58 protein-coding genes and 1 tRNA gene are annotated in these 53,215 nt (G+C 70.7%); 43 read left to right on the top strand and 16 right to left on the bottom strand.

Going from position 1 to position 53,215, the window contains the following annotated elements:
• Nucleotides 1-131 precede the first annotated feature (131 nt).
• The 3 genes from QM595_RS03350 to sodN all read right to left on the bottom strand — a co-directional run bounded on the left by QM595_RS03350 (nucleotide 132) and on the right by sodN (nucleotide 1,854).
• A complete protein-coding gene (locus QM595_RS03350; protein WP_415170107.1) occupies nucleotides 132-938 on the bottom strand; it encodes an RNA polymerase sigma factor SigF in 807 nt (268 codons plus the stop codon).
• Nucleotides 935-1,363 carry an anti-sigma factor gene (locus QM595_RS03345; RefSeq protein WP_415170106.1) on the bottom strand — a complete coding sequence of 143 codons (429 nt, stop codon included), beginning with the start codon at nucleotides 1,361-1,363 and terminating at the stop codon, nucleotides 935-937. The genes QM595_RS03350 and QM595_RS03345 overlap by 4 nt, the downstream gene beginning before the upstream one ends.
• Nucleotides 1,364-1,449: 86 nt before the next feature.
• Nucleotides 1,450-1,854: a superoxide dismutase, Ni gene (gene sodN / locus QM595_RS03340; RefSeq protein WP_415170105.1), complete on the bottom strand. Its 405-nt coding sequence runs from the start codon at nucleotides 1,852-1,854 to the stop codon at nucleotides 1,450-1,452.
• A gap of 133 nt (nucleotides 1,855-1,987) precedes the next feature.
• Here sodN and QM595_RS03335 point away from each other — a divergent pair, with 133 nt between their 5' ends.
• The 3 genes from QM595_RS03335 (at nucleotide 1,988) to QM595_RS03325 (ending at nucleotide 4,624) form a co-directional block, all read left to right on the top strand.
• A complete protein-coding gene (locus QM595_RS03335) occupies nucleotides 1,988-2,284 on the top strand; it encodes a S24 family peptidase (RefSeq protein WP_415170104.1) in 297 nt (98 codons plus the stop codon).
• 163 nt (nucleotides 2,285-2,447) lie between these two features.
• Nucleotides 2,448-3,620 carry an NAD(P)-dependent malic enzyme gene (locus tag QM595_RS03330; RefSeq protein ID WP_415170103.1) on the top strand — a complete coding sequence of 391 codons (1,173 nt, stop codon included), beginning with the start codon at nucleotides 2,448-2,450 and terminating at the stop codon, nucleotides 3,618-3,620.
• A gap of 35 nt (nucleotides 3,621-3,655) precedes the next feature.
• A complete protein-coding gene (locus QM595_RS03325; protein ID WP_415170102.1) occupies nucleotides 3,656-4,624 on the top strand; it encodes a zinc-binding dehydrogenase in 969 nt (322 codons plus the stop codon).
• Here QM595_RS03325 and QM595_RS03320 read toward each other — a convergent pair.
• Nucleotides 4,614-5,309 carry a TetR/AcrR family transcriptional regulator gene (locus tag QM595_RS03320; protein WP_415170101.1) on the bottom strand — a complete coding sequence of 232 codons (696 nt, stop codon included), beginning with the start codon at nucleotides 5,307-5,309 and terminating at the stop codon, nucleotides 4,614-4,616. The two genes, QM595_RS03325 and QM595_RS03320, sit on opposite strands and share 11 nt — an antisense overlap.
• A 98-nt stretch (nucleotides 5,310-5,407) precedes the next feature.
• Here QM595_RS03320 and QM595_RS03315 point away from each other — a divergent pair, with 98 nt between their 5' ends.
• Complete coding sequence (locus tag QM595_RS03315) at nucleotides 5,408-7,573, top strand: MMPL family transporter (protein ID WP_415170100.1); 2,166 nt, start codon at nucleotides 5,408-5,410, stop codon at nucleotides 7,571-7,573.
• Nucleotides 7,574-7,583: 10 nt separating this feature from the next.
• Here QM595_RS03315 and QM595_RS03310 read toward each other — a convergent pair whose 3' ends face one another.
• Both QM595_RS03310 and QM595_RS03305 read right to left on the bottom strand, forming a co-directional pair.
• The gene (locus QM595_RS03310) at nucleotides 7,584-7,760 is read right to left on the bottom strand and encodes a DUF6104 family protein (RefSeq protein WP_415170099.1); all 177 of its coding nucleotides are present in this window, start codon (nucleotides 7,758-7,760) and stop codon (nucleotides 7,584-7,586) included.
• A 6-nt stretch (nucleotides 7,761-7,766) separates the two neighbouring features.
• Nucleotides 7,767-11,519, bottom strand: a complete 3,753-nt coding sequence (locus QM595_RS03305; RefSeq protein WP_415170098.1) for a multifunctional oxoglutarate decarboxylase/oxoglutarate dehydrogenase thiamine pyrophosphate-binding subunit/dihydrolipoyllysine-residue succinyltransferase subunit — start codon at nucleotides 11,517-11,519, stop codon at nucleotides 7,767-7,769.
• A 156-nt stretch (nucleotides 11,520-11,675) separates the two neighbouring features.
• On the opposite strand from QM595_RS03305, the gene QM595_RS03300 reads away from it, so the two are divergent.
• Together QM595_RS03300 and QM595_RS03295 are read left to right on the top strand one after the other, a co-directional pair.
• Nucleotides 11,676-12,272 (top strand): hypothetical protein, encoded by a 597-nt coding sequence (locus QM595_RS03300; RefSeq protein ID WP_415170097.1) that lies wholly within the window; start codon nucleotides 11,676-11,678, stop codon nucleotides 12,270-12,272.
• Nucleotides 12,272-13,225, top strand: coding sequence for an LCP family protein (locus QM595_RS03295; protein WP_415170096.1), 954 nt, complete (start codon nucleotides 12,272-12,274; stop codon nucleotides 13,223-13,225). The genes QM595_RS03300 and QM595_RS03295 overlap by 1 nt, the downstream gene beginning before the upstream one ends.
• Nucleotides 13,226-13,241: 16 nt before the next feature.
• On the opposite strand, the gene QM595_RS03290 is transcribed toward QM595_RS03295, so the two are convergent.
• The gene (locus tag QM595_RS03290) at nucleotides 13,242-13,880 is read right to left on the bottom strand and encodes a hypothetical protein (RefSeq protein WP_415170095.1); all 639 of its coding nucleotides are present in this window, start codon (nucleotides 13,878-13,880) and stop codon (nucleotides 13,242-13,244) included.
• Between the two features lie 83 nt (nucleotides 13,881-13,963).
• A tRNA-Arg gene (locus QM595_RS03285) sits at nucleotides 13,964-14,036 on the bottom strand.
• A gap of 85 nt (nucleotides 14,037-14,121) precedes the next feature.
• On the opposite strand from QM595_RS03285, the gene argS reads away from it, so the two are divergent.
• Nucleotides 14,122-15,792: an arginine--tRNA ligase gene (gene argS / locus QM595_RS03280; RefSeq protein ID WP_415170094.1), complete on the top strand. Its 1,671-nt coding sequence runs from the start codon at nucleotides 14,122-14,124 to the stop codon at nucleotides 15,790-15,792.
• The gene (lysA, locus tag QM595_RS03275) at nucleotides 15,789-17,180 is read left to right on the top strand and encodes a diaminopimelate decarboxylase (protein ID WP_415170093.1); all 1,392 of its coding nucleotides are present in this window, start codon (nucleotides 15,789-15,791) and stop codon (nucleotides 17,178-17,180) included. Before argS ends, lysA begins: the two co-directional genes overlap by 4 nt.
• A 109-nt stretch (nucleotides 17,181-17,289) precedes the next feature.
• On the opposite strand, the gene soxR is transcribed toward lysA, so the two are convergent.
• Nucleotides 17,290-17,718 (bottom strand): redox-sensitive transcriptional activator SoxR, encoded by a 429-nt coding sequence (gene soxR, locus QM595_RS03270; protein ID WP_415170092.1) that lies wholly within the window; start codon nucleotides 17,716-17,718, stop codon nucleotides 17,290-17,292.
• A 38-nt stretch (nucleotides 17,719-17,756) separates the two neighbouring features.
• Here soxR and QM595_RS03265 point away from each other — a divergent pair, with 38 nt between their 5' ends.
• The 6 genes from QM595_RS03265 (at nucleotide 17,757) to rho (ending at nucleotide 25,337) form a co-directional block, all read left to right on the top strand.
• Nucleotides 17,757-18,698 carry a zinc-binding dehydrogenase gene (locus QM595_RS03265; protein WP_415170091.1) on the top strand — a complete coding sequence of 314 codons (942 nt, stop codon included), beginning with the start codon at nucleotides 17,757-17,759 and terminating at the stop codon, nucleotides 18,696-18,698.
• Nucleotides 18,695-20,044: an MFS transporter gene (locus tag QM595_RS03260; protein WP_415170090.1), complete on the top strand. Its 1,350-nt coding sequence runs from the start codon at nucleotides 18,695-18,697 to the stop codon at nucleotides 20,042-20,044. Before QM595_RS03265 ends, QM595_RS03260 begins: the two co-directional genes overlap by 4 nt.
• 45 nt (nucleotides 20,045-20,089) lie before the next feature.
• Nucleotides 20,090-21,388: a homoserine dehydrogenase gene (locus tag QM595_RS03255; RefSeq protein WP_415170089.1), complete on the top strand. Its 1,299-nt coding sequence runs from the start codon at nucleotides 20,090-20,092 to the stop codon at nucleotides 21,386-21,388.
• Nucleotides 21,385-22,461, top strand: a complete 1,077-nt coding sequence (thrC, locus tag QM595_RS03250; RefSeq protein ID WP_415170088.1) for a threonine synthase — start codon at nucleotides 21,385-21,387, stop codon at nucleotides 22,459-22,461. The genes QM595_RS03255 and thrC overlap by 4 nt, the downstream gene beginning before the upstream one ends.
• Nucleotides 22,454-23,374 (top strand): homoserine kinase, encoded by a 921-nt coding sequence (gene thrB, locus QM595_RS03245; RefSeq protein WP_415170087.1) that lies wholly within the window; start codon nucleotides 22,454-22,456, stop codon nucleotides 23,372-23,374. The genes thrC and thrB overlap by 8 nt, the downstream gene beginning before the upstream one ends.
• A 235-nt stretch (nucleotides 23,375-23,609) precedes the next feature.
• Nucleotides 23,610-25,337: a transcription termination factor Rho gene (gene rho, locus QM595_RS03240; RefSeq protein WP_415170086.1), complete on the top strand. Its 1,728-nt coding sequence runs from the start codon at nucleotides 23,610-23,612 to the stop codon at nucleotides 25,335-25,337.
• Nucleotides 25,338-25,515: 178 nt separating this feature from the next.
• Here the strand turns inward: rho and QM595_RS03235 are convergent, their stop codons facing one another.
• Nucleotides 25,516-26,229, bottom strand: coding sequence for a FadR/GntR family transcriptional regulator (locus QM595_RS03235; protein WP_415170085.1), 714 nt, complete (start codon nucleotides 26,227-26,229; stop codon nucleotides 25,516-25,518).
• A gap of 133 nt (nucleotides 26,230-26,362) precedes the next feature.
• Between QM595_RS03235 and QM595_RS03230 the strand changes: the two genes are divergently transcribed.
• The 20 genes from QM595_RS03230 to QM595_RS03135 all read left to right on the top strand — a co-directional run bounded on the left by QM595_RS03230 (nucleotide 26,363) and on the right by QM595_RS03135 (nucleotide 42,121).
• Nucleotides 26,363-26,881 (top strand): gluconokinase, encoded by a 519-nt coding sequence (locus tag QM595_RS03230; RefSeq protein WP_415170084.1) that lies wholly within the window; start codon nucleotides 26,363-26,365, stop codon nucleotides 26,879-26,881.
• The gene (locus tag QM595_RS03225; RefSeq protein WP_415170083.1) at nucleotides 26,878-28,266 is read left to right on the top strand and encodes a GntP family permease; all 1,389 of its coding nucleotides are present in this window, start codon (nucleotides 26,878-26,880) and stop codon (nucleotides 28,264-28,266) included. Before QM595_RS03230 ends, QM595_RS03225 begins: the two co-directional genes overlap by 4 nt.
• 93 nt (nucleotides 28,267-28,359) lie before the next feature.
• Complete coding sequence (rpmE, locus tag QM595_RS03220; RefSeq protein ID WP_415170082.1) at nucleotides 28,360-28,569, top strand: 50S ribosomal protein L31; 210 nt, start codon at nucleotides 28,360-28,362, stop codon at nucleotides 28,567-28,569.
• Between the two features lie 181 nt (nucleotides 28,570-28,750).
• Nucleotides 28,751-29,824, top strand: coding sequence for a peptide chain release factor 1 (gene prfA / locus QM595_RS03215; protein ID WP_415170081.1), 1,074 nt, complete (start codon nucleotides 28,751-28,753; stop codon nucleotides 29,822-29,824).
• On the top strand, nucleotides 29,821-30,702 hold the full coding sequence (gene prmC / locus QM595_RS03210; RefSeq protein ID WP_415170080.1) for a peptide chain release factor N(5)-glutamine methyltransferase: 882 nt from the start codon (nucleotides 29,821-29,823) through the stop codon (nucleotides 30,700-30,702). The genes prfA and prmC overlap by 4 nt, the downstream gene beginning before the upstream one ends.
• A gap of 5 nt (nucleotides 30,703-30,707) precedes the next feature.
• Nucleotides 30,708-31,376, top strand: coding sequence for an L-threonylcarbamoyladenylate synthase (locus tag QM595_RS03205; RefSeq protein WP_415170079.1), 669 nt, complete (start codon nucleotides 30,708-30,710; stop codon nucleotides 31,374-31,376).
• On the top strand, nucleotides 31,373-32,506 hold the full coding sequence (locus QM595_RS03200; protein ID WP_415170078.1) for a glycosyltransferase family 4 protein: 1,134 nt from the start codon (nucleotides 31,373-31,375) through the stop codon (nucleotides 32,504-32,506). Before QM595_RS03205 ends, QM595_RS03200 begins: the two co-directional genes overlap by 4 nt.
• A 132-nt stretch (nucleotides 32,507-32,638) precedes the next feature.
• The gene (locus tag QM595_RS03195) at nucleotides 32,639-33,082 is read left to right on the top strand and encodes a hypothetical protein (RefSeq protein WP_415170077.1); all 444 of its coding nucleotides are present in this window, start codon (nucleotides 32,639-32,641) and stop codon (nucleotides 33,080-33,082) included.
• 30 nt (nucleotides 33,083-33,112) lie between these two features.
• The gene (locus QM595_RS03190; protein ID WP_415170076.1) at nucleotides 33,113-33,385 is read left to right on the top strand and encodes a hypothetical protein; all 273 of its coding nucleotides are present in this window, start codon (nucleotides 33,113-33,115) and stop codon (nucleotides 33,383-33,385) included.
• Nucleotides 33,382-34,167 carry a F0F1 ATP synthase subunit A gene (gene atpB / locus QM595_RS03185; RefSeq protein WP_415170075.1) on the top strand — a complete coding sequence of 262 codons (786 nt, stop codon included), beginning with the start codon at nucleotides 33,382-33,384 and terminating at the stop codon, nucleotides 34,165-34,167. The genes QM595_RS03190 and atpB overlap by 4 nt, the downstream gene beginning before the upstream one ends.
• Before the next feature lie 91 nt (nucleotides 34,168-34,258).
• Nucleotides 34,259-34,447: an ATP synthase F0 subunit C gene (atpE, locus tag QM595_RS03180; RefSeq protein WP_367891531.1), complete on the top strand. Its 189-nt coding sequence runs from the start codon at nucleotides 34,259-34,261 to the stop codon at nucleotides 34,445-34,447.
• 30 nt (nucleotides 34,448-34,477) lie between these two features.
• Nucleotides 34,478-35,017, top strand: a complete 540-nt coding sequence (locus QM595_RS03175) for a F0F1 ATP synthase subunit B (RefSeq protein ID WP_415170074.1) — start codon at nucleotides 34,478-34,480, stop codon at nucleotides 35,015-35,017.
• On the top strand, nucleotides 35,017-35,832 hold the full coding sequence (locus QM595_RS03170) for a F0F1 ATP synthase subunit delta (protein ID WP_415170073.1): 816 nt from the start codon (nucleotides 35,017-35,019) through the stop codon (nucleotides 35,830-35,832). The genes QM595_RS03175 and QM595_RS03170 overlap by 1 nt, the downstream gene beginning before the upstream one ends.
• A gap of 49 nt (nucleotides 35,833-35,881) precedes the next feature.
• Entirely contained in the window at nucleotides 35,882-37,522 is a 1,641-nt protein-coding gene (atpA, locus tag QM595_RS03165) for a F0F1 ATP synthase subunit alpha (protein WP_415170072.1), read from the top strand.
• Nucleotides 37,523-37,525: 3 nt separating this feature from the next.
• Nucleotides 37,526-38,449, top strand: a complete 924-nt coding sequence (locus tag QM595_RS03160; RefSeq protein ID WP_415170071.1) for a F0F1 ATP synthase subunit gamma — start codon at nucleotides 37,526-37,528, stop codon at nucleotides 38,447-38,449.
• A 20-nt stretch (nucleotides 38,450-38,469) separates the two neighbouring features.
• Entirely contained in the window at nucleotides 38,470-39,930 is a 1,461-nt protein-coding gene (gene atpD / locus QM595_RS03155; RefSeq protein WP_415170070.1) for a F0F1 ATP synthase subunit beta, read from the top strand.
• Entirely contained in the window at nucleotides 39,930-40,217 is a 288-nt protein-coding gene (locus tag QM595_RS03150; protein ID WP_415170069.1) for a F0F1 ATP synthase subunit epsilon, read from the top strand. Before atpD ends, QM595_RS03150 begins: the two co-directional genes overlap by 1 nt.
• Nucleotides 40,218-40,235: 18 nt before the next feature.
• Nucleotides 40,236-40,676, top strand: coding sequence for a DUF2550 domain-containing protein (locus tag QM595_RS03145; protein WP_415170068.1), 441 nt, complete (start codon nucleotides 40,236-40,238; stop codon nucleotides 40,674-40,676).
• Nucleotides 40,634-41,827: an MFS transporter gene (locus QM595_RS03140; RefSeq protein ID WP_415170067.1), complete on the top strand. Its 1,194-nt coding sequence runs from the start codon at nucleotides 40,634-40,636 to the stop codon at nucleotides 41,825-41,827. The genes QM595_RS03145 and QM595_RS03140 overlap by 43 nt, the downstream gene beginning before the upstream one ends.
• A gap of 9 nt (nucleotides 41,828-41,836) precedes the next feature.
• On the top strand, nucleotides 41,837-42,121 hold the full coding sequence (locus QM595_RS03135) for a SelT/SelW/SelH family protein (RefSeq protein ID WP_415170066.1): 285 nt from the start codon (nucleotides 41,837-41,839) through the stop codon (nucleotides 42,119-42,121).
• Between the two features lie 106 nt (nucleotides 42,122-42,227).
• Here QM595_RS03135 and QM595_RS03130 read toward each other — a convergent pair whose 3' ends face one another.
• Nucleotides 42,228-42,803, bottom strand: a complete 576-nt coding sequence (locus tag QM595_RS03130) for a cob(I)yrinic acid a,c-diamide adenosyltransferase (RefSeq protein ID WP_415170065.1) — start codon at nucleotides 42,801-42,803, stop codon at nucleotides 42,228-42,230.
• Nucleotides 42,804-42,950: 147 nt separating this feature from the next.
• Here QM595_RS03130 and QM595_RS03125 point away from each other — a divergent pair, with 147 nt between their 5' ends.
• The 4 genes from QM595_RS03125 (at nucleotide 42,951) to QM595_RS03110 (ending at nucleotide 46,290) form a co-directional block, all read left to right on the top strand.
• Complete coding sequence (locus QM595_RS03125) at nucleotides 42,951-43,250, top strand: STAS domain-containing protein (protein ID WP_415170064.1); 300 nt, start codon at nucleotides 42,951-42,953, stop codon at nucleotides 43,248-43,250.
• A gap of 58 nt (nucleotides 43,251-43,308) precedes the next feature.
• Nucleotides 43,309-45,351, top strand: coding sequence for a protein meaA (locus QM595_RS03120; protein WP_415170063.1), 2,043 nt, complete (start codon nucleotides 43,309-43,311; stop codon nucleotides 45,349-45,351).
• A gap of 157 nt (nucleotides 45,352-45,508) precedes the next feature.
• On the top strand, nucleotides 45,509-45,694 hold the full coding sequence (locus tag QM595_RS03115) for a hypothetical protein (protein ID WP_415170062.1): 186 nt from the start codon (nucleotides 45,509-45,511) through the stop codon (nucleotides 45,692-45,694).
• A 71-nt stretch (nucleotides 45,695-45,765) separates the two neighbouring features.
• Nucleotides 45,766-46,290 (top strand): ferritin, encoded by a 525-nt coding sequence (locus tag QM595_RS03110; RefSeq protein WP_415170061.1) that lies wholly within the window; start codon nucleotides 45,766-45,768, stop codon nucleotides 46,288-46,290.
• Here QM595_RS03110 and QM595_RS03105 read toward each other — a convergent pair whose 3' ends face one another.
• A complete protein-coding gene (locus QM595_RS03105) occupies nucleotides 46,291-46,638 on the bottom strand; it encodes a hypothetical protein (RefSeq protein ID WP_415170060.1) in 348 nt (115 codons plus the stop codon).
• A 96-nt stretch (nucleotides 46,639-46,734) separates the two neighbouring features.
• Between QM595_RS03105 and QM595_RS03100 the strand changes: the two genes are divergently transcribed.
• Nucleotides 46,735-47,391, top strand: coding sequence for a glycerophosphodiester phosphodiesterase (locus QM595_RS03100; protein ID WP_415170059.1), 657 nt, complete (start codon nucleotides 46,735-46,737; stop codon nucleotides 47,389-47,391).
• On the opposite strand, the gene QM595_RS03095 is transcribed toward QM595_RS03100, so the two are convergent.
• The 4 genes from QM595_RS03095 to nucS are packed head-to-tail and all read right to left on the bottom strand — an operon-like array spanning nucleotide 47,363 to nucleotide 49,138.
• Nucleotides 47,363-47,632: a hypothetical protein gene (locus tag QM595_RS03095; RefSeq protein WP_415170058.1), complete on the bottom strand. Its 270-nt coding sequence runs from the start codon at nucleotides 47,630-47,632 to the stop codon at nucleotides 47,363-47,365. The two genes, QM595_RS03100 and QM595_RS03095, sit on opposite strands and share 29 nt — an antisense overlap.
• Nucleotides 47,629-47,844, bottom strand: a complete 216-nt coding sequence (locus QM595_RS03090) for a hypothetical protein (protein ID WP_415170057.1) — start codon at nucleotides 47,842-47,844, stop codon at nucleotides 47,629-47,631. Before QM595_RS03090 ends, QM595_RS03095 begins: the two co-directional genes overlap by 4 nt.
• A 38-nt stretch (nucleotides 47,845-47,882) precedes the next feature.
• On the bottom strand, nucleotides 47,883-48,440 hold the full coding sequence (locus tag QM595_RS03085; protein ID WP_415170056.1) for a DUF952 domain-containing protein: 558 nt from the start codon (nucleotides 48,438-48,440) through the stop codon (nucleotides 47,883-47,885).
• Complete coding sequence (nucS, locus tag QM595_RS03080; protein ID WP_415170055.1) at nucleotides 48,440-49,138, bottom strand: endonuclease NucS; 699 nt, start codon at nucleotides 49,136-49,138, stop codon at nucleotides 48,440-48,442. Before nucS ends, QM595_RS03085 begins: the two co-directional genes overlap by 1 nt.
• Nucleotides 49,139-49,224: 86 nt before the next feature.
• On the opposite strand from nucS, the gene QM595_RS03075 reads away from it, so the two are divergent.
• From QM595_RS03075 to QM595_RS03060, 4 genes are all read left to right on the top strand, one after another.
• Nucleotides 49,225-50,304: a 3-hydroxyacyl-CoA dehydrogenase NAD-binding domain-containing protein gene (locus QM595_RS03075; protein ID WP_415170054.1), complete on the top strand. Its 1,080-nt coding sequence runs from the start codon at nucleotides 49,225-49,227 to the stop codon at nucleotides 50,302-50,304.
• Nucleotides 50,305-50,372: 68 nt separating this feature from the next.
• Nucleotides 50,373-51,347 carry a helix-turn-helix transcriptional regulator gene (locus tag QM595_RS03070; protein WP_415170053.1) on the top strand — a complete coding sequence of 325 codons (975 nt, stop codon included), beginning with the start codon at nucleotides 50,373-50,375 and terminating at the stop codon, nucleotides 51,345-51,347.
• A gap of 81 nt (nucleotides 51,348-51,428) precedes the next feature.
• Complete coding sequence (locus QM595_RS03065; protein ID WP_415170052.1) at nucleotides 51,429-52,223, top strand: hypothetical protein; 795 nt, start codon at nucleotides 51,429-51,431, stop codon at nucleotides 52,221-52,223.
• A gap of 49 nt (nucleotides 52,224-52,272) precedes the next feature.
• Nucleotides 52,273-53,082 (top strand): alpha/beta fold hydrolase, encoded by an 810-nt coding sequence (locus QM595_RS03060; protein ID WP_415170051.1) that lies wholly within the window; start codon nucleotides 52,273-52,275, stop codon nucleotides 53,080-53,082.
• Nucleotides 53,083-53,215 lie beyond the last annotated feature (133 nt).

Genomic DNA, 53,215 nt, shown 5'->3' with positions numbered 1-53,215 from the left:
CCGCGCCGCCCATCGCACGCCCTGGCTGCGTTGTCGTCGGTCGCCATGCCTCCGGCATGGCTCCCTCCTCCGCCTTGCCATGACGCACGCTGGACAACGCCGAGCTCGACGCCGAGTTCTCAAACACACTCTCAGCCGTCCAGCCCCTCGCGGAGCTGGGCAAGGGTGCGGGTGAGCAGCCGGGAGACGTGCATCTGCGAGACGCCGATCTCCTCGGCGATCTGGGCCTGGGTCATGTTGCGGAAGAAGCGCAGCAGCAGGATCCGCTTCTCGCGGTGGCCGAGCGTCTCCAGCAGCGGCTTGATCGACTCGCGCAGGTCGACGTTCTCCAGCGCGGCGTCCTCCACGCCGATCGCGTCGAGCATGGTGGCGGCGCCGTCGGCCGCGTCGTCGCCGGCGTCGAGCGAGAGGGTGGCATAGGCATTGCCGGACTCCAGGCCCTCGACGATCTCCTCCACCGAGCAGCCGATCGCCTCGGCGAGCTCGCCGGCGGTGGGGGAGCGGCCCAGCACCTGGGTGAGCTCCGCGCTCGCGGAGCTGATCTGCAGCCGCAGCTCCTGCAGCCGCCGGGGGACTCGGATCGCCCAGCCCTTGTCGCGGAAGTGGCGCTTGATCTCCCCGATGATGGTCGGCGTCGCATAGGTGGAGAACTCGACGCCGCGCTCGGCGTCGAACCGGTCGATCGCCTTGAGCAGGCCGATGGTGCCGACCTGGAGCAGGTCCTCGAACGGCTCGCCGCGATTGCGGAACCTGCGCGCACAGTGCTCCGCGAGGGGCTGGTGCAGGACGACCAGCCCCTCGCGCGCGGCCGCTCGCTCCTGATCGGTGGCGGCATCGTCGGCGAGCACGGTGAAGAGCGCTGCGCTGCGCTGCCGATCCTCGGTGGGATCCGGGCTGGAGCCGTCGGCCAGGTCGTCCCTCGTCGACTCCTCCGTCATGTGCGTGGCCGACCTCCGGTAGCCGACGCAGCGGCCAGCTCGGACACGGCGGTCAGCGTGACCTCGAGAACCCCGCTCTCTGCCCGAGCCGAGACCTCCGCCGCCAGCGTGGTCAGGACGGTCCAGGCGAAGCTGGCGGGATCGGGGTGCCGTGGCGCGGCGGCGGCCGCGCCGACGGCGACGGTCAGCATGCCCGGCCGGAGCCAGAACCGGGCCGTCAGATCGGCGTCCGGCTGGGCCGACTCCAGCACCAGGGCGGCCGCTTCGCCGACGGCGATGCGCAGATCCTCGAGGTCGTCGAGGGTGAAGTCCAACCGTGCCGCCAGTCCGGTGGTCGCGGTGCGCAGCACCGCGACGAACGCGCCGTCGGCGGGCAGTCGCAACTCGGCGTCGGCACGCGAACGGTCGTGCGTGTCATGGGTCACTAGAAGGCTCCTCCGAAAGGCTGCTCGTCATCCCACGTGCCGCGGGGCCGGTCAGGCTCCTACCCCCGACCGGCCCCGTCAAACGCTCAGGCAGCCTTCTTGGTCTCCCAGAAGATCTCGGCGATCTCGTCGATCTTGGCGAGCAGCTGGTCGGCGGTGGCTTCGTCCCAGCTGGCCTTGGTGCCGCCGGCGCCGGCGAGCTTGGTGGCCTCGTTGAAGAGCTCGTGGAGCTGGGGGTACTTCTCGAAGTGCGGCGGCTTGAAGTAGTCCGTCCACAGCACCCACAGGTGGTGCTTGACCAGGTCGGAGCGCTCCTCCTTGATGGCGAGCGCGCGGGCCTTGAAGGTCTCGTCGTCCGAGGCGTTCGCCTTGGCGATGCAGGCCTTGACCGACTCCGCCTCGATGCGGGCCTGGGCTGGGTCGTAGACGCCGCAGGGCAGGTCGCAGTGAGCAGAGACCGTGATGCTAGGGGCGAACAGTCGCGAGAACATGCGCTTCCTCTCTTGGTGATCCGGCCTGGTGATTCCGGCTGGTGAACGAAACTTCGTGCTGAGTGCGACACTACTCCGCGTGTCAGCCGGTCCACGAGCCGCGTCTCGTCCTGGTGCGACTCCGGATCCCGGAGTGGGTCGCTGGGGGCTGGCCCACGTGGTCGGCGACTCGATGCTGCCCACGCTGCGAGCGGGGGACCGGCTGCTGGTCTCCTACCGCCGCCGCCCGGACGTCGGGGCGGTCGTGGTGGCCCGGTTCGCCGACGGCACGCTGGCCGTCAAGCGCGTCGCGGCACGCCGGGAGGGCAGTTGGTGGCTGCTCTCCGACAACCCGGCAGAGGGGATCGACTCGCGGCACCGCGGTGTGGTCCCCGACGAGGCCGTGCTGGCCGTCGTACTGCGCCGGATCTGGCCGCTCGTGCGGCTATGAGACAGGACACAGCGATCGTCGCCGCGACCATCCGTGAAGGTGTGGAAGACTGCAGGGTGGGGCCAACATCCCCCACGCCGCGATCATCGCGTCGACCCTGCCTGTCACCCCGGGCGGCCGATTCCCCGCTCTCGTCCTGGCCGCAGTAGAAAGCACTCTCGTCATGTCCGACTCGATTCCGTACGCCGGCGACCCGGTCTTCGACCTCCACCGCGGCGGCAAGCTGACCGTCGCCAGCTCGGTGCCGCTGACAGGCCGCGAGGACCTCTCGATGGCCTACACCCCGGGCGTGGCCCGGGTCTGCACCGCCATCGCCGAGGATCCGTCGCTGAGCCAGCACTACACCTGGGTGCCCAACACCGTCGCCGTCGTCACCGACGGCACCGCGGTGCTGGGCCTGGGCGACATCGGCCCCGCCGCGGCGATGCCGGTGATGGAGGGCAAGGCGGTGCTGTTCAAGCAGTTCGGCGGCGTCGACGGCGTGCCGATCTGCCTGGCGACCACCGATGTCGACGAGATCGTCGAGACGGTGGTCAGGCTCGCGCCGAGCTTCGGCGGCATCAACCTGGAGGACATCTCGGCGCCGCGCTGCTTCGAGATCGAGGACCGGCTCAAGGAGCGGCTCGACATCCCGGTCTTCCACGACGACCAGCACGGCACCGCTGTGGTCACCCTCGCGGCACTGTGGAACGCGCTGCGGCTGACCGGCCGTAACCCCGAGTCGACCCGGGTGGTGATCTCCGGTGCCGGCGCTGCCGGCGTCGCGGTCGCCAAGATCCTGCTCGAGGCCGGCATCAAGGACCTCGCCGTCGTCGACCGCACCGGTGTGATCAGCTCCGGGCGCGCCGACCTCGGCCCGGTCAAGAAGGCCCTCGCCGAGGCCACCGCCGACCGGTTCGGCCGCACCGGCTCGCTGGCCGACGTGCTGGCGGGTGCCGACGTCTACGTCGGCGTGTCGGGCGGCACCGTGCCCGAGGAGCTCGTTGCCACGATGGCGCCCGAGGCGATCGTGTTCGCGATGGCCAACCCGACCCCGGAGATCCACCCCGAGGTCGCCCACCGCTACGCCCGGGTGGTCGCCACCGGCCGCTCGGACTTCCCCAACCAGATCAACAACGTGCTGGCCTTCCCGGGCATCTTCCGGGGTGCCTTCGACGCCCGCGCCACCGCGATCACCGAGGGCATGAAGCTCGCCGCCGCCGAGGCGCTCGCCGCGCTGGTCGGCGAGGAGCTGTCGGAGGACCTGATCATCCCGTCGCCGTTCGACCCCCGCGTCGGCCCCGCGGTCGCGGCAGCGGTGGCCGAGGCCGCTCGCCGCGACGGTGTCACCCGGTGATCACTCACGCTGCGTCAATCATCTAGGGTCGGATCATGTTCGCCGTCTACGCCGAGTCCCTCAACCCCGACGATCCGCTGAAGGGGCTGGTGGTCGGGGAACGTCCCGACCCGGAGGTCCCGCAGGGTTGGACCACTGTCACTGTCAAGGCCGCCAGCCTCAACCACCATGACCTGTGGTCGCTGCGAGGCCAGGGACTCAAGGCCGAGGCGCTGCCGATGATCCTGGGCTGCGACGCGGCCGGTGTCGACGAGGACGGCAACCCGGTCGTCGTACACGCCGTGATCTCCCGCCCCGACTGGCAGGGCGACGAGACCACCGACCCGCGTCGCTCGCTGCTCTCCGAGGTCCACCAGGGCACCTTCGCCGACAAGGTGGTGGTGCCGCGCCGCAATGTGTTGCCGCTGCCGGCCGGCTTCTCCGTGGCGGAGGCGGCCTGCCTTCCCACCGCTTGGCTGACCGCCTACCGGATGCTGTTCACCAGGGGCGGGCTCAAGCCCGGCGAGACCGTGCTGATCCAGGGCGCCGGTGGCGGCGTCGCGACCGCGCTGATCACGCTGGCGCGCGCGGCCGGGCTGCGGGTGCTCGCCACCAGCCGAGACGAGGCCAAGCGCGCCCGCGCCCTGGAGATCGGCGCACACGAGGTCTTCGCCTCCGGCGAGCGGCTGCCGGTCAAGGTCGACGCCGTGATGGAGACCGTCGGCCGGGCCACCTGGAAGCACTCCGTCCGCTCGCTGCGGCCCGGCGGCACCCTGGTCGTCTCCGGCACCACCTCGGGACCGAACCTCGACGACGCGCTGCTGACCAACATCTTCTTCCTACAGCTGCGGGTGATCGGCTCCACCATGGGCACCAGCGGCGAGCTCGCCTCGCTGGTCAGCCTGCTCGACGCCACCGGTACCAGGCCGCTCATCGACCGGGTGCTGCCGATGGAGCAGGCGCGCGAGGGTTTCGAGGCCATGGCGCGGGGCGACGTCTTCGGGAAGATCGTCTTCACCCGCTGACCACGCCGGACCGGGCTGATGCCTCCGGTCCGGTGGCGAAGCCGCGCACGATGGCGTCGAGGGTCGCGCTGATCATCTCCTCGCGCCGCTCCTCGGACAGGTGCCGGCAGAGGCCGTCGAGCAGGAGCATGGCCAGGCCGTGCACCGTCGACCACGCCGCCATCTCCGCGTTCGGGCGATGGCCAGGCGCGAGCCAGCCGACGTCGACGAGCGTGTCCAGCACGGCTGCCAGGAAGGCGTACGGCGCCGCGGACATCAGCACCTGCTCCGGGTCGAAGTCGGGGCCCTCCTCCAGGATCTCCTCACCGCCGTGGCAGAACGCGGTGCGGAAGAGCCCCGGCTGGGCGATGGCGAACTCGAGGTAGCCACGCCCGGCCGCGGTCAACTGCCGTACCGCCAGCTCGATCGGGCCCGCATCGGCCGGCGGCTGGCCGACCAGCCCGGTGATGGTCGCCGTCATCCGGTCCAGCGCCTCGTCCTTAGCGGCGTGCAGCAGCTCGGCCTGCCCGGCGAAGTGGCGATAGGCGGCGGTGGGCGTGACACCGACCGCGCGAGCCGCGGCACGGATCGTCACCGCCTCGGGGCCGCCGACCTCGGCGAGGTCGGCGGCGGCGCCGACCAAGGCGTTGCGGAGGTCGCCATGGTGGTACGGGCGATGCGCCTCGGGATTCTCCACGAAATGCATGTTGACACCTGCTCACATCCGAGCGAAAGTTAACACACGAAAAGTTTACATTGGTACACATCTGTTGCTGCGCGCTCGGCCCGAGTCAGGAGGCTCGCATGTTCCACCGGATCGGCATCCTCGCCACCACCCGCCCCCGTCGCGTGCTGGCGATCGGCCTGGTGGTGCTCCTCGCGTCCGCCTTCCTGGCCACCTCCGCCTTCGGCAAGCTCCAGGACGAGGGCTTCGACGACCCGTCCTCGGAGAGCAGTCGGGCGTCGAGCCTGCTCGATGCGCGCTTCGGCAGCGCCGACGACTTCGTCTTCGCGGTGACCGCCGCGGACGGATCGGTGACCGACGCCAGCGCCGCGGCGACGGTGCAGGCTCTGGTCGATCGGATGCGCGCCGACGCCGATCTGGTCGACGTGGTCTCCTTCCTCGACGCCCCGGGAGCGGGGATGGTCTCCTCGGACGGTCGCTCCGGGCTCGTCACCGCAGGACTGGCCGACGACGACGTCGATGCTGCCGCGGTGATCGACCGCTACAGTGGCGCCGACGGCGACCTGATGGTGCGGGCGGGCGGCCAGGAGGCGGTCTTCGCCCAGGTCGGCGAGCAGCTCGGTCACGACCTCGGCCTTGCCGAGGGCATCGCGATCCCGCTGATCCTGATCTTCCTCGTGCTTGCCTTCGGCAACCTGGTCGCCGCCCTCGTGACGGTCTGCGTCGGCGGCTTCGCCATCGTCGGCACGTTCGCCGAGCTGTCGATCCTCGGCTCGTTCACCGAGGTCTCGGTCTATGCGCTCAACATCACCACGGCGATGGGCCTCGGTCTCGCCGTCGACTACGGCCTGCTCATGCTGGCCAGGGTCCGCGAGGAGCGAAGCGCCGGTCTGAGCCAGGCCGAGGCCGTCGTACGCGCGGTGGAGACGGCGGGCCGGACGATCTTCTTCAGCGCGACGACGGTGGCCATCGCGCTGGCCTCGATGCTCGTCTTCCCGCTCTACTTCCTGCGCTCGGCCGCCTACGCCGGCATCGGCGTCATGGTCGTCACCGCGTTCGCCGGCATCGTGCTGCTCCCTGCCGCGATCACGCTGCTCGGCGATCGCATCGACTCGGGCCGGGTGCCGGGCGTGCGCGGCCTGCGCGGCGGCCCCGCGCCGTTCTGGACGAGGCTGGCGGGTGTGGTGACCCGCCGCCCCCTGGTGGCGCTGCCGGTGCTCGTCGTACTGCTGGCGATGGCGGCGCCGTTGGCCGGCATCGGCTTCGGTACGCCGGACGAGCGGGTGCTGCCCGCCTCGGCGAGCAGTCGCCAGGTCGGCGACCTGCTGCGCGAGGAGTTCACCAGCGACTCGACCAACCCGATCCAGGTCGTCACCACCGCGGCGCTGCCCGACGGAGAGCTGGCCGACTATGCAGCCGCGCTCTCCCGGGTCGCCGACGTCGATCGGGTCGACACCCGAGTCGGCAGCTTCGCCCAGGGGAAGGAGATCGGCACCGCGGGCAGCGCCATCCTCGAGGCCGACGACGCGGAGCAGTTGCTCGTCGTGACCCAGCTGGAGCACCTCTCTGCCCAGGCACGCGATCAGGTGCGAGCGATCCGCGCCGTGCCGAGCCCGGCGGGCGCCGAGTCGCTCGTCGGCGGCTCGGCCGCGGAGCTGATGGACTCCCTCGACGCGATCTCGCAGCGGCTGCCGCTCGCGCTCGTCTGGCTCTTCGGTGCCACGGTCGTCCTCCTCTTCCTCTTCACCGGCAGCGTGGTGCAGCCATTGCGAGCGCTGCTGCTCAACCTGGTCGGCCTCGGCGCGACCGTCGGCGCGATGGTGTGGATCTTCCAGGACGGCCACCTCGCCGGCCTCCTCGACGTCACGCCCATGCCGATGAACGTCAGCATGTTCGTGCTGCTGCTCGTCATCACCTTCGGCCTCTCGATGGACTACGAGGTGTTCGTCCTCGGCCGGATCACCGAGATGCGCCGTGCCGGGCTGGCGCCCACGGCGGCGGTGGTGCAGGGCCTGGCCCACACCGGCCGCATCGTCAGCACCGCCGCTGCGCTGATCGCCATCAGCTTCTTCGCCTTCGTCCTCAGCGATATCGGCTTCATGAAGTTCTTCGGCCTCGGCGCCGGGCTGGCGATCCTCATCGACGCGACGCTGGTGCGCGGCGTACTGCTGCCGACGGCGCTGCGACTGCTCGGCGAGGCGGCCTGGTGGGCACCGGCACCGCTGCGGGCGCTGCACCGCCGGATCGGCCTGCGCGAGGAGCGCCCGGCAGCGCAAGCCGGGTAAGAGCGCAGGCTCAGTCCTCCGGGTCGTCGAGGCGCGCCAGCCAGGTCGCGAGCCGCTCGACGGCGGTCTCGAACTCCGGATGGACGTCGACGAAGGCCTGCAACTGCTCGGCGAGCCACGCCAGGGTGACCTCCTCGTCACCCCGGCGCCGCTCCAGCTCCTCGATGCCCCGATCGGTGAAGTACATGTCGCCTCAGGCGAAGGCGCGGTCGATCAGCTCGGCCTGCTCGGCCAGGTGACGCTTCATCGTGCCGACGGCGGTGGTGGTCGAGGCGGCCCGGGTGATCGGCTCGACGGCACGATGCCCGAGAGCAGGGGCGAGGGCCGGCACCACGTTGAGCGCGTACGACGGCCACGGACCCTGGTTGAAGGGCTCGTCCTGCACCCAGCGGACCGTCTTGAGGTTGGGGTACTTGGCGATCTCCGCCTTGAGCTCCTCGACCGGCCACGGGAAGAGCTGCTCGACCCGGGCGATCGCCACCGACTCCTCCTTGCCGCGCTTGGCCCGCTCGGTGACCAGGTCCCAGGTGACCCGGCCCGAGCACAGCAGCAGGGTGTCGACGCCGGCCGGGTCGACGGTGGCGTCGCCGGTGACGTTGAGGAACGTGCCCTGGGTGAAGTCGCCGGGCTGGGAGGCGGCGTCCTTGCGGCGCAGCATCGACTTCGGGGTGAAGACGATCAGCGGCCGGTGCTGCTCGCCGAGCGCGTGCCGGCGCAGCAGGTGGAAGTACGACGCCGGCGTCGAGGGCTGGGCGATGACGAACGCCTCGTCGGCGGCCATCTGCAGGAACCGCTCGATGCGGCCCGAGGAGTGGTCCGGGCCCTGGCCCTCGTAGCCGTGAGGAAGCAGCAGCACCACGCCGGAGTCCTGACCCCACTTGGTCTTGCCGGCGGTGATGTACTCGTCGATCACCGACTGGGCGCCGTTGACGAAGTCGCCGAACTGCGCCTCCCAGAGCACCAGCGCGTCGGGCCGGGCCACGGAGTAGCCGTACTCGAAGCCGAGCGCGGCGTACTCGCTGAGCAGCGAGTCGTAGACGTAGAACTTCGCCTGGTCGTCGCAGAGATAGGACAGCGGCGTCCACTCGTCGGCGTTGACCCGGTCGATGATCGTCGCGAACCGGGAGGCGAAGGTGCCGCGGCGGGAGTCCTGGCCGGCCAGCCGGACCGGGCGGCCCTCCATCAGCAGCGAGCCGAAGGCGAGCAGCTCACCGGTGCCCCAGTCGATGCCGCCCTCGGTGATCGAGGTGGAGCGGCGCTGCAGCTGCGGCATCACCTTCGGGTGGACGGTGAATCCCTCCGGTGGCGTGACGTAGGCGTCGGCGACCCGCTTGAGCACCTCGGGACTGACCGCAGTGGTGGTCTCCGCGACGGTCTTCTCCGGGTAGTCGGGGACGGTGAGCCACTCCGCCGGCTGCTTGTCGGCGTCGCGGACCTCGGTGAACACGCGCTCCAGCTGGTTCTGGTAGTCGCGCAGCACCTCCTCGGCCTCCTCGATCGTGATGTCGCCACGACCGACCAGGGCCTCGGTGTAGAGCTTGCGGACCGAGCGCTTCTGCTCGATGAGGTCGTACATCAGCGGCTGGGTGAACGACGGGTCGTCGCCCTCGTTGTGACCGCGGCGGCGGTAGCAGATCAGGTCGATGACGACGTCCTTGTTGAACGCCTGCCGGTAGTCGAAGGCGAGCCGGGCGGCGCGCACGCAGGCCTCCGGGTCGTCGCCGTTGACGTGGAAGATCGGCGCCTGCACCATGCGGGCCACATCGGTGGCGTAGAGGCTGGACCGCGACGATCCCGGGGAGGTGGTGAAGCCGACCTGGTTGTTGATGATCACGTGCACGGTGCCGCCGGTGCGGTAGCCGCGCAGCTGGGAGAGGTTGAGGGTCTCGGCCACCACGCCTTGGCCCGCGAAGGCCGCGTCGCCGTGGATGAGGACCGGCAGCACCGGGTAGGCCAGGCCCTGGTCGAGCACGTCCTGCTTGGCCCGGACGATGCCCTCCAGCACCGGGTCGACGACCTCGAGGTGGGAGGGGTTCGCGGCCACCGAGACCTTGATGCCCTCGCCGGTGCCGGCGGTGAACTCGCCGTCCGCACCGAGGTGGTACTTCACGTCGCCGGAGCCCTGCACCGTGCGCGGGTCGATATTGCCCTCGAACTCGCGGAAGATCTGGTTGTAGGACTTGCCGACGATATTGGCGAGCACGTTGAGCCGGCCGCGATGCGCCATGCCGATGGCGACCTCGTCGAGACCGGACTGGGCGGCCGCCTCGCAGATCTCGTCGATCACCGGGATGGTGGTCTCGCCGCCCTCGAGCGAGAACCGCTTCTGGCCGACGAACTTGGTCTGCAGGAAGGTCTCGAAGGCCTCGGCCTCGTTGAGCTTGAGCAGGATGCGCAACTGCTCCTCGCGGGGCACCACGTTGACCGGCTTCTCGACGCGCTCCTGGATCCAGGAGCGCTGCTCGGGGTCGGTGATGTGCATGTACTCGATGCCGGTGGTGCGCACGTAGGCGTTGCGCAGGATGCCGAGGATGTCGCGCAGCTTCATGAACGGCTTGTCGGCGGGGCCGAAGGAGCCGGTCGGGAACTCCCGGTCGAGGTCCCACAGGGTGAGGCCGTGGTTCTCGATCTCGAGGTCGGGGTGGGAGCGCTGCTTGTACTCCAGCGGGTCGGTGTCGGCCATGATGTGGCCACGCACCCGGAAGGCGTGGATCAGCTCCAGGACCCGGGCCTGCTTGCTGATCTGCTCGTCGTGGCTGGTGGAGACGTCCTGGTTCCAGCGGATCGGGGTGTAGGGGACCCGCAGCGAGGCGAAGATCTCGTCGTAGAAGCCGTCGGCGCCGAGCAGCAGCCGGTGCACCGTCGCCAGGAACTCGCCCGACTGCGCCCCCTGGATCACCCGGTGGTCGTAGGTCGACGTCATCGTCATGACCCGGCTGACCGCGTCCCGGGCGATGGTCGCCTCGGAGGCGCCCTGGAACTCCGGGGGGTACTCCATCGAGCCGACGCCGATGATGGCGGCCTGGCCCTGCATCAGCCGCGGCACCGAGTGGCTGGTGCCCAGGCCGCCGACGTTGGTGAGGCTGACGGTGGTGCCGGAGTAGTCCTCCATGGTCAGCTTGTTGGCCTTGGCGCGCCGGATGACGTCCTCGTACGCCGTCCAGAACTGCGCGAAGTCCATCGCCTCGCAGCCCTTGATGGACGGCGCGACGAGCTGGCGGGTGCCGTCGGGCTTCTGCTGGTCGATCGCCAGGCCGAGGTTGATGTGGGCCGGCGTCACCTGGGTCGGCTTGCCGTCGATCTCGGCGTAGGTGTTGTTCATCGCCGGGTTGGCCTTGATGGCCTTGATGATGGCGTAGCCGATCAGGTGGGTGAAGGAGACCTTGCCGCCGCGGGCTCGGGCCAGGTGGTTGTTGATGACGGTGCGGTTGTCCCACAGCAGCTTGACCGGCAGGTTGCGCACCGAGGTCGCCGTCGGCACCGACAGCGAGACCTCCATGTTCTTGGCGGTCGCGGCCGGGATGCCGCGCAGGGTGGTGTGGACCGGCTGGTCGGTGGTGGCCACCGGCGTCGGCGCGGGAGCGTCCTTGGGGACCGGCGTGGTGGTGCCCTTGGCGGGCTCGACCGCCTTGGTGTTGGCCGGACGCGGCGTGGCGACCGGGATGGTGCCGGTCGGCGGGCTGCTCGGAGCCGGGGCGGCCGGGGTGGCCGCGGTGGCCGGGGCTGTGGCCGCCGGAGCGGCCGGTGCGCTCGGTGCGGCGGAGGAGACGGGAGCGGTGGCCGGGGCACTCGGCGCGGCGCCGTTCTCGGACTCGAAGAACCTCTTCCAGACCGGGTCCACGCTGGTCGGGTCCTTGAGGTATTGCTCGTGCATCTCCTCCACGAGCCACTCGTTGGCGCCGAATTCGGCGGGGACGTCTGACGGGTTGCCTGTGGACTGCGGCACGGCTGGCTTCGCCTCTTCCGGAATGAGCGCGCGTGTAAGTAACTGGAGCGAACTCCGGTCGCCAAGGCTAGACCCACACGCGCGCAAATGCCCGCGTTGGGGCCCCCTTTCGGGCATGGTGTGGCGGAGGAGACAGAAACGGGGGACCCCACACCCATGAACATCAGGTTCACGACAACCGTGACGGCGGCGCTGACCGGCCTGGCACTGACCGGAGGCCTGCTCGCCGGCTGCAGTGGCAGCGACGGCGGCGGCACGCCGGGAGCCGGCGGCTCGGCCGGCGGCGAGACGCCGGCACCGGTCGTCACCGTGACGACCGTCGGCGCACTGACCGGAGACCTCGACCAGGCCGGCCAGGACCAGGTCAGCGAGGAGGTCGGCACCGTCGTCGACGGCTGGCTCGACGGCGCCTATCTCGGCGACTTCCCACGCACCGACTTCACCGACGCGTTCGCGAGCTTCACCCCGGGCGCAGCCGAGAGGGCGCAGCAGCAGCTCGACCTGATGACCAACGCGAGTCTCACCGCGGAGGCCACCGTCGAGGCCGTCTCACGCTCGGTCTCGCTCGACATCCTGGCGGTCAAGGACAAGGCCGTCGGTGTGACGGCGAGCGTCGACTTGGTCCTCGCGGCCGGCGAGGAGATCAGCGGCACGCTCGACCTCACCCCGACCAACGGCGGCTGGCAGGTGTTCGGGTTCGAGATCACCCGCACCCCCACGACCGGCTCCACCCCCACCGAGGAGGCACAGTGATGGGCTCAGTGATCAGTGCGGCGATCGGCACGCTCCGCCGGCTGCGACGCCGGATCCTGACCACGACAGCCCTGGCCGTCGTACTCGCGGTCACCGCGCTCGCGTTGCCGGACAGCACCACCCAGGAGCCCGACACGGTGCTCGTCGCGACGGCCAAGGCCAAGGCCGTCGACATCGGCAAGGACGTCGTCTGGATCCTCGCCGTCGGCTCGGACGCCCGCCGAGGCGAGCACATCGTGAAGAGCCGCGGCGACGCCATCCAGATGGTCGGCATCAACCCCAAGACCGGCGCCGCCGCCATTCTCGGCGTGCCGCGCGACTCCTGGGTCGAGATCCCCGGATACGGCAGCAACAAGATCAACTCCGCCCTCTACTTCGGTGGCCCGGAGCTGTTCGGCGAGGTGGTCGGCAACCTGGTCGGCATCCAGCCCGACTACGTCTTCATCACCGGCTTCGGCGGGCTGCGCGACCTGGTCCGCAGCATCGGCGGCGTGACGGTCGACAACCCCACCTACTTCAACGACTCGATCCTCAATCCCGAGGGGTACGCCGTCGGCAAGATCCACGTCAACGGCGACGACGCGGTCACCTACGGCCGGGCTCGGCACTCGCTGCTGCGCGGCGACTTCGACCGCTCCGCCAACCAGCAGCGGCTGCTGAAGGGCATCCAGCAGAAGGTGCGCCGCAAGCGCGACCAGGCCGGCTTCCTGGCCAAGGGCGTGCTGGGCGTGATCGACAAGATGTACACCGACCTCTCGCCGGCCAAGCTCTTCAAGCTGGCCCACCTGCTGGCCGCCGTCAATCCGAACAAGGTCACCAATTGTGTGGTGCAGGGCAGCATCGGCACGGTCGGCGAGGCGAGCGTGGTGCTGCCCTTCACCGATATGGCCAGGCAGATGGGCAAGGACGCCAAGGACGACGCGGTGATCTCGGAGTGCCTCTCGCCCTGGTGAGCGGTCACTGCGGGGCTCAGCTGACCGGGTTGTCGACCAGCTGACCGCCTTTGAAGCACTGTGGCTCGATGTCGCGGGGCACTCCGTTGCGCTGCAGCAGCTTGCAGGTGGGCGGCTCCTGGCCGCCGTACACGCTGCTCCACCGGCCGTCCTGGACCGCCCACACCTCGTGGAGGCCGCCGCCGTAGCCTTCGATCTCGCAGTCGCCTGGCTCGCCGTCGTAGCCGAGGTCGACCGAGGCGAAGCCACGATCGCTGATCGCCGCGACGGTCGCGGTCGCGATGCCTCGGCAGGCCGGGTCGTTGCCGAACGCCTTGCTCCACTCCTCCTGGAGCACCTCCCTGGCGTGCTCGAGCAGGCCCGCCGGCGCGCCGGGCAGGCTCTGGTCGGTCACCGGCAGGGAGAGCCGGGCGGGCAGTTGCGGCGCCGGGGCGGCGGAGTCGGTGCCGACCGGTGTGCTGGTGGTCGACTCGATCGGCTGGCCGGTCGGGCTGGTCTCGCCGGTGGCCGACTCGTCCGTCGGCGTGGTCGTCGCCTCGGTCGGCTGCTCCGTGGTCGCCGCCGGGGTCGGCTCCGGCTCCGCCGCCGGGTCGCTCGTCCCGCAGCCGGCCAGGGCGAGGGCGGTCAGGATCACGACGGCGGCCAGTCTGCGCACCCTCGCAGGATAGGTCGCGAGGTGCCGCCGAGGCGGTTGGCCCGGCGGTCGGCGTGTTCTCGAACACGCTCTCAAGGGTGAAGCGCCCCCGGCAGGATTCGAACCTGCGGCACCCGCCACCGGAAGACGGTGCTCTATCCCCTGAGCTACGGAGGCAATCGGCCCATCGCTGGGCCGAGGTAGAACCCTAGCGTGCGTTATCGGTGCGGGAGAAACCGGCGGGCCTCGATAGGCTTGGACGGTGACTCCCGAGCAGCTCTCCGCCGCGATCGTCCATGTGCTGACGACGCTCGTCGACGAGGGCGCGATCGCCCTGCCCGACGGCGTCCCGGGCAGCGTCACGGTGGAGCGACCCCGGCAGCAGGGTCACGGCGACTATGCCACCAATGTGGCGCTGCAGCTGGCTAAGAAGGCAGGCACCAACCCGCGGGCGCTGGCCGACCTGATCGGCGCCCGGCTCTCGTCGTACGACGGCATCTCGGCGGTCGACGTCGCCGGGCCGGGCTTCCTCAACATCACCGTGGCCGTCGGCGCGCAGGGCGAGGTGGCGGCGCAGATCGTCGCCGCCGGGGCGTCGTACGGGCAGGGCGAGGCCCTGGCCGGACAGCGGATCAACGTCGAGTTCATCTCGGCCAACCCGACCGGCCCGCTCCATCTCGGCCACACCCGCTGGGCGGTCCTCGGCGACGCCCTGGGACGGGTGCTGTCGGCGGCCGGCGCGGAGGTGACGCGAGAGTTCTACGTCAACGACCGCGGCGTGCAGATGAACCACTTCGCGGCCTCGATCATCGCCGCCGCGACCGGGCAGCCGACCCCGGAGAACGGCTACGCCGGTGCCTACATCGAGGACCTGGCCAAGGCCGTCGGCGACGCGGTGCCGGGGATCTTCGACCTGCCCGATCCGGAGCGGCTGGCCGCCGTCCGGGCGAAGGGCTACGAGCTGCAGCTCAAGGAGCAGCAGGACCAGCTCGACGGGTTCAACACCCACTTCGACGTGTGGTTCAGCGAGCTCAGCCTGCACGAGGACGGCGCCGTGCCCGAGACACTGCAGCGGCTCAAGGACCTCGGCCACGTCTACGAGCAGGACGGCGCGCTGTGGATGCGCACCACCGACTTCGGCGACGACAAGGACCGGGTGCTCATCAAGTCCGACGGCGAGCTGACCTACTTCGCCTCCGACACCGCCTACTACCTCGACAAGCGCCGGCGCGGCTTCGACCGCTGCATCTACCTGCTCGGCGCCGACCACCACGGCTATGTCGGCCGGCTCAAGGCGATGGCGGCCTGCGTCGGCGACGACCCGGCGCAGACCCTTGACGTGCTGATCGGCCAGCTGGTCAAGATTCTGCGCGACGGCCAGGAGCTGAAGCTCTCCAAGCGGGCCGGCACCATCGTCACGCTGCACGAGCTGGCCGAGGAGATCGGCGTCGACGCGCTGCGCTACTCGCTGGCCCGCTATCCCGCCGACAGCCCGCTCACCCTCGACGTCGCCGAGATCACCAAGGCCTCCAACGACAACCCGGTCTACTACGTGCAGTACGCCCACGCCCGGACCTGCCGGATGATCGAGAACGCCACCGACCTCGGCCTGTCGCTGCCCGGCGAGGACTACGACCCGGCGCTGCTGACCCACGAGCGCGACGGCCAGCTGCTGCGCGCGCTGGCCGAGTTCCCGCGGGTCGTGGCCGCCGCCGCCGAGATGCGCGAGCCGCACCGGGTGGCCCGCTACCTGGAGGAGACCGCGTCGGTCTTCAACAAGTGGTACGACACCAAGGAGTGCCGGATGCTGCCGCAGGGCGACGAGCCGGTCCAGCCCGTCAACCTGGCTCGGCTGATGCTCACCGTCGCCACCCGCAACGTCTTCGCCAACGGCCTCGGCCTGCTCGGCGTCTCCGCCCCGGAGCGGATGTGAGTCACGAGGCGGGCTGGGCGCACGCCCCCGGCGCTCTCAGTGGTCCTGCCTGGCTGCGCACCCCGGACGACGTCAACGCGCTGATGCCGCGGCTGTGGTCGCGCACCGCCGAGAAGGTGGACGGCGAGCTCCATGTCGGTGGGCTGGCGGTCCCGGCGCTGGTGGCCGAGGTCAACACCCCGGCGTACGTCCTGGACGAGGCCGACTTCCGCGCCCGGGCCGCGGCCTTCCGAGACGCCTTCTCGGGCTGCGACGTCTACTACGCCGGCAAGGCGTTCCTGTGCACCGAGGTGGCGCGCTGGGTGGCCGAGGAGGGGCTTCGCCTCGACGTCTGCTCCGACGGCGAGCTGACCGTCGCCGAGCGGGCCGGCGTCGACCCGGCGCGGATCGGCTACCACGGCAACAACAAGACCGCCATGGAGCTGCGCCGCGCCGTCGTCATGGGCGTCGGCCGGATCGTGGTCGACTCCTTCGACGAGATCTCACGAGTGGTCTCGGTCGCGGCCGAGGCGGGCCTGACGGCGCGCGTGATGGTGCGGGTGACGGCCGGGGTCGAGGCGCACACCCACGAGTACATCGCGACGGCCCACGAGGACCAGAAGTTCGGCTTCTCGATCGCCTCGGGCGACGCCTTCGAGGCGGTACGCCGGCTGCTGGCCGCCTCGGGCGTCGAGCTGCTCGGCCTGCACAGTCACATCGGCAGCCAGATCTTCGACACCGCCGGCTTCGAGGTGGCCGCCCGCCGGGTGTTGGCCGTCCACGCCCGTGTGTCCCAGGAGCTCGGCGTGACGATGCCCGAGCTCGACCTCGGCGGCGGCTTCGGCATCGCCTACACCTCCCAGGACGACCCGGCCGACCCGGCGGTGCTCGCCGCCGACCTCGGCGCGATCGTCACCGGGGAGTGCCGGGCGCTCGGCATCGAGGTGCCCCGGCTCTCCATCGAGCCCGGCCGCGCCATCGTCGGCCCGTCGATGTGCACCGTCTACACCGTCGGCACCGTCAAGCAGGTCGCGCTCGACGGCGGCGCCAGCCGGACCTACGTCAGCGTGGACGGCGGCATGAGCGACAACGTCCGGCCCGCGCTCTACGGCGCCGACTACTCCGCGACGCTCGCCGGCCGTCGCTCCGAGGCGCCGCCGGTGCTCTCGCGGGTGGTCGGCAAGCACTGTGAGGCCGGGGACATCGTGGTCAAGGACGAGTTCCTGCCTGGCGACGTGCGACCCGGCGACCTGATCGCGGTGCCGGCCACCGGCGCCTACTGCCGGTCGATGGCCTCCAACTACAACCACGCGCTGCGGCCGCCGGTGGTCGCGGTCCGAGACGGCGAGGCCAGGGTGATCGTCCGTCGCGAGACGTTTGACGACCTGCTCGCCACCGACCTCGGCTAGCCGCGCACAGGACGCACGCTGGCCGCGTTGTCGTCGCTCGACGGCCCGCTCCGCTCAAGGCCGCCTTCGCTCCTCCGCCTTGCCAGCGCGCGCCCTGAGCACGGCCCCTTTACTGCAGCCGGGCCGGGCCGGGTCCCTCCGCGGCGAGCACGTCGGCGGGGTTCGACAGCGCGCACGAGCGCAGCGAGAGACAGCCGCAGCCGATGCAGTCGTCGAGGGTGTCGCGCAGCGCCTCCAGCCGGGCGATGCGGTCCTCGAGCGCGGTGCGCCAGCCGCGGGAGAGCCGCGCCCAGTCCCGCTTGGTCGGCGTCCGGCCCTCGGGGAGGGTCGCCAGCGCCTCGCGGATCTCGGCGAGCGGGATGCCGACCCGCTGCGAGACCCGGATGAACGCGATCCGGCGCAGCACCTCGCGCCGGTAGCGGCGCTGGTTGCCCGTGGTCCGGACGCTCTCGATGAGGCCCTCGCGCTCGTAGAAGTGCAGCGCGGAGACCGCGACGCCGGATCGCGCCGCCACTTCACCGGGTGTGAGCTCGGGCATTTGACCTCAACCATAGTTGAGGTTGTCTGATCGTCGTCATGCGAGCGATCAGACAGCACGAGCTCGGCCCGGCCGACGTCCTGCGACTCGAGGAGATCCCTGCCCCCGAGCCGGCTCCCGGGCAGTTGCGGATCAAGGTGGCGGCGGCCGGCGTCCACGTCGTCGACACCTCGATCCGGGCGGGACGGGTGCCGCCCACCGTGCCGCCGCCGGAGCTCCCGATGACGCCCGGCCGCGAGGTCGCCGGACTCGTCGACGCGGTCGGGGAGGGTGTCGCCGAGGACTGGCTGGGACAGTCGGTCGTCGCCCACCTCGGCTCCCTCAACGGCGGATACGCCGAGCAGGCGCTGGCCGAGGCAGGTCGGGCCTACCGGGTGCCGGCCGGCCTCGACGCCGCCACCGCGGTGGCGGCCATCGGCACCGGCCGGACCGCCGCCGGCGTGCTCCGGCTCGCCGACCTGCGGCAGGAGGACACCGTCGCGGTCACGGCCGCGGCCGGCGGCATCGGGCTGATCGCGCTCCAGGCCGGCCGCAACGCCGGCGCCCGGACGATCGCGCTGGCAGGTGGGCCCGAGAAGACGGCCCTGGCGCTGCGGTTCGGGGCCGACGCGGCGATCGACTACCGCCAGCCCGGCTGGGCGCGGCAGCTGCCGCCGCTGACCGTCGTGCTCGACGCCGTCGGCGGGGAGACCGGGATGACGCTCTATCGAGCCCTGCTCCCGGGCGGCCGGCTGGTCCGCTACGGCTGGGCGCCCGGCGCCGAGAACGTCTACGACGACCCCGAGCGCAGGCTGGTCGAGGTGCTGGGGCCGTTCATGACCGAGCATCTCGTCGAGTTCGAGCGGGATTCGCTCGCCGAGGCTGCGGACGGCAGTCGGGTGCCCTACGTTGGCTCCGTGTTCCCGCTCGACCGAGCCGCCGACGCCCACCGCGCCGTCGAGGCCCGCGCCACCACCGGCAAGGTCGTGCTGGTCCCATGACGCTCACCGGAGCATCCGCCACGACGTCGCCCTGGGCCGGGCGCTACCTGGCGACGACGACCGGCGTCTTCGCACTGGCCTTCCTGTTCGCCTTCGAGGCGCTCGCGGTCGCTACGGTCATGCCCGACGTGGCCCGCGACCTCGACGGGCTGGGCATGTACGCCGTGGCGTTCGCCGCACCGCTGGCCGCCTCGGTCGTCGCGCTCGCCGTCGCCGGGCCGTGGGCGGACCGTCGAGGTCCCGGACCGGCCCTGGCCGGCGGGCTGGTCGTCTTCTGCGTCGGTGTGGTGTTGGCCGGACTGGCCCCGACGATGCCGCTCTTCCTGACCGGCCGCGTCATCCACGGCCTCGGCGCCGGCGTCCTCGGCGTCGCGCTGTACGTCGTCGTGGCACAGGCCTACCCCGAGGAGCTGCGGCCCCGCGTGTTCGCCGTGCTGACCAGCGCCTGGGTGCTGCCCGCGCTGGTCGGCCCCGGCATCGCCGCGCTGGTGGCCCACGCGGTCGGCTGGCGCTGGGTCTTCCTCGGCGTGCCAGTGCTGGCCGTCGGCGCGTGGCTGCTGATCCGGGCGACCCCGATGACCACCCCCACCGGCGAGGGCGAGCCCGTGGCGACGCGCCGCGTCGCGCTGGGCGTCGTCGCGGCGGCCGGGGTGCTGCTGGTCAGCGTCGCCGGTCAACGGGAGGTGCCCGGTTGGCCGGCGCTGATCGCGCTCGGCGTGGCGGCGATCGTCGGCGCCGGCCTCAGGCTGCTGCCGGCGGGGTCGTGGAGCGGTCGACGCGGCCTGCCCAGCGTGCTCGGCACCCGGGGCTTCATCGGTGCCGCCTACTCGATGGCGGAGGTCTACGTGCCGCTGCTGCTCACCCTCCACCGTGGCTTGTCGATCGGGCAGGCCGGCTGGGTGCTCACCACCGGCGCCGTCACCTGGTGCCTCGGCGCGACCGCCGCCGCCCGCTGGCGGCGCCTCGCCGACCAGCCTGGTCGGGTCAGGATCGGCGCGGTGGCGCTCGCGACCGGCATCGCGCTCTTCGCGACGGCGGCGCTCGACGACGTGCCGCTGCTGGTGCCCGTGCTGGGCTGGGCACTGGCCGGGTTCGGCATCGGCATGGCGTTCTCGACGCTGTCGGTGCTGGCGCTCGACGCCGCGCCCGAGGGCGAGGCGGGACGCACCTCCAGCGCGCTGCAGCTCAACGACTACTTGGTCACCGCCGGGCTGTTGGCGCTCGGCAGCGCGGTCTTCGCGGGATTCGTCGGGTCCGCTCCGGTCACCGGCGCCACGATCCTGGTGCTCGCGGCGGCCGGATGCGGCGTACTCGCCCTGGCACCCGCCGCCAGGCTCACCAGCTGAGCAACCGGTGAGCGTCCTCGCCGGGGCGCCGATACCCTTGGGGCCATGCGTCCCCTCAAGGTGGCCGTGCTCGGCGCGGGCTCCGTCGGCTCCCAGGTCATCCGGCTGCTCAGCGAGCAGGCCGGAGATCTTGCCGCCCGCGTGGGCGCCCCGATCGAATTGGCCGGTGTCGCGGTCCGGCGACTCGACGCGCCGCGCGAGGTCGAGGTCCCGGCCGGGCTGCTCACCACCGACGCCCTCGGCCTGGTCGGCCGCGGCGACCTCGACATCGTCGTCGAGGTCATCGGCGGCATCGAGCCGGCCCGCACGCTGATCCTCGGGGCGCTGGAAGCGGGCGCCTCGGTGGTGACCGCCAACAAGGCGCTGCTCGCCGAGGACGGCGCCACCCTCTTCGAGGCCGCCGAGAAGGCCGGTCGCGACCTCTACTACGAGGCCGCCGTCGCCGGCGCGATCCCCATCATCCGGCCGCTGCGGGAGTCGCTGGCCGGCGACAAGGTCACCAAGGTGATGGGCATCGTCAACGGCACCACCAACTACATCCTCGACAAGATGGACACCTACGGCTCCGGCTTCGACGAGGCGCTCGCCGAGGCCCAGGAGCTGGGCTACGCCGAGGCCGATCCGACCGCCGACGTCGAGGGCTTCGACGCTGCCGCCAAGGCGGCGATTCTGGCGTCGCTGGCCTTCCACTCCCGGGTCACCGCCAGCGACGTGCACCGCGAGGGGATCGCCGAGGTCACCGCCGCCGACGTGGCCAGCGCGAAGGCGATGGGCTCGGTCGTGAAGCTGCTCGCCATCGCCGAGCTGCGGGAGGCCGACGGGCAGGAGGCGGTCAGCGCCCGGGTCCACCCGGTGATGATCCCGCGCAGCCACCCGCTGGCCAGCGTGCGGGACGCCTTCAACGCCGTCTTCGTCGAGTCCGAGGCCGCCGGCCAGCTGATGTTCTACGGCCGTGGCGCCGGCGGCTCTCCGACCGCGAGCGCGGTGCTCGGCGACCTGGTCACGGTCGGCCGCAACCGGCTGGCGGGCGGGCTCGGCACCGGCGAGTCGGCGTACGCCGACCGGGCCGTGCTGCCGATGGGTGAGACGGTCACCCGCTACCACCTCAGCCTCGACGTCGACGACCGTGCCGGGGTGCTGGCCTCGGTCGCGGCGGTCTTCTCCGAGCACGGCGTGTCCATCCAGACCGTCCGGCAGGAGGGCCGCGGCGCCGATGCACAGCTCGTCGTGGTCAGTCACGAGGCCACCGACGCGCAGCTCGCCGCCACGGTCGAGGCGCTGCGCGGCATGGAGATCGTTCGCGACGTCACGAGCGTGATGCGCGTTGAAGGAGAATTGACATGACCACCGGCATGACCAGGCAGTGGCGCGGCGTCATCGAGGAGTACCGCGAGCTGCTCGACATCCCGCAGACCACCCCCGCGATCACGCTCGGCGAGGGCGGCACCCCGCTGGTGCGCTCCGAGTGGCTCTCCGGCCTCACCGGCGGCGAGGTCTGGCTCAAGGTCGAGGGCGCCAACCCGACCGGCTCCTTCAAGGACCGGGGCATGACCGCGGCGATCTCGGTGGCCGTCTACGAGGGCGCCGCCGCCTGTGTGTGCGCCTCCACCGGCAACACCTCCGCCTCGATGGCCGCCTACGCCGCCAAGGCCGGCATCACCCCGATCGTGCTCGTGCCCGACGGCAAGATCTCGGCCGGCAAGCTCGCCCAGGCGCTGATCCACGGCGCCCAGGTCATCAAGGTCCGCGGCAACTTCGACGACTGCCTCAAGCTCTCCCGCGGCCTCGCCGAGCACTACCCGGTGGCGCTGGTCAACAGCGTCAACCCGGTCCGGCTGGAGGGGCAGAAGACGGCGTCGTTCGAGATCGTCGACCGGCTCGGCGACGCCCCCGACTTCCACCTCATGCCGATCGGCAACGCCGGCAACATGAGCGCCTACTGGCTCGGCTATCAGCAGTACGCCGCCCGGGGCATGACCACCAAGAGCCCGGTGATGCGGGCGTTCCAGGCCGAGGGGGCCGCGCCGCTGGTGCTCGGTCGCCCGGTCGAGAACCCGGAGACCAGGGCGACGGCGATCAGGATCGGCAACCCCGCCTCCTGGAAGCTCGCCGAGGCGGCCCGCGAGGAGTCCGGTGGCCGGTTCCGGGCGCTCTCCGACCAGGCCATCCTCAGCGCCCAGGCCGAGCTCGCCCGCCGCGACGGCGTCTTCGTCGAGCCGGCCTCCGCGGCCGGGGTCGCCGGTCTGCTCGCCGACCTGGCGGCAGGGGAGTCCTACGCCGACGCCACCACGGTCGTCACCGTGACCGGTCATGGCCTGAAGGACACCGTCACCGCGCTGGAGTTCTTCGGCGAGGCGCCCGAGGTGGTCGTCGACGCCGACATCGACGCGGCGGCCGCCGCCGCGGGCCTTGGCTGAGCTCGTCAGCGGACCGGTCACCGTCACCGTCCCCGCCACCTCCGCCAATCTCGGCCCCGGCTACGACTCCCTGGGCCTCGCCCTCGGTCTGCGCGACACCCTGACCGCCGTCGTCACCGACGGTGGGCTGCGCATCGACGTCGCGGGGGAGGGCGCCGAGACGGTCGCCCGGGACGAGTCGCACCTGGTGGTCCGCAGTATGCAGGCCGCCTTCGACCTGCTCGGCGCGCGGCCCGCCGGCCTCGCGCTGACCTGCGACAACGTGATCCCGCACGCCCGCGGTCTGGGCTCCTCCTCGGCCGCCATCGTCGGCGGGCTGGTGCTCGCCCGCGCGCTGGTCGCCGGCGGCACCCTGCTGCTCGACGACGACGCCGTCTTCGGGCTCGCCGCCGAGATCGAGGGACACCCCGACAACGTCGCCCCGGCGTTCTACGGTGGCCTGACCATCTCCGGTCACGACGCTCTGCCGGAGGGGGCGGGATTCTGGGCGGTGCCGGCCTCGGTCGACCCGCGGGTGAGCGCGGTGGTGTTCATCCCGCCGACCGGCGTCGAGACCAAGGTGGCGCGGGGCCTGCTGCCCGCCGTCGTACCCCACGCCGAGGCGGCCGCCGACGCCGCCCGGGCCGCACTGCTGGTGACCGCACTGGCCGGCCGGCCGGAGCAACTGCACCGGGCCACCCGCGACTACCTCCACCAGGACTACCGCCGCCCGGCGATGCCCGACTCACTCGCTCTCGTCGACTCGCTGCGCGCCGACGGCGTACCGGCCGTGGTCTCCGGTGCCGGCCCGACCGTGCTCGCCTTCGCCGACGGCCTCGGCTCGGCGCTGACCGAGTCGCTGCTGGGCCGCTGTCCGGCGGGCTGGCAGGCCCTCGCCCTCGCCGTCGACGCGGCGGGCGCGAGGGTCGGCTGAGCGTCAGCCGCGCTTGGTGAGGAATCATCTGGCGCGTTGCGGCGTTGATGTCATCGACTGGCACCCTCGGTGCTACAGTCCAGATGCGCCGAGATCATCGGCGCCCAGCTTCCCTCGACCGCGACGATCCGGGCAGATGACCTCTGTCCACGCCGGGAGGGGAGTCCCCGAAACAAAAAGTCAGCCTGCGGCGCGGCGCGCCGGGTGAGGCTGCGATACGTGGGAAGGACCTCACGTGACGGAAACCATCGAACCCACCGCTGGCGCACCCAAGAAGCGCGGCGGAGGGCTCAACTCCATGCTGCTCGCCGACCTGAAGGCCATGGCCGGCGGCATGGGCATTGCCGGTGCCGGCTCGATGAAGAAGGCCCAGCTGGTCGACGCCATCAAGGCGGCCCAGTCGGGCGGTGGCACCAAGAGGGAGACCCCCGCCAAGAACAGGCGCGCGGCGGTCGCGGAGCGAACCGAGGCGAGGGCCGAGGCCCCCGCCGAGCCGGCGACCAAGGGCAAGTCGGGCTCCGGGAGCGAGCCGCGCTCCGAGAGCGAGCCCCGCTCCGAGTCGAGGACCGCGACGCGAGAGCGCAAGACCGAGTCCGGGCGCGACGACAAGGCCGAGAGGGCCGACAAGTCGGAGAGGGCCGACAAGTCGGAGACCGACGGCGAGTCCCGCCAGCAGGGCGACAGCCAGGGCAAGCAGCAGGGCCAGCAGCCCGACGGCGAGGGCGGCAGCCGCCGCAACCGGCGCCGTCGCGGCCGCGAGCGGGAGCGCAACCGTCCCGGCGGCTCGCCGCGAGGCGACGTCGACGTCGAGGTGCGCGAGGACGACGTCCTGGTGCCGGCGGCGGGCATCCTCGACGTGCTCGACAACTACGCCTTCGTCCGCACCAGTGGCTACCTCCCCGGCACCGACGACGTCTATGTCTCGCTGTCGATGGTCCGCAAGCTCGGGCTGCGCCGCGGCGACGCCGTCACCGGCCAGGTGCGCCAGCCGCGCGAGGGCGAGCCGAAGCAGAAGTTCAACCCGATGGTGCGCATCGACTCGGTCAACGGCGCCGACCCGGCGACCGCGGTGGGCCGACTGGACTTCGCCAAGCTGACCCCGCTCTACCCCAACGAGCGGCTCCGGCTGGAGACCGAGCCGACCAACATGATCGGCCGGATCATCGACATCGCCGCGCCGATCGGCAAGGGACAGCGCGGCCTGATCGTCTCGCCCGCCAAGGCCGGCAAGACCATGATCATGCAGTCGATCGCCAACTCGATCACGGCCAACAACCCCGAGTGCCACCTCATGGTCGTCCTCGTCGACGAGCGCCCCGAGGAGGTCACCGACTTCGAGCGGTCGGTCAAGGGCGAGGTCATCTCCAGCACCTTCGACCGCCCTGCCAGCGACCACACGCTGGTCGCCGAGCTCGCCATCGAGCGGGCCAAGCGACTGGTCGAGCTCGGCCACGACGTGGTGGTGCTGCTCGACGGCATCACCCGGCTCGGCCGTGCCTACAACCTGGCCGCGCCGGCGTCGGGCCGGATCCTCTCCGGTGGCGTCGACTCCGCCGCGCTCTACCCCCCGAAGAAGTTCTTCGGAGCCGCCCGCAATATCGAGAACGGCGGCTCGCTCACCATCCTCGCGACCGCGCTCATCGAGTCCGGCTCGAAGATGGACGAGGTGATCTTCGAGGAGTTCAAGGGCACCGGCAATATGGAGATCCGGCTACGCCGCGACTTCGCCGAGAAGCGGCTCTTCCCAGCCATCGACGTGGTCCAGTCCGGCACCCGCCGCGAGGAGCTCCTGATGAGCAAGGAGGAGCTCGCCATCATCTGGAAGCTCCGCCGGCTGCTCTCGGCCCTCGACGGCCAGCAGGCCCTCGAGCTGCTCCTGGAGCGGCTCAAGAAGACCCACAGCAACATCGAGTTCCTGCTGCAGGTCCAGAAGACCACCCCAGGCACCGACGACGGCAAGTAGCCGAGTCGGCACAAGTGCAGGTCCAGAGGGGCGCGAGTCGGCATTAGTGCGGGTCCCAGAGGGGCCGAGTCGGCAGAAGTGCAGGCCTGTCACCAGCACTTCTGCCGACTCGGCGTCTCTCACGCCAGCACTTCTGCCGACTCGGCGTCTCTCACGCCCGCACTTCTGCCGACTCGCGCTAGCGCTTCAGCTCGGCCATCGCGGCAGACGCCTCGTCGATGATCTCTCGCATCGCCTGCTCGGCGGCGGCGGGCTCACGATCGCGTACGGCGCGCGCCACCTCCTGGTGCAGCGCGATCGCCGCCGGGTTGGGCCGGTCGGGCATCAGGCCGTGGTGGGTGCGGCCGTCGAGCACCTCGCACACGACATCGCCGAGCGCGGCAAGCATCTCGTTGCCGCTGGCCCGCAGCAGCGTGCGGTGGAAGGCCTGGTCCGCCAGCAGGTAGGGCTCGAGGTCGCCGGTACGGCCATGCACCGCCATGTCGGAGACGGCCATCGCCATCCGGCGGCACTGCTCCGGCGTCGCTCGATGCGCGGCCAGTGCCGCCGCCACCGGCTCGAAGCCGTGGCGCAGCTCCGAGAGGGAGAGCAACTGCTCGATCCGGTCGCCGCCGTCGAGTCGCCATCGGATCACCCGGGGGTCGAAGACGTTCCAATCCTCCCGAGGACGCACGGTGACGCCCACCCGCCGCCGGGAAGCGAGCAGGCCCATCGACTCCAGCACCCGGACGGCCTCCCGGGCCACGCTGCGCGAGACGTCGTACTGCCGGCAGAGGTCCTCGATGGTGAGCACTCGCCCGGGAGTGAGCCGCCCGGAGACCACGGCGGTCCCGAGCGCGCCGAGCACGGAGTCGTGAAGCTCGCCGGAGACCCGGCCACGACGGGAGGACATGAGGTGATCGTCCCACCTGACCGCGCCGCGCCAAAGAACAGACTATTTGAACGATCTACTTGCAAAGATCATATTTTTACGGTCGGCTATGTGACGATAGCCACTTTGCTGCATGCGGAGGAGATTTGGCCAGATGCCAGCAGCCCCATTCGCCCCGCTCGTCGTCGTCATGGGAGTCTCGGGTTCGGGCAAGTCCTCGGTGGGTGCTGCCCTCAGTCAGCGACTCCGGGTGCCGTTCGCCGATGCCGATGACTTCCACCCACCGGCGAATGTCAAGAAGATGTCGGCCGGCATCCCGCTCGACGACCACGACCGCCATCCCTGGCTCGAGGCGATCGGTGAGTGGCTGGCCGAGCACGACGAGAGGGGCGGCGTGATCAGCTGCTCCGCGCTCAAGCGGGGCTACCGCGACCAACTCCGGCACCACGTCCGCCGAGTGCACTTCTTGCATCTCGACGGCACCTGGGAGGTCATCGCCGCCCGTCAAGCCAGCCGCCCGGGCCACTTCATGCCGGCCTCGCTGCTCGCCTCACAGTTCACCACGCTGGAGCCGCTCGCCCCCGACGAGCACGGCGTGGTCATCGATGTCGACCAGTCCGTTGACGACATCGTCCAGCAGTACGTCGACCAGATGGTCAAGGAGGAGAAGTGAAGTCCATTCCGTTCGTCGTCCCCGCCGCGGGGACCGATCTCGTCGAGCCGGTGGCCGACGGCTGGCAGCTGATCCTGGCCGCGCTGGCCGGCATCGCGGTCATCGTCGTGCTCATCATGTGGCTCAAGGTTCACCCGTTCCTGGCGCTGATCCTCGGCTCCTTCACGGTGGGCCTGGTCGCCTGGGAGAACGTCAACGACGTGCTGACGTCGTTCACCACGACGTTCGGATCGACCATGGCCGGCGTCGGCCTGCTGATCGCACTCGGCGCGATGTTCGCCAAGCTGCTCGCCGACTCCGGCGGTGCCGACCAGATCGTCGACACCATCGTCGGCCACTCCTCGGCGAAGATGCTGCCTTGGGCGATGGCCCTGATCGGTGCGATCATCGGCCTGCCGATGTTCTTCGAGATCGGCCTGGTGCTGTTGATGCCGGTCATCTACCTGGTCGCCCGTCGAGCCCAGGTCTCGCTGATCGTGGTCGGCATCCCGGCGCTGGCCGGCCTCTCGGCGATGCACGGACTGGTGCCGCCGCACCCCGGGCCGCTGCTGGCGATCGACAACCTCGGCGCCGACCTCGGCCTGACCCTCGCGCTCGGCGTACTGGTCGCCATCCCGACCGTCATCCTGGCCGGCCCGGTCTTCGGGCGGATCGCCGGCGGGTGGGTCCAGGTCGAGGCACCGCACACCTTCGACTCCACCGACGATGCCAAGAACCGTCCCAGCTTCGGGATCACGATTCTCAGCGTGCTGCTGCCGGTCGTCCTGATGGTCGGCAAGGCTCTGGTCGACATCTTCATCGACGACGAGAACGACGGCCTCCGCAAGGTCTGGGACATCCTCGGCAACCCGCCGGTCGCGCTGCTGATCGCCGTGGTGGTCGGCATCTTCACCCTGGGCGGTGGCGCCCGATTCTCCAAGGAGCAGATCCAGAAGTCGCTCGAGAGCTCGCTCCCGCCGATCGCGGGCATCATGCTGATCGTCGGCGCCGGTGGCGGCTTCAAGCAGGTGCTCATCGACACCGGCATCGGCACGGTGCTGGCCGACTGGGCCACCGATCGCAATATCTCGGCCGTGCTGATGGCCTGGGTGCTGGCGGTGCTGATCCGACTCGCCACCGGCTCGGCCACGATCGCCACCATCACCGCCTCCGGGCTGATGTCGAGCCTGATGGGCGGCCTGTCCAGCGCGGAGGTCTCGCTGGTCGTGCTCGCCGTGGGGGCCGGCTCGGTCTTCTTCTCCCACGTCAACGACGCCGGCTTCTGGCTGGTGAAGGAGTACTTCAAGCTGGACGTGCCACAGACTCTCAAGACCTGGTCGCTGATGGAGACGATACTCTCGGTCTCTGGCCTGGTCTTCGTACTGCTGCTCGGATTGGTCGTCTGACCAGCGGATCTCTAGACTTGGTCCGTTCCGGCACCGGTTCACCTCCACGCGCCCATCGCGGGGCAGGACCCGGGCCACGACCAAAGGAATCCCATGAAGGCTGACATCCACCCGGATTATGTCGAGACCCAGGTGACCTGCACCTGCGGCAACTCGTTCACCACCCGCAGCACCAAGACCGACGGTGTCATCCGCGCCGACGTCTGCAGCGCGTGCCACCCGTTCTACACCGGCAAGCAGAAGATCCTCGACACCGGCGGCCGCGTGGCTCGCTTCGAGGCTCGCTACGGCAAGAAGTCCTAGCTGCTTCCGAGCGCCGGCCCACCCGCACCCGCGGGAGGGCCGGCGCTCGTCATTTGCCGAGTCGGCAGAAGTGCTGGCCAGATAGGGCGCGAGTCGGCAGAAGTGCCGGAGGTTCGCCAGCACTAGTGCCGACTCGGCGGTTGTAGGACCAGCACTAGTGCCGACTCGCGGAAAGGGAGCGATGTTCGAGGCAGTCGAGGGGCTCGTCGAGGAGCACGGCGAGATCGAGAAGCGGCTGGGGGACCCGGAGGTCCACGCCGACGCGCGGCTCGCCAAGCGGCTCAACACCCGCTATGCCGAGCTGAGCGCCATCATCGGCGCCTGGCGCGAGTGGCACCATCTCGGCGACGATGTCGAGGCCGCCAAGGAGCTGGCCGGCGACGACCCGGCCTTCGCCGAGGAGGCGACGACCCTGGAGGAGCGCCGGGCCGAGACCGAGGAGCGGCTGCGCCGGCTGCTGGTGCCCCGCGACCCCACCGACGACAAGGACGCCATCCTCGAGGTGAAGTCGGGGGAGGGCGGCGAGGAGTCGGCGCTCTTCGCCGGCGACCTGCTGCGGATGTACACCCGCTTCGCCGAGCGGATGGGCTGGAAGGTCGAGATCCTCGACGCGACCGAGTCCGACCTGGGCGGTTACAAGTCGGTCACCGCCGCCATCAAGGCCAAAGGCACCCCCGAGCCCGGGCGGGCGCCGTACGCCCTGCTGAAGTTCGAGGGCGGCGTGCACCGGGTGCAGCGCGTCCCGGTGACGGAGTCGCAGGGACGGGTCCACACCAGTGCCGCCGGCGTGCTCGTCGTGCCCGAGGCCGAGCCGATCGACGTGGAGATCAACGAGAGCGACCTGCGCATCGACGTCTTCCGCTCCTCTGGCCCCGGCGGCCAGAGCGTCAACACCACCGACTCCGCGGTCCGCATCACCCACCTCCCGACCGGCATCGTGGTGTCGATGCAGAACGAGAAGTCGCAGCTTCAGAACAAGGAGCAGGCGCTGCGCGTGCTGCGCTCGCGGCTGCTACAGGCCGCTCAGGACGCCGCCGACGCCGAGGCCTCCGACGCCCGCCGCAGCCAGGTGCGCACCGTGGACCGCTCCGAGCGGATCCGCACCTACAACTACCCGGAGAACCGCATCTCCGACCACCGCACCGGCTACAAGTCCTACAACCTCGACCAGGTGCTCGACGGCGACCTCGGCCCGGTCATCTCCTCGGCCGTGGACGCCGACCTCGCCGCCCGGCTGGCGGCGCTGGAGCAGTGAACCGCCGCGCCCTCCTGGCCGAGGCGACGCAGCAGCTGCGCGAGGCCGGCGTCCCCAGCCCGGAGTACGACGCCCAGGAACTGCTCGGCCACGTCCTCGGCGTGTCCCGGGCGGCTCTCGTCACCCTCGACACGGTGGCCGAGCCGCAAGGGCTGGAGTTCCGCGAGCTGATCGGCCGGCGAGCCGCCCGCGAGCCGCTGCAGCACCTGACGGGACTCGCCCATTTCCGCCACGTCGAGCTCGCGGTCGGACCGGGCGTCTTCGTGCCGCGTCCGGAGACCGAGCTGCTGGCCGGCTGGGCGATCGACTCGGCCCGGACGTCATCCGAGTCGGTCGCCCGAGCCACCGAGTCGGATGACGTCACGAGCAGGGTCCGGGTCGTCGACCTCTGCACCGGCTCCGGGGCGATCGCCAAGGCGGTGGCCGACGAGGTGCCCGGTGCCGAGGTCCACGCCGTCGAGCTCGACCAGGCGGCGTACGCCTGGGCGACCCGCAATCTGGCCGGCACCGGCGTCGACCTGCGCCAGGGCGACATGGCGGAGGCGTTCGCCGACCTGGACGGCACCGTCGACGTGGTGGTCTGCAACCCGCCGTATATCCCGCTCGAGGCGTGGGAGTCGGTGGCGATCGAGGCCCGCGACCACGACCCCGACCTGGCGCTCTTCTCCGGCCAGGACGGCCTCGACGCGATGCGGGTGCTGGAACGGACCGCGGCCCGGCTGCTGCGTCCCGGTGGCGTCGTCGGCGCCGAGCACGCCGACGAGCAGGGCGAGGCGGCGCCAGCGGTCTTCAGCGCGACCGGCCGGTGGGCCGACATCCGCGACCACCGCGACCTGGCGGGGCGACCGCGCTTCACGACCGCGAGGCTGGCACGATGAGCGGCATGGCACAGCGTCTGCCGGTGGGCACCGAGGAGGAGCGCGAGACGGCGATCGACCGGGCCGGCGCCGTACTGGCCAGGGGCGGCCTGGCGGTCATCCCCACCGACACCGTCTACGGCATCGCCGCCGACGCCTTCGCCCCCGAGGCCGTCGCCGCGCTGCTGGCTGCCAAGGGCCGGGGCCGGGAGATGCCGCCGCCGGTGCTGGTCGCCCACCCCGAGACCCTCGACGCGCTGGCGGTGCGGGTGCCGGAGTGGGCCCGTGCCCTGGCCGAGGAGTTCTGGCCCGGCCCGCTGACCCTGGTCTGCCACCAGCAGGCCAGCCTGCAGTGGGACCTGGGGGAGACCCGGGGTACGGTCGCGGTCCGGGTTCCCGACGACGGCATCGCACTCGCGCTGCTCGAGCGCACCGGCCCGCTGGCGGTCAGCTCGGCTAACAAGACCGGGCTGCCGGCAGCGCTCGACGCCGATGCCGCCCAGGAGATGCTGGACGCCGACGTTGCGGTCATCGTCGACGCCGGGCCCGTCGACGGCGGCGAGCCGTCGACCATCATCGACGCCACCCACCACCGGCCCCGGCTGCTTCGCCTCGGCGCGCTCGGGCTCGACCGCGTCAACGGGGTGCTGTCGGCCTTCGACGTCAGGATCGAGTCCGAGGGACCCGAGGCGTGAGGGCCTACTTCCTGATCTTCCTCGTCGCCGCGGCGACGACCTACCTGCTCACCGTGGTGGCTCGCGAGATCGCGCTGCGCACCGGGGCGGTGGCGCGGGTCCGCGACCGCGATGTCCACGACACCCCCATCCCCTACATGGGCGGGGTCGCGATGCTGGGCGGCCTCGGCGCCGCCTATCTGGTCGCTCGGCAGATCCCGTTCCTCTCGGGAGGTCGCGGCGAGCTCGTCCTGCGCGACGCCGGCGTCATCCTGGCCGCCGGCGCCTTCATCTGCCTGGTCGGCGTCTTCGACGACATCTTCGAGCTCGACGCCCTCACCAAGCTGGGCGGCCAGGTGCTCGCGACCGCCATGCTCATCGCGTTCCAGATCTCCTACTTCTTCATCCCGACCGGAGGGGACAACAAGGTCTTCGCGCTCGACTCCGCTCAGGGGGCGCTGCTCACCGGCGTCATGGTGGTGGCCACCGTCAACGCGGTGAACTTCATCGACGGCCTCGACGGCCTCGCCGCCGGCGTGGTCGGCATCGGCGCCAGCGCCTTCTTCGTCTTCTGCTACGGCATCACCCGGATCAACGAGGTCGAGCGGGCGAGTACGGCGGCGCTGCTCTCGGCAGCGCTGGCCGGTGCCTGCGCCGGGTTCCTGGTCCACAACTGGCACCCGGCCCGGCTGTTCATGGGCGACTCCGGCTCGATGCTGATCGGACTGGTGCTCTCGGCCAGCGCGGTGAGCCTGTCCGGCCAGTACACCTCGCCTCAGCTCACCCAGGGCGTCAGCGGCTCCTCGGCCAGCCTGCTGCCGACCTTCCTGCCGCTGGTGCTGCCGCTGGCGATCCTGGTCGTGCCGCTGGTCGACCTGGTGCTCGCGGTGTTCCGGCGCTCCTGGGCGGGCAGATCGCCGTTCGCCCCGGACAAGCAGCACCTCCATCACCGGCTGCTCGAGATCGGCCACTCGCAGCGGCGGGCGGTGCTGATCATGTGGCTGTGGGCGGCGCTGATCGCCTTCGGGTCGGTCTTCGCCAGCCTCTACTCCGGGCCGTGGATGTGGTGGACGGTCGCCGCCATGCTGCTGCTGACCCTCGCGCTGACCTTCGTGCTGCCGAAGCTGCACAAGCCCGTCGAGCAGCCCTGAGAGCGCGCCGCGCCGGTGGTGATGGATCGTTCAACTTCGCCGTCACACGCTGCTTGTGATAACTTTCACGAGCGAGACCCGGCTAGGGTGTCCTGAGCAGCCCCATCCCCCTCCTCCACAGAACGGCCGCCGATGATGACGACCGAGTCGACGCAGGTCAGCACCTACAGCGGTGCCGGTGTGCTCCTCGGTGCGGCCGGATGCGGGCTTCTCGCGACGCTGCTCACGACCGCCGCCGCGCTGGCCGTCGCTGGACCCGAGGCGGCGCTGACCACGCTCGCCGCCGGCGGGGTCGCGGTCGTGGTGATCGCCGCCGGCGCGGTCACGCTCGACGTCGTGGCCGCGGTGATGCCGGCGATGTCGCTGCTGGTCGCCCTGCTGACCTACGTCCTGCAGCTCATCGCGCTGACGATCTTCTTCGCGACGCTCTCCGGCCACATCGCCGCCGACGCCCGCGGTTGGGCCGCGGTCGTCGTTGTGGTGGCGACCCTGGCGACCACCCTGAGCCATCTCAAGCTGGCCGGCCGGGCCCGCATCCCGGTCTACGACCTGACGACGAGGGCGGGTGCCCGGTGAGCGCCGCCGACTGCTATTGTCCGGGGCGCGATGGCATCCTCCGACTCTCCCAACGGGGACCCGTGGCGTTCGTTCGGCTACATCGTGGCTGGGGTGCTCGTCTACGGGGCGGTCGGATGGGGCCTCGATCACTGGCTGGGGACCCGGTTCCTGGTGGCGGTCGGGATCATCGCGGGAGCGGCCCTGGGCATCTACCTGACCTGGGCGCGCTACCGGCCCGAGCCGAGCGATCTCCCTAGCACCACCAGAAACCAAGACACCGAGCCACCGAACTCGAACACGAAAGCGCAGGAAGAAGAGTGAGTGTGATCCTCCCCAAGGAGTACCACGCGCCGGGTCCGGCCAACTTCGACCTCCCCGGCTTCTTCTCCATCGGCGACGTCGACGTCACCAAGCCGATGCTCCAGCTGGTGCTGGCCGCGGTCATCGTCTTCGTCTTCTTCTACGCCGCGGCGCGCCGACGCTCGCTGGTCCCGGGGAAGCTCCAGTTCGCCGGTGAGACGGCCTACGGAATGGTCCGCAACTCGATCGCGCGCGACATCATCGGCGGCCACGACTTCGCGAAGTTCGTTCCCTACCTGGTCACGGTCTTCTTCTTCCTGCTGGTCAACAACGTCTTCGCGGCGATCCCGGTCATCCAGTTCCCGACCTTCTCCCGGGCCTCGATGGCCTACGCGCTGGCGGCACTGTCCTGGGTCATCTACAACGCGGTGGGCATCAGCAAGCACGGCTTCGTTCGCTACCTCAAGCTGCAGTGCGTGCCCGCCGGGGTGTCCCCGATCATGTACCCGCTGCTGGTCCCGCTGGAGTTTTTCTCCAACCTCGTCGTACGGCCGGTCACGCTGGCGCTGCGTCTGTTCTGCAACATGTTCGCCGGCCACCTGCTGCTGATGCTGTTCGCGACCGGCGGCCTCTACCTGATCGACGAGTACGGCGGCGCGCTCGGCGTGGTCTCCGGCCTCCTGGCCTGGGTGCTCGCCATCGCGATCAGCTTCCTGGAGATGTTGGTGCAGTTCCTTCAGGCCTACGTCTTCACCCTGCTCAACGCCATGTACATCCAGGGCGCGCTCGCCGACGAGCACTGACCGCGCGACACCACAGACCAAACACACCAACCGAAGTAACAACACCGAAAGGAAGATTGCCGTGGACGGCACTCTGAACGGCTCGCTCAACATGATCGGCTACGGCCTCGCCGCGATCGGCCCGGGCATCGGCATCGGCCTGATCTTCGCCGCCTACATCGCCGGCGTCGCGCGTCAGCCCGAGGCGCAGAGCCGCCTGCAGTCGATCGCCATCCTTGGCTTCGCGCTGGCCGAGGCGCTCGCCATCATCGGCATCGCTCTCGCCTTCGTCCTGTCCTGACCGTAGTTCCCGAGTAGCGAAGGATCACGCATGGACTGGACTCTTCTCGCGGCTAGTGAGGGCGAGGAGGAGCACGGCCCGCTCGGCTTGGTGCCGGTCGAGTTCGTACTCTCCTTGATCGTCTTCGGCATCTTGTTCTTCCTGATCTGGAAGATCGTCGTGCCGATGTTCGAGAAGACCTACGCCGAGCGGACCCAGGCGATCGAGGGCGGACTCGAGGCTGCGGAGACCAAGCAGGCCGAGGCCGACGCCAAGCTGGCCGAGCTCGAGCAGCAGCTCGCCGACGCCCGCCACGAGGCCGCGCGCATCCGCGAGGAGGCCCGCGAGCAGGGTGCCCAGATCGTCGCTGAGATGCGCGAGCAGGCCCAGGCGGAGGCCAGCCGCATCGTCGAGCACGGCAAGGCCCAGATCGAGGCCGAGCGCCAGCAGGCGGTCACCTCGCTGCGTGCCGAGGTCGGCGGCCTGGCCGCCAACCTGGCCGGTCGCATCGTGGGCGAGAGCCTGGACGACGACGCCCGGCAGAGCCGGGTCGTCGAGCGCTTCCTGGCCGAGCTGGAGGCGTCGAGCTGATGGCCACTCTCGTTGGGCAGAGCCGTGGTGCCTCGGCCGAGGCGGTGGCCACCCTCACCGACCAGCTGACCGGCAGCGCCGGCGAGCTGGCCTCGGTGGCGGACGGCCTCTTCGCGGCGTCCCGGACGCTCCGGTCGGAGGCGGCGCTGCGCCGGTTCGCGACCGACGTCTCGGTGCCCGCGGAGGCCAAGCAGGGCCTGGTGCGCGAGCTCTTCGACGGCAAGATCGCCGCCGGCGCGCTCACTCTGCTCGCCAACGCGGCCGGGCTGCGCTGGACCGCCAGCCACGACCTGGCCGACGCCCTGGAGCGCCTCAGCGAGATCGCCGCGGTCCGCTCCGCCGGTGACGACGCTGAGCGGCTGGTCGACGAGCTGTTCTCCGTCGAGCGGCTGGTCCAGCAGAACCCGGAGCTGCGCGACGCGCTCTCCGACCCGCTGCGCTCGGTCGACGACAAGTTGACGCTGGTCGACTCGCTGCTGGCGGGCAAGGCGCTGCCGGCCACCGTGACGCTGGTCAAGCAGGCGCTCGCCGGGACCTACCGCACGGTGTCGGTCGCCCTGGCCGAATACCAGCAGGTGGCCGCCGCCGTGCGCAACGAGGGCGTCGCGACCGTCCGGGTCGCCAAGCCGCTCACCGACGCCCAGCTGGAGCGGCTCGAGGCCGCGCTGGCTCGCGGCTACGGCCGCCCCGTCCACCTCAACCTCGTGGTCGACCCCGAGGTGCTGGGTGGCATCAAGGTCGAGATCGGCGACGATGTCATCGACGGCACCGTTGCCAGCCGTCTCGACGACGCCCGCCGCGCCCTGGCCGGATGACGACACCCCCACGACGTACGACGAAGATCGAAGAGAGAAGGCACCTGAGATGACGGAGCTGTCCATCCGTCCCGACGAGATCCGGGACGCGCTGAGCAAGTACGTCGCCGACTACAAGCCCGAGGCAGCCACCCGCGAGGAGGTCGGCACCGTCGCCCAGACCGCCGACGGCATCGCCCGCGTCAGCGGCCTGCCCTCCGCGATGGCCAACGAGCTGCTGGAGTTCGAGGACGGCACCCTGGGCCTGGCGCTCAACCTCGACACCCGCGAGATCGGCGTCGTGGTCCTCGGCGACTTCGACAAGATCGAGGAGGGCCAGACGGTCCGCCGCACCGGCGAGGTCCTCTCGGTGCCGGTCGGCGACGGCTACCTCGGCCGCGTCGTGGACCCGCTCGGCAACGCCATCGACGGCCTCGGCGAGATCGCCACCGTCGGCCGCCGCGCCCTCGAGCTGCAGGCCCCCGGCGTGATGGCGCGCAAGTCGGTCCACGAGCCGCTCGCCACCGGCATCAAGGCGATCGACTCGATGACCCCGATCGGCCGTGGCCAGCGCCAGCTGATCATCGGCGACCGCGCCACCGGCAAGACCACCGTCGCGATCGACACGATCATCAACCAGAAGCAGAACTGGGAGACCGGCGACCCCACCAAGCAGGTCCGCTGCATCTACGTCGCCATCGGCCAGAAGGGCTCCACCATCGCCTCGGTGCGCGGCGCCCTGGAGGAGGCCGGTGCGCTGGAGTACACCACCATCGTGGCCGCCCCGGCGTCCGACAGCGCCGGCTTCAAGTACCTCGCCCCTTACACCGGCTCGGCCATCGGCCAGCACTGGATGTACGACGGCAAGCACGTCCTGATCGTCTTCGACGACCTGACCAAGCAGGCCGAGGCCTACCGTGCGGTGTCGCTGCTGCTGCGCCGCCCGCCGGGCCGCGAGGCCTACCCGGGCGACGTCTTCTACCTGCACAGCCGGCTGCTGGAGCGCTGCGCGAAGCTCTCCGACGAGCTCGGCGCCGGCTCGATGACCGGCCTGCCGATCATCGAGACCAAGGCCAACGACGTCTCGGCGTTCATCCCGACCAACGTCATCTCCATCACCGACGGCCAGATCTTCCTGCAGTCCGACCTGTTCGCCGCCAACCAGCGCCCCGCCATCGACGTCGGCATCTCGGTCTCCCGCGTCGGCGGCGCCGCGATGACCAAGGCGATGAAGGCCGTCACCGGCTCGCTCAAGGTCGACCTGGCGCAGTTCCGGGCCATGGAGGCCTTCGCGATGTTCGCCTCCGACCTCGATGCCGCCTCCCGGCAGCAGCTCGACCGCGGCCAGCGGCTGATGGCGCTGCTCAAGCAGTCGGCCTACTCGCCCTACCCGGTCGAGGAGATGACCGTCTCGCTGTGGTTGGGCACGACCGGTCGGCTCGACCGGCTCCCGGTCGCCGACGTGCTCAAGTTCGAGCAGGAGTTCCTCGACTACCTCAGGCTGTCCAAGCCGGGCATCCTGAGCGCCATCGCGGAGAGCCTGAAGTTCGAGGACGCCACCGAGGCCGACCTGACCGCCGCCTACGACGACTTCCTGGGCCAGTTCGAGACCTCCGACGGCCAGTCCATCAAGCCCGGCTCCGAGAAGGCCGAGGCGCTGGAGGACGAGGACGTCGAGCAGGAGCAGATCGTCCGGCAGAAGCGGGGCTGACGGATGGCCGTATCGCTGCGCGAGTACCGCGCGCGGATCAAGTCGACGGAGTCGATGAAGAAGATCACGCGCGCCATGGAGCTCATCGCTGCGTCCCGGATCATCAAGGCGCAGCAGCGGGCCGGAGCGGCCGCGCCCTACGCCCGCGAGCTCACCCGAGCGGTCTCGGCCGTGGCGACGTTCTCCAACGTCGACCACGCGCTGACCACCGAGCCGGAGCGCTCCGACCGCGCCGCGGTGCTGGTCGTCACCAGCGACCGGGGCCTGGCCGGGGCCTACTCCTCCAGTGTGCTGCGCGAGGCGGAGGGGCTGATCGAGAAGCTGCGGGCCGAGGGCAAGCAGGTCGACCTCTACGTCTCCGGCCGCAAGGGCGAGGCCTACTACAAGTTCCGCGGCCGGCCCGTGACGCGGACCTGGACCGGGCACAGCGACCAGCCGACGTACGACGTCGCCGAGGAGATCGGCGAGACGCTGATCTCGGTCTTCATGGAGGGCCGCGGCATCGACGAGCCCGGTCAGGGCATCGACGAGGTCCACCTGGTCTTCACCCGGTTCCGGTCGATGCTGGTGCAGGAGCCGACCGCACTGCGGCTGCTGCCGCTGGAGGTCGTCGAGGGCGTCGAGCCGCCGGCCGAGAGCCATCTCCTGCCGCTCTACGAGTTCGAGCCGTCCCCGGAGGCGGTGCTCGACGGGCTGCTCCCGCAGTACGTCGTCAGCCGCATCTGGTACGCCCTGCTCCAGGCCGCCGCCTCCGAGCTGGCCGCTCGGCAGAAGGCGATGAAGTCCGCCACGGACAACGCCGAGGAGCTCATCAAGAAGTACACCCGGATCGCCAACCAGGCCCGCCAGGCTGGCATCACCCAGGAGATCAGCGAGATCGTCGGTGGTGTCAATGCCCTCGCTGACGCCAACGCTGGCTCTGACTGACCCGCCGACCCTGAAGAGAGTTGAGAGACATGACTGCAACCGCGACTGAGACCGCGCCGGTCTCCGAAGCCACCGGTCGCATCGTCCGGGTCATCGGCCCGGTCGTCGACGTGGAGTTCCCCACCGACGCGATGCCCGACATCTACAACAAGCTCGAGGCGACCGTGGAGATCGGCGGCGAGTCCTCCGTGCTGCCGCTCGAGGTCGCCCAGCACATCGGCGACGGCGTCGTCCGCGCCATCTCGCTGAAGCCGACCGACGGCCTGGTCCGCGGCGCCACCGTGACCAACACCGGCGGCCCGATCACGGTGCCGGTCGGCGATGTGACCCTCGGCCACGTCTTCAACGCCACCGGCGACGTGCTCAACCTCGCCGAGGGCGAGAAGCTGGAGATCACCGAGCGCTGGGGCATCCACCGCAAGGCGCCCGCGTTCGACCAGCTGGAGTCCAAGACCCAGATGTTCGAGACTGGCATCAAGGTCATCGACCTGCTCACGCCGTACGTCCAGGGTGGCAAGATCGGCCTGTTCGGCGGTGCCGGCGTCGGCAAGACCGTGCTCATCCAGGAGATGATCGCGCGTGTCGCCCGCAACCACGGCGGTGTCTCGGTCTTCGCCGGGGTGGGGGAGCGGACCCGTGAGGGCAACGACCTGATCGTCGAGATGCAGGAGGCCGGCGTCTTCGGCCAGACCGCGCTCGTCTTCGGCCAGATGGACGAGCCGCCGGGCACCCGGCTGCGCGTCGCGCTCTCCGCGCTGACCATGGCGGAGTACTTCCGCGACGTGCAGAAGCAGGACGTGCTGCTGTTCATCGACAACATCTTCCGGTTCACCCAGGCCGGCTCCGAGGTCTCCACGCTGCTGGGCCGGATGCCCTCGGCGGTGGGCTACCAGCCCAACCTCGCCGACGAGATGGGCACCCTGCAGGAGCGGATCACCTCGACCCGTGGTCACTCGATCACCTCGATGCAGGCGATCTACGTCCCCGCCGACGACTACACCGACCCGGCGCCGGCGACCACCTTCGCCCACCTCGACGCGACCACCGAGCTGTCCCGTGAGATCGCCTCGCTGGGCATCTACCCCGCGGTGGACCCGCTGACCTCGACCTCCCGGATCCTCGACCCGCAGTACATCGGTCAGGCCCACTACGACTGCGCGATCCGCATCAAGCAGATCCTGCAGCGCAACAAGGAGCTCCAGGACATCATCGCCATCCTCGGTGTCGACGAGCTCTCCGAGGAGGACAAGATCATCGTCTCCCGGGCCCGGCGCATCCAGCGGTTCCTGTCCCAGAACACCTACGTCGCGAAGCAGTTCACCGGCATCGAGGGCTCGACGGTCACGATCGGCGACACCATCGAGGCGTTCAACAAGATCGCCGACGGCGACTACGACCACGTCGCCGAGCAGGCGTTCTTCATGTGCGGTGGCCTCGACGACGTCGAGGCCAAGTGGGCCGAGATCCAGAAGAACCTCTGATGTCTCTCCATGTCGAGTTGGTCGCTGCCGACCGGGTCGTCTGGTCGGGCGAGGCGACCACGATCATCGCTCGCACCGTCGAGGGCGACGTGGGCATCCTGACCGGCCACGCGCCGCTGCTCTCGCTGCTCGCCGACGCCGTCGTCGAGATCGACGCGGTCGAGGGGACCACGGAGTTCTTCCACGTCGCGGGCGGGTTCGTCTCGGTCGCCGCCGACCGGGTCTCGATCCTCTCCGACGTCGTCACTCCTGCCGAGTCTCGCACGCTGGCGCCCACGGAGCACTGAGAAGGCGTTGTAACCAGGTTGGCGACATGGGAGTGGCTGCTTGACGGCATCGGCGTGCTGCTGGTCCTCGTCGTCTGCTACTTCGGCGCGCTCATGGTGCGCCGCCGCGCCATCGGACGGCACGGCGGCACCTTCGAGCTGAGTCACCGCGTCCGGGCCGGAAGGCCCGGGCGCGGTTGGTTTCTCGGCATCGGGCGCTACTCCGGCGAGACCCTGGAGTGGTTCCGGGTCTTCTCGCTCTCGCCGCGCCCGAAGCGCTCCTGGGAGCGCGCCCGGATGATCTACGACAGCAGCCGCACCCCCGAAGGCCAGGAGGCGATGGCGCTCTATCCCGGGCACGTGGTCGTCACCTGCCGGTACGCCGAGGTGCCAGTCGAGTTCGCCATGGCCCCGGCCTCGCTGACTGGCTTCCAGGCGTGGCTCGAGTCGCGACCCCCGGGAACCGACTGGTCCCGCTGACCGTGTTTCACGATGCTCCTCGCGTCCCGGTCGCGCTGGTCTTCGCACTCAACGGACTCCTCTTCGCGACGATCTTCTCCCGGCTGGCCGACGTCCGCACCGGCCTGGAGCTCTCCAACTCGGCGCTCGGCCTGCTGCTGCTGACCGGCTCGCTCGGCTCGATGTCGATGCTGCCGACCACCGGCCGGATCATCCAGCGGCTCGGACCGGCTGCCAGCGTCCGGGTCGGCGCCGCCGCGGTCGGCCTCGGCATGGTGGTGACCGCGGTCGGCGTGGGACCGCTCTCCTCACGTCTCGTGACCGGGGTCGCGCTGTTCTGCTACGGCGCCGGGGTCTCGCTGTGGGACGTCGCGATGAACGTCGAGGGCGCCGAGGTCGAGCGGCGGCTGGGCCGCACCATCATGCCCCGGTTCCACGCCGCCTGGAGCGGTGGCTCGATCCTGGGCAGCGGCCTGGGCATTCCGATGGCGGCCGGCCACGTGCCGCTGCTGGTCCACTGTCTGGTCGTCACGGTGCCGGTGCTCCTCGCCACCTCGCGGGTCTCCCGTTCCTTCCTCCCCGCGGCGGCCTCGCCCGGCGCCGAGGGACCGAAGGCGTCCGCCTGGCGAGAGCCGCGCACGCTGCTGATCGGCCTGATGGTGCTCTGCTTCGCCACCGTCGAGGGCACGGCCAACGACTGGCTCTCGCTCGCCGTCATCGACGGCTATGACACCCCGCACTGGGTCGGCGTCACCGGCTTCGCCACCTTCGTGGCCGCGATGACCGCCGGCCGGCTGCTGGGACCGTTCCTGCTCGACAAGGTCGGCAGGCCCGCTGCCCTGTGGGCCTCCTGCGCCGCCGCCGCCGCCGGCGTACTGCTCGCCGTCTTCGGCGGCTCGCTGCCGGTGGCGCTGATCGGCGTCGTCATCTGGGGACTCGGCGCCGCGCTCGGCTTCCCGGTCGGCATGAGCGCCGCCGCCGACGACCCCGCCCGCGCCGCTGCCCGGGTCTCGGTGGTCGCCACCATCGGCTACGCCGCCTTCCTGGGTGGCCCGCCGCTGCTCGGGATGCTCGGCGACGCCATAGGCACGCTCCACGCCATCACCGTGGTCGCCATCCTGATGGTCCCCGCTGCGATCTCGGTCCTCGCCGCCCGGCCGAGCCGCTCGTAGGGTGACTGCATGGCCCGCGTCCTGATCAGCTACTGCACGCAATGCCGATGGCAGCTGCGGGCGATGTGGTACGCCGGCGAGCTGCTGCAGACCTTCGAGGCCGAACTCGACGAGGTGGTGCTGCGGCCGGCCACCGGCGGCATGTTCCGCATCGAGGTGACCGTTGCCGGCGTCGAGACGCCGGTATGGAACCGCAAGCGCGACGGCGGCTTCCCGGAGATCACCGAGCTCAAGCGACGGGTGCGCGACCTGGTGGCGCCGGAGCGGTCGCTCGGCCACCTCGACCGAGACTGAATGCGCTGGCATGGGGCCGACATCGCCCTCGCCTCACTGTGCCCAGGCCGGAGGATCGCTCGCCCCCGAGCGTCTGGTCGGGTAGCGACCTGTGTTCGTCCCTCACTCAGGATCGCTCCCCTCCGGGCACCCACAGCACGTCGCCGTTCTCGCGGTTCTCGTAGCGAGCCAGGATGAACAGCAGATCGGAGAGCCGGTTGAGGTAGGTGATCGCGAGCTTGTTCATGGTCTCGCTGTGCACCTCCCAAGCCGCCCAGGCCGCCTGCTCGGCTCGTCGCATCACGGTCCGTGAGACATGGAGGTGCGCAGCCGCCACGGTGCCGCCGTTGAGGATGAACGAGCGCAGCTTCGGCAGCGGCTCGTTGAAGTGGTCGCACCAGCCCTCGAGCCGGTCGACGTAGTCCTGCTCGACCCGCAGCTGCGGAAACTCGGGGTTGGCCACGACGGGGGTCGCCAGGTCCGCGCCGACGTCGAACAGGTCGTTCTGCACCCGGGTCAGCACCCGCTCGACGTCGGACTCCAGCGTCGAGGTGGCGAGCACGACCCCGATCGTCGCGTTCGCCTCGTCGACCTGCCCGTAGGCGGCCAGTCGCAGATCGGTCTTGGTGGTCTCGCTCAGGTCGCCGAGCCGGGTCGATCCGGCGTCGCCGGTGCGGGTGTAGATGCGGGTGAGGTTGACCATGGCGGCCAGCCTAACGGGCGACAGAGTCTCCACGGCGTGGTATCAGACGCAACCGAATCGCCCTCCTCGGCGTCATAGAGGGTGAGCGGGCCGTGCCGTCGGGTGGTTGCGGCCCGCTCACCAGAGCACCCGACGAGGGGAGCAGAGATGGACATCGTCACCGACGGGCCGGTGCTGGTCCTGGCCGGCTACTTCGACGTGCGCAGCACCTGGGAGGTGCGCAACGCGCTGCACGACCGGCTGGCCCGCTTCGACGACGTGGTGGTCGACCTGACCGCGGTGGACGCCGTCGACCTGACTGCCCTCAACGTGCTCGCGGCCGCGACCTACCGGGCACAGACACAGAGTCGCCGCGTCACGTTGCGAGGCTGCGGCCCCGCAGTGCGGCGGATGCTCCACCTCACCCGGCTCTCCCGGGTAGTGGAGGTCGAGCGGGTTCCCGCGTGACATCTTCCACACGCGCGGCGGTTACTAACTCCTAACCGAGGTCCTACTCTCAGGTCTTATGGCTGAGAAGGACCGTACCCCCAAAGATCGCCCTTGGGTGATGAGGACGTACGCCGGGCACTCGACTGCCGAGGCGTCGAACGCGCTCTACCGCACCAACCTCGCGAAGGGGCAGACCGGCCTCTCGGTCGCCTTCGACCTGCCCACGCAGACCGGCTACGACCCCGACAGCCCGCTCGCCAGGGGCGAGGTCGGCAAGGTCGGCGTACCGGTGCAACACCTCGGTGAGATGCGCAAGCTCTTCGACCAGATCCCGCTGGTCGAGATGAACACCTCCATGACCATCAACGCCACCGCGATGTGGCTGCTGGCGCTTTACCAGGTGGTCGCCGAGGAGCAGGCGGAGCTATCGGAGGCGGGGGGCGTCGACCCATCGGAGGTCGCCCAGCAGCTCGCGGGCACCACGCAGAACGACATCATCAAGGAGTACCTCTCCCGCGGGACCTACGTCTTCCCGCCGGAGCACTCGCTGCGGCTGATCAGCGACATGATCGCCTACACGGTCAACCACATCCCGAAGTGGAACCCCATCAACATCTGCAGCTACCACCTGCAGGAGGCCGGCGCCACGCCGGTGCAGGAGATCGCCTACGCGATGTGCACCGCGATCGCGGTCCTGGACGCGGTCAAGGCGGCCGGCCAGGTCTCGGAGGAGGACTTCGGCAAGGTCGTCGGCCGGATCTCCTTCTTCGTCAACGCCGGCGTGCGGTTCATCGAGGAGATGTGCAAGATGCGCGCCTTCGTGGAGCTGTGGGACGAGCTGACCCGCGACCGCTACGGCGTCACCGACGAGAAGATGCGCCGGTTCCGCTACGGCGTCCAGGTCAACAGCCTGGGCCTGACCGAGCCGCAGCCGGAGAACAACGTGCAGCGCATCGTGCTGGAGATGCTCGCCGTCACGCTGTCGAAGAGGGCCCGCGCCCGGGCCGTGCAGCTGCCCGCCTGGAACGAGGCGCTCGGCCTGCCGCGGCCCTGGGACCAGCAGTGGTCGCTGCGGCTGCAGCAGGTGCTCGCCTTCGAGTCCGACCTGCTGGAGTACGACGACATCTTCGACGGCTCGCCGGTCATCGAGGCCAAGGTCCGCGAGCTGGTCGACGGCGCCAAGGCCGAGATCGACCGGGTGCAGGCCATGGGGGGCGCCATCGCCGCCGTCGACTCCGGCTACATGAAGTCCGAGCTGGTCTCCTCCCATGCGCTGCGCCGAGCCCGCATCGAGTCCGGCGACGAGGTGGTCGTCGGCATCAACAAGTTCACCACCACCGAGCCCTCACCCCTGACGGCCAACCTCGACGACGCCATCATGACCGCCGACCCCGAGGCCGAGGCCACCGCCATCGCCTCGCTCGAGGCCTGGCGGGCGCAGCGCGACCAGGCCGCCGTCGACGAGGCCCTGGCCGCGCTCGCGACCGCGGCCAAGACCGACCAGAACCTGATGCCCTACACCCTCGCCGCCGCCCGCGCCGGCGCGACCACAGGGGAGTGGGCGCAGACGCTGCGCGACGTCTTCGGCGAGTTCCGGGCACCGACCGGGGTCGCCGGCGCCGTCGGGGTGGCGGAGGCCGGCGACGAGCTGACCAAGGTCCGGCAGCGGGTCAAGGCCACCGCCGAGGAGCTGAGCGGGATCGAGGGGAGCGGCCGGCTGCGCGTGCTGATCGGCAAGCCGGGACTCGACGGCCACTCCAATGGCGCCGAGCAGATCGCCGTACGGGCTCGCGACGCCGGCTTCGAGGTCATCTACCAGGGCATCCGACTCACCCCCGAGCAGATCGTCGCCGCCGCCGTCGCCGAGGACGTCCACCTGGTCGGCCTCTCGATCCTCTCCGGCTCCCACATGGAGCTGGTGCCGGACGTGCTCGAGGCGATGCGGCAGTCCGGCATCGGCGACGTGCCGGTCATCGTCGGCGGCATCATCCCCGAGTCGGACGCCGGCAAGCTCAAGGAGCTGGGAGTCGCCGCCGTCTACACCCCGAAGGACTTCGGGCTCACCGAGATCATGGACGGCTTTGTCGATGTAATCCGGGCAGCCAACGGCCTGGGGTGAGGTTGACAGGGACGGGCTGTGTTGGATCGTAATCCGGGCAGCCAACGGCCTGGGGTGAGGTCGACAGGGGCGGGCTGTGTTGGATCGTGATCCGGGCAGCCAACGGCCTCGCCTGAGGCGTAGGTAAGGCTTTCCTTCATGGTGTAACCTGCGAACCGTGGCGAAGAAGCCGAAGGTGCCGAAGACGAAGTGCTGCGTCTCCAAGAGCAAGTGCGGCCGCTGCCCGCTCCGGATGCTCAAGGAGGGCACTCTGCCCGACGGTCTGACGGTGAAGCGACGCCAGCTGGTCCGGGCCAAGGACGGCAAGCCGGTCAAGAAGAAGGACCTCAAGACCGCCGCCTGACGATCGGGAGCGCGAATGCGGCATGATGGCCGTGATCCACAGTCCCGACATCGAGCGACAGGAGTCCGCGCGTGCCCGCTGAGCGATTCGTCAAGCAGCTCAACGCCCAGATCGCCAACGAGCTGGCCTCGCACAACCAGTACCTCGCCTGCGCCGTCTACTACGACGCGCTGACGCTGCCGCAGATGGCGGCGTTCTTCTACCGGCAGGCCGCCGAGGAGCGCGAGCACGCGCTGATGATGGTGCAGTACCTCCTCGACACCGACGCCGCCGTCGAGATCGGCGCCGTCCCAGCCGCCGTCTCCACCTTCGCCGACGTGGTCGCGCCGGTCTCGCTGGCGCTGGAGCAGGAGCGACGGGTCACCGCCCAGATCAACGAGCTCTACAAGATCGCCCGCGAGGAGGTCGATTTCGCCTCCGAGCAGTTCATGACCTGGTTCATCAAGGAGCAGGTCGAGGAGGTCGCCACGATGAGCGACCTGCTCGCCGTGGTCACCCGCAACCAGGACGACGTAGAGCAGATCGAGGAGTACGTCGCTCGCGAGGTCGGCGCCAATGGCACCGACCCCACCGCCCCCAAGGCCGCCGGCGCCTGATCAGGAGGCTTCGGGCAGCCGCCGCAGCACCTCGGCGAGCACGCTCCGGATGTCGCTCAGATTCGCGTCGATGCCGTCGAGCCGGCCGTCGATGCCGTCGAGCCGGCCGTCCATGGCGTCGAGCCGGCCGTCCATGGCGTCGAGCCGGCCGTCCATGGCGTCGAGCCGGCCGTCCATGGCGTCGAGCCGGCTGTCGATGGCCGCCAGGCGGCCGTTCACCTCGCGACGGAAGGTGGTGATGCGGCGGGTGAGTCGTCGTTCGACGCCTTGGACGTGCTCGACCAAGAAGTCGACGTCCCCGCGAAGCTGGGTGATGCGACGCTCGTGCTCCTCGGGTTGAGTGGTCATGGCTCCTCCTGGTGGTCCGAGATCAGGGTGACAGGCTAGGCACGTCGCTCGCCGCCTCGCCACCGACCGATCGTGATCTGTGGATAACGTGTGACCGTGGCGATGGTGAGCGCGCACCGGGTGGAGAGCCCGGCGGCGCTGCAGGCGGCGCTGGCGCTCGACGTGGAGTTCGTCGAGCTCGACGTGCGTCCCGGGACGGCCGGCGCGCTGGTGGTCGCGCACGACGAGCCGGGACTCGACAGCCTGGACTACGTGGAGGCGCTGGTCGCGATCGCTGCTGCCGGCAAGCGAGCCCACCTCGACCTGAAGACCACCGGCCGGGAGATCGAGGCGGTGGATCGCGCCGTGGCGCTGCTCGGCGCCGACCGCGTCGTGGTGACCACGGGAGAGGACGACTCGGTGCGGATGGTGCGAGCCTGGGCGCAGCACCGTCACCCGGACCTGCTGGTGGGGCTCTCCTTCGGCCGGAGCTGGGAGGGCCTGGCCCTCGGCGCGCTGGTCAGGCAGCTGGTCTCCGAGCTCTTCCCGGACCGCCGGATGAGGGAGTCGGGGGCGAACCTGGTGGTCGCCCACCGGCGGCTCGCGCGACTGACCGTGGCCGGCTATGCCAGCCGTCGCGGTCTGCCGCTGCTGGTCTGGACCGTCGACACCGACGTCGAGCTGCGGCTGTGGCTACGGCGTGCCTGGCTGGTCACCACCAACCGACCGGAGGCGGCGCTGGCGATCAGGAGCGAGGCCGCAGCAGCCGGGTGAGCGGCGTGACCACCGCCATTACCGCCGCCAACAGGAAGGCCGTCCGGGCGAACGCATGGTCGGCGTCGAAGCCGAAGTAGATCGACCCGACGACCGCTGACCCGAAGCCGAGGCCGGCCTGCGCAGCTGGCACCACACCAGTATGGTAGCCGCCATCGGTACGGCTGACCCGGCAGGCCCAGGTCCAGAGCGGCCAGCCGGTGGCGCGCCCCTCGGTGAGGGGCAGGATCAGCAGCGTCATGGTGGCGCCGAGCAGCGCCGCGCCGCCCCAGTCCAGCGCCCGGGCAGATGATGCCCCTCCGTGTTGGAGTGGATGCTGGCGAGCACCTGCGGGGCGAGCATGGCCGCCGAGAGGCCCTGGACGAACCGCGCCGCGACCAGCTGTCCGGGGCTCTGCGCCGCGGCACACAGCAGACTGGTGACCGCGAAGAGACCCAAGCCGACGAGGAGCATCCGCTTGCGGCCGTGCGAGTCGCCGAGTTCCGCGCAGATCAGCCCAGGCGTCGCGAGCGGGCCCGGCCGAGCCGGACGACGACCACCACGCCCAGCACGAAGCCGAGCAGCGCGCCGAGCAGCGCCCAGTCCTGGCCGAGCCAGGCCCGCACGATCAGCAGCCCGACGGCGATGAGCGCCATCAGCAGCAGCGCCATCGCCATCCGGAAGGCGATCTCGCCGATCAGCGCCCGGCGGAACTCGGCCTCTGTCGGCGGGGCGGGGAATTGGGCGGTGGGTTGGGCGGCGGGTGCCAGCGGTACGGCGGCCACCACCGCGTCCGGGTTGAGCGGACCGTAGATGTGCGGGAACGTCTCCTCCCCGACCGGGTCCTCCCGCCACGGCGAGGTGAGCAGGTCGGTGTCGATCGTGAGCAGCACCAGCGGCTCGGTGACACCGGCGTAGAACCGTTGCCGCACGCCCTCCCACTGGTCCTCGCGGGAGGCGTGGATGAACCCCTCGTCGGCCAGCGAGCGGCCGAGCGTCGAGGTGACGTAGAAGCCGGAGCGTTGTGCGGCCTCCCACTCCGAGGCGAGCGCGATGTGGAGGATCCGCATCAGAACAGCCGGTCCTCGCCGGTGTCGAGACCGCGCAGCAGGTCGTAGTCCACGATTGCGCAGGCGATGCCGCGGTCGGTGGCCAGCACTCGGGCCTGTGGCTTGATCTCCTGGGCGGCGAAGATGCCGCGCACCGGGCCGCCGCTGGTGAGCAGCGGGTCGCGGTTGAGCAACTCGAGATAGCGGGTCAGCTGCTCGACGCCGTCGATCTCGCCGCGGCGCTTGATCTCGACGGCGACCGAGAGGCCGTCGGCGTCGCGGCACATCAGGTCGACCGGTCCGATCGCGGTGGGGAACTCGCGTCGTACCAGCGTCAGGCCGGGGGAGAGGGTGGCGGGGTGCTCGGCGAGCAGTTCCTGAAGGTGCTTCTCGACACCGTCCTTGCGTAGGCCCGGGTCGACGCCGAGGTCGTGGGAGGTGTCGTGGTGGATCTCCTCGATGAGGATCCGCAGCGTGTCGTCGGGCCCCTTGGAGGTGCTCTTGGAGGTGACGGTCCACTCCGCCCGGCCGTCCTCAGCCACGTCCTCGCGCAGCACGCACGGCGGCGACATCCAGTTGAGCGGCTTGTAGGAGCCACCGTCGGAGTGGATCAGCACCGAGCCGTCGGCCTTGAGCATCAGGACCCGGGTAGCCATCGGCAGGTGTGCGGTCAGGCGCCCGGCATAGTCCACCTGGCAGGTTGCGACGACGAGTCTCACAGCCGCACACCCTAGCCGCGCCCCCGGGCGTGACGTCCGTCACGCCAGGTGACTGATGGGTAACTTGCCTGTCAGACTGTGCGCCCATGACGCCGAGTGAGATCGCCGACTCCCTGCTGCTGCCCTACCTCGAACATGCCCGGCGCATGTTCGAGTCCGGCTACGCCACCGCCGAGGACATCGACAACGCGATGCGCTTCGGCTGTGGCTATCCGGCCGGCCCGCTGGCCACCGCCGCCGACCGGGGCCTGTTCACCCCGCCGCCGGTTGCCGGTGAGGAGCGGACCGAGCCGAGGCTCCACCAGGAGATCTCCCGGGTCGGCGTGGTCGGCACCGGCACCATGGCGACAGGCATCGTCCAGGTGTTCGCCAGCTCCGGCTACGACGTGGTCTACGTCGGCCGTACCCAGGACAAGGTGCTCGGCGTTCGGGCCGCCATCGAGAGGTCGCTGGACCGACTGGTCGAGAAGGGCAGGCTCGACGCGGATGGCCGATCCTCGGTGCTGGACCGGCTCATCGAGTCCACCGAGCGTGAGGCGCTGGCCGACGTCGACATCGTCATCGAGGCGATCGCCGAGGACCTGGCGGTCAAGACCGAGCTCTACCGCGACCTCGACCGGATCGCACGGAATCCGCTGACGGGGCGCGGCGCCATCCTGGCCACCACGACCTCCTCGATGCCGATCACCAGGCTGGCCGAGGTCACCAGCCGCCCCGGTGACGTCATCGGTATGCACTTCTTCAACCCGGCCCCGGTGATGAAGCTGGTGGAGATCGTCACCACCGAGCTGACCAGCCCCGAGGTTGACGAGACGGTCAAGGCGCTGACCGCGCAGGTCGGCAAGGTCGGCGTCTCCTGTGGGGACCGTGCCGGCTTCATCGTCAACTGCCTGCTCTTTCCCTACCTCAACGACGCCGTGAGGCTGCTGGAGTCCGGCGCCGCGTCGATGACCGAGATCGACGACGCGGTCAAGGCCGAGCTGGGGTTCCCGATGGGGCCCTTCGAGTTGCTCGACGTGGTCGGCAACGACGTGTCGCTGGCGATCGAGCAGGAGCTGTTCAACGAGTTCGGCGAGCCCGCCTTCGCCCCGGCCAAGCTCCTGGAGCAGAAGGTGGCCGCCGGGGAGCTCGGCCGCAAGACCAGGATCGGCTTCCACGCCTACTGACGACCCGAGGCCAGGATGGGGCCGGTTTGCGGACCGGATCTGTCCGCCCGATGCACCATGATGGGGACATGGCGGCGAGTGACAGCACAGTCGGTACGACGGAGCGCGTGCTGCGCCTGCTGGCGCTGCTGCAGCAGCGGCCGGTGTGGACCGGGCCCGAGCTCGCCGAGCGACTGAGCGTGACCACCCGGAGCATCCGGCGCGACGTGGAGCGACTGCGGGCGCTGGGCTATCCGGTCAATGCGGCACAGGGCGTCGGCGGCGGCTACCAGCTGGGCGCCGGCAAGGCGCTGCCGCCGCTGTTGCTCGACGACGAGGAGGCCATCGCGACCGCGGTCTCGCTCCGGCTGGCCGCCGGCGGCACCGTGGCCGGAGCCAGCGAGGCCGCCGTCCGCACGCTGGCCAAGCTCGACCAGGTGCTGCCGACCAGGCTGCGCGCCGAGATCCGCGCTCTCCACGACGCCATCGCCACTCTCGACGGCGCCCGCATCGAGGTCGACGCCGACGCGCTGCTGTGCCTGGCGAAGGCCAGCCGCGACCGGCTCCGGGTGGAGTTCGGCTACTCCGACCGCGCCGGCGCCACCACTCAGCGCCGTGCCGAACCCTACCAGCTGGTCGCCACCGGCCGCCGGTGGTACCTCATGGCCTACGACCTCGACCGCGACGACTGGCGCACCTTTCGCCTCGACCGGCTGGCCGCGGTCAGAGTGACGACCTGGCGGTTCGTCGCCCGCGAGCACGAGGATCCGGTCGCATTCGTGCAGCGGGCGATCTCCACCGGCGGCTATCCCCACCAGGCCAAGGTGGTGCTCCACCTCGACGCCGAGGCGGCCCGGGAGCGCACCCTGCCCTCCTACGGTCGGATCGAGCCGCTGGGTCCCGGGCGCTGCCTGCTGACGACGGGCGGCGAGCTCGACTGGCTGGCCGCCAATCTGAGCTGGCTCGGCTGCGACTTCGAGGTGCTGGAGCCCGCCGAGCTCAAGGAGTCGGTCGCCACCCTCGGCCGCCGGCTGGTCGCCGCCGCCAACCTGCCGACCGACTGAGAACGTGGGCTGAGCCCAACCCCTGGCCGCGTCACAGCCATCTCACAGAAGCGATTCAGCAGCCCGACGTAGGCTCGGGGCATGCCCGGAATCGTCATCCTGCTTCTCGTCATCGCCGCCATTGCCGCAGTCGTGGTGGCCTCGCGCAACGGCACGAAGCGCGAGCTGGCCCGCCAGCAGGCCGAGCTCGCGCCCGTGAAGCGGCTCGCTTCTGAGGACGTCACCGCGCTCGGCGAGGAGTTGCGCCGGCTCGACGACGACCTTGCCGGCGTCCAGCTCGACGAGGGGATGCGCGCCGACTACCACCGGGCGCTGGACGCCTACGAGGCCGCCGGCACCTCCCAGGAGGCGATGGCCAAGCCCGAGGACATCGCCCACGTGACCTCGATCGTGGAGGACGGCCGCTATGCGGTCGAGTGCGTGCGCGCCCGGGCCAAGGGTGAGCCGCTGCCGGTCAAGCGGGCGCCCTGCTTCTTCGACCCGCGCCACGGCACCTCCAAGGAGGACGTGCCGTGGACCTTCCCCGACGGCACCGTCAAGCAGGTGCCCGCCTGTGCGCTCGACGTCGACCGGCTCCGGGTCGGTGCGGCGCCGGACATCCGCCAGGTCATGGTCGGTCCGCAGCGGGTGCCCTACTGGCAGGGTGGCCGCGCCTACCAGCCCTACGCGCGGGGCTACTTCGGCGGCTTCGGCCCGATGGAGTGGCTCTTCGTGGGACTCTTCGCCGACGACATCCTGTGGGGCCTCGGTGGGCTCGCGGCGGGCGTGGGCGAGGGTCTGGGCGACGTCATCGGCGGGCTCGGGGAGGGCATCGGCGACGTGTTCGGCGGTATCGGCGACGGCATCGGCGACATGTTCGACGGCTTCGACCTCTGACCGGAGACCTTCGCGGAGAGGGTGGCGGCGGGCCCAGTAGCCTGGGCCGGTGACCCTGAACACCCTCGCCCTCGGCGAGTCCGGCAGCCGGGTCGTCTTCCTGCACGGGCTGTTCGGCCAGGGTCGCAACTGGAGCACCATCGGCCGCGCCCTCGCGGACCGGCACCGAGTGACGCTCGTCGACCTGCCCAACCACGGCCGCTCGCCGTGGACCGAGCAGGTCGACTACGTCGACATGGCCGAGCAGGTCGCCGGGCTGCTCTCCGCCGACGACCCGGTCACGCTGGTCGGCCACTCGATGGGCGGCAAGGTCGCGATGGTGCTCGCGCTGCGCCACCCCGAGCTGGTCACCCGGCTGGTGGTCGCCGACATCTCGCCGGTCGACTACGGCGAGGAGCATGACGCCTCCGGGTCACCCGGCGGCGTGCTCCGCTACGCCCGGGTGCTGCTCGACCTCGACCTCACCGGCGTCACTCGCCGCGAGCAGGCGGACGAGTTGCTGCGGCCGGCCGAGTCCGACGCCACCATCAGGTCGTTCCTGCTGCAGAACCTCCACCGCGACGCCCGCCCCGACGGACCCAGCGGCTGGCGCTGGGCGGCGAACCTCGCCGCCGTGGTCCGCGACGGCCGTGCCCTGTCCGGCTGGCCTGCCGTGGCGGTCGCAGGCAGGACGTACGACGGCCCGGTGCTGTGGCTGGCCGGCGAGCGCTCCGGCTACGTCCGCGAGGAGTTCGCGCCCGCGATGAGGCGGCTGTTCCCGCACTACCGCAAGGTCGTCCTCAAGGGCGCCGGCCACTGGCTGCACTCCGAGCGGCCGGAGGTCTTCCTGGCGGTGCTGCGGCGATTCCTCGGGGACTGACCGGGCCGCTAGTGGTCGTCTCCGGAAGTTCGTCCCGGGTCTGCGCGGCCCAGGCACACCCATCGCGGCGTTGGCGCCGCTCGGAAGACGCCCGGTATGCCGTCGCGACGCCGCCTTGCGCTGCGCGCACCTG

Source organism: Nocardioides sp. (assembly GCF_047607185.1).
GTDB lineage: Bacteria > Actinomycetota > Actinomycetes > Propionibacteriales > Nocardioidaceae > Nocardioides.
This window is presented reverse-complemented; position numbering and strand designations above follow the sequence as displayed.

Bases quoted from the DNA above. Each gene is read 5' to 3' on its own strand.
- QM595_RS03350 (WP_415170107.1), bottom strand. From the start codon at position 938: ATGACGGAGGAGTCGACGAGGGACGACCTGGCCGACGGCTCCAGCCCG.
- sodN (WP_415170105.1), bottom strand. From the start codon at position 1,854: ATGTTCTCGCGACTGTTCGCCCCTAGCATCACGGTCTCTGCTCACTGC.
- QM595_RS03330 (WP_415170103.1), top strand. From the start codon at position 2,448: ATGTCCGACTCGATTCCGTACGCCGGCGACCCGGTCTTCGACCTCCAC.
- QM595_RS03325 (WP_415170102.1), top strand. From the start codon at position 3,656: ATGTTCGCCGTCTACGCCGAGTCCCTCAACCCCGACGATCCGCTGAAG.
- QM595_RS03320 (WP_415170101.1), bottom strand. From the start codon at position 5,309: ATGCATTTCGTGGAGAATCCCGAGGCGCATCGCCCGTACCACCATGGC.
- QM595_RS03315 (WP_415170100.1), top strand. From the start codon at position 5,408: ATGTTCCACCGGATCGGCATCCTCGCCACCACCCGCCCCCGTCGCGTG.
- QM595_RS03310 (WP_415170099.1), bottom strand. From the start codon at position 7,760: ATGTACTTCACCGATCGGGGCATCGAGGAGCTGGAGCGGCGCCGGGGT.
- QM595_RS03300 (WP_415170097.1), top strand. From the start codon at position 11,676: ATGAACATCAGGTTCACGACAACCGTGACGGCGGCGCTGACCGGCCTG.
- QM595_RS03295 (WP_415170096.1), top strand. From the start codon at position 12,272: ATGGGCTCAGTGATCAGTGCGGCGATCGGCACGCTCCGCCGGCTGCGA.
- soxR (WP_415170092.1), bottom strand. From the start codon at position 17,718: ATGCCCGAGCTCACACCCGGTGAAGTGGCGGCGCGATCCGGCGTCGCG.
- QM595_RS03265 (WP_415170091.1), top strand. From the start codon at position 17,757: ATGCGAGCGATCAGACAGCACGAGCTCGGCCCGGCCGACGTCCTGCGA.
- QM595_RS03260 (WP_415170090.1), top strand. From the start codon at position 18,695: ATGACGCTCACCGGAGCATCCGCCACGACGTCGCCCTGGGCCGGGCGC.
- QM595_RS03255 (WP_415170089.1), top strand. From the start codon at position 20,090: ATGCGTCCCCTCAAGGTGGCCGTGCTCGGCGCGGGCTCCGTCGGCTCC.
- thrC (WP_415170088.1), top strand. From the start codon at position 21,385: ATGACCACCGGCATGACCAGGCAGTGGCGCGGCGTCATCGAGGAGTAC.
- QM595_RS03235 (WP_415170085.1), bottom strand. From the start codon at position 26,229: ATGTCCTCCCGTCGTGGCCGGGTCTCCGGCGAGCTTCACGACTCCGTG.
- QM595_RS03230 (WP_415170084.1), top strand. From the start codon at position 26,363: ATGCCAGCAGCCCCATTCGCCCCGCTCGTCGTCGTCATGGGAGTCTCG.
- rpmE (WP_415170082.1), top strand. From the start codon at position 28,360: ATGAAGGCTGACATCCACCCGGATTATGTCGAGACCCAGGTGACCTGC.
- prfA (WP_415170081.1), top strand. From the start codon at position 28,751: ATGTTCGAGGCAGTCGAGGGGCTCGTCGAGGAGCACGGCGAGATCGAG.
- QM595_RS03205 (WP_415170079.1), top strand. From the start codon at position 30,708: ATGGCACAGCGTCTGCCGGTGGGCACCGAGGAGGAGCGCGAGACGGCG.
- QM595_RS03195 (WP_415170077.1), top strand. From the start codon at position 32,639: ATGATGACGACCGAGTCGACGCAGGTCAGCACCTACAGCGGTGCCGGT.
- QM595_RS03190 (WP_415170076.1), top strand. From the start codon at position 33,113: ATGGCATCCTCCGACTCTCCCAACGGGGACCCGTGGCGTTCGTTCGGC.
- atpE (WP_367891531.1), top strand. From the start codon at position 34,259: ATGATCGGCTACGGCCTCGCCGCGATCGGCCCGGGCATCGGCATCGGC.
- QM595_RS03175 (WP_415170074.1), top strand. From the start codon at position 34,478: ATGGACTGGACTCTTCTCGCGGCTAGTGAGGGCGAGGAGGAGCACGGC.
- QM595_RS03170 (WP_415170073.1), top strand. From the start codon at position 35,017: ATGGCCACTCTCGTTGGGCAGAGCCGTGGTGCCTCGGCCGAGGCGGTG.
- atpA (WP_415170072.1), top strand. From the start codon at position 35,882: ATGACGGAGCTGTCCATCCGTCCCGACGAGATCCGGGACGCGCTGAGC.
- QM595_RS03160 (WP_415170071.1), top strand. From the start codon at position 37,526: ATGGCCGTATCGCTGCGCGAGTACCGCGCGCGGATCAAGTCGACGGAG.
- QM595_RS03150 (WP_415170069.1), top strand. From the start codon at position 39,930: ATGTCTCTCCATGTCGAGTTGGTCGCTGCCGACCGGGTCGTCTGGTCG.
- QM595_RS03135 (WP_415170066.1), top strand. From the start codon at position 41,837: ATGGCCCGCGTCCTGATCAGCTACTGCACGCAATGCCGATGGCAGCTG.
- QM595_RS03130 (WP_415170065.1), bottom strand. From the start codon at position 42,803: ATGGTCAACCTCACCCGCATCTACACCCGCACCGGCGACGCCGGATCG.
- QM595_RS03125 (WP_415170064.1), top strand. From the start codon at position 42,951: ATGGACATCGTCACCGACGGGCCGGTGCTGGTCCTGGCCGGCTACTTC.
- QM595_RS03120 (WP_415170063.1), top strand. From the start codon at position 43,309: ATGGCTGAGAAGGACCGTACCCCCAAAGATCGCCCTTGGGTGATGAGG.
- QM595_RS03105 (WP_415170060.1), bottom strand. From the start codon at position 46,638: ATGACCACTCAACCCGAGGAGCACGAGCGTCGCATCACCCAGCTTCGC.
- QM595_RS03095 (WP_415170058.1), bottom strand. From the start codon at position 47,632: ATGACGCTGCTGATCCTGCCCCTCACCGAGGGGCGCGCCACCGGCTGG.
- QM595_RS03090 (WP_415170057.1), bottom strand. From the start codon at position 47,844: ATGCTCCTCGTCGGCTTGGGTCTCTTCGCGGTCACCAGTCTGCTGTGT.
- QM595_RS03085 (WP_415170056.1), bottom strand. From the start codon at position 48,440: ATGCGGATCCTCCACATCGCGCTCGCCTCGGAGTGGGAGGCCGCACAA.
- QM595_RS03075 (WP_415170054.1), top strand. From the start codon at position 49,225: ATGACGCCGAGTGAGATCGCCGACTCCCTGCTGCTGCCCTACCTCGAA.
- QM595_RS03070 (WP_415170053.1), top strand. From the start codon at position 50,373: ATGGCGGCGAGTGACAGCACAGTCGGTACGACGGAGCGCGTGCTGCGC.
- QM595_RS03065 (WP_415170052.1), top strand. From the start codon at position 51,429: ATGCCCGGAATCGTCATCCTGCTTCTCGTCATCGCCGCCATTGCCGCA.